The 56828-nt window shown below is 72.7% G+C and carries 50 protein-coding genes, 7 tRNA genes and 2 pseudogenes (1 of these 59 running past the window's edge); 18 read left to right on the top strand and 41 right to left on the bottom strand.

Features of this window, described 5'->3' with window-relative positions:
* The 3 genes in view from alaS to ACIBH3_RS31275 are tightly spaced (at most 5 nt apart) and all read right to left on the bottom strand, a layout consistent with a single transcriptional unit that may run on beyond the window.
* Nucleotides 1-671: the start of an alanine--tRNA ligase gene (alaS, locus tag ACIBH3_RS31285; RefSeq protein WP_396315478.1), read on the bottom strand. 1999 nt of this gene lie to the left of the window's left edge; 671 of the gene's 2670 nt are visible here — the first part of the coding sequence; the start codon lies at nt 669-671; the stop codon falls past the left edge of the window.
* On the bottom strand, nt 671-1090 hold the full coding sequence (locus tag ACIBH3_RS31280; RefSeq protein ID WP_396315477.1) for a DUF6167 family protein: 420 nt from the start codon (nt 1088-1090) through the stop codon (nt 671-673). Before ACIBH3_RS31280 ends, alaS begins: the two co-directional genes overlap by 1 nt.
* 5 nt (nt 1091-1095) lie before the next feature.
* Complete coding sequence (locus tag ACIBH3_RS31275; protein WP_396315476.1) at nt 1096-1572, bottom strand: DUF948 domain-containing protein; 477 nt, start codon at nt 1570-1572, stop codon at nt 1096-1098.
* A gap of 211 nt (nt 1573-1783) precedes the next feature.
* Here ACIBH3_RS31275 and ACIBH3_RS31270 point away from each other — a divergent pair.
* Nucleotides 1784-2596: pseudogene (locus ACIBH3_RS31270) on the top strand (ATP-binding protein); the annotation flags it as partial.
* Nucleotides 2597-3024: 428 nt separating this feature from the next.
* Nucleotides 3025-3357, top strand: a complete 333-nt coding sequence (locus tag ACIBH3_RS31265; protein WP_396315475.1) for a tetratricopeptide repeat protein — start codon at nt 3025-3027, stop codon at nt 3355-3357.
* 101 nt (nt 3358-3458) lie between these two features.
* Here the strand turns inward: ACIBH3_RS31265 and rpsD are convergent, their stop codons facing one another.
* The 4 genes from rpsD to ppk2 all read right to left on the bottom strand — a co-directional run bounded on the left by rpsD (nt 3459) and on the right by ppk2 (nt 7437).
* Nucleotides 3459-4073, bottom strand: a complete 615-nt coding sequence (gene rpsD / locus ACIBH3_RS31260) for a 30S ribosomal protein S4 (protein ID WP_396315474.1) — start codon at nt 4071-4073, stop codon at nt 3459-3461.
* Nucleotides 4074-4385: 312 nt separating this feature from the next.
* Nucleotides 4386-5750, bottom strand: a complete 1365-nt coding sequence (locus ACIBH3_RS31255; RefSeq protein ID WP_396315473.1) for a replication-associated recombination protein A — start codon at nt 5748-5750, stop codon at nt 4386-4388.
* A 94-nt stretch (nt 5751-5844) separates the two neighbouring features.
* The gene (locus ACIBH3_RS31250; protein ID WP_396315472.1) at nt 5845-6459 is read right to left on the bottom strand and encodes a hypothetical protein; all 615 of its coding nucleotides are present in this window, start codon (nt 6457-6459) and stop codon (nt 5845-5847) included.
* A gap of 120 nt (nt 6460-6579) precedes the next feature.
* Nucleotides 6580-7437: a polyphosphate kinase 2 gene (gene ppk2 / locus ACIBH3_RS31245; protein WP_396315471.1), complete on the bottom strand. Its 858-nt coding sequence runs from the start codon at nt 7435-7437 to the stop codon at nt 6580-6582.
* 322 nt (nt 7438-7759) lie between these two features.
* Here ppk2 and ACIBH3_RS31240 point away from each other — a divergent pair, with 322 nt between their 5' ends.
* Complete coding sequence (locus ACIBH3_RS31240; RefSeq protein WP_396315470.1) at nt 7760-8731, top strand: LysR family transcriptional regulator; 972 nt, start codon at nt 7760-7762, stop codon at nt 8729-8731.
* On the opposite strand, the gene ACIBH3_RS31235 is transcribed toward ACIBH3_RS31240, so the two are convergent.
* The 4 genes from ACIBH3_RS31235 to ACIBH3_RS31220 form a co-directional block, all read right to left on the bottom strand.
* Nucleotides 8689-9210 (bottom strand): GNAT family N-acetyltransferase, encoded by a 522-nt coding sequence (locus tag ACIBH3_RS31235; RefSeq protein WP_396315469.1) that lies wholly within the window; start codon nt 9208-9210, stop codon nt 8689-8691. The two genes, ACIBH3_RS31240 and ACIBH3_RS31235, sit on opposite strands and share 43 nt — an antisense overlap.
* 131 nt (nt 9211-9341) lie before the next feature.
* Nucleotides 9342-11114 (bottom strand): aspartate--tRNA ligase, encoded by a 1773-nt coding sequence (aspS, locus tag ACIBH3_RS31230; RefSeq protein WP_396315468.1) that lies wholly within the window; start codon nt 11112-11114, stop codon nt 9342-9344.
* Entirely contained in the window at nt 11111-12373 is a 1263-nt protein-coding gene (hisS, locus tag ACIBH3_RS31225) for a histidine--tRNA ligase (protein ID WP_396315467.1), read from the bottom strand. Before hisS ends, aspS begins: the two co-directional genes overlap by 4 nt.
* An 11-nt stretch (nt 12374-12384) precedes the next feature.
* Entirely contained in the window at nt 12385-13101 is a 717-nt protein-coding gene (locus ACIBH3_RS31220; RefSeq protein ID WP_396315466.1) for an MBL fold metallo-hydrolase, read from the bottom strand.
* A gap of 210 nt (nt 13102-13311) precedes the next feature.
* Here ACIBH3_RS31220 and ACIBH3_RS31215 point away from each other — a divergent pair, with 210 nt between their 5' ends.
* On the top strand, nt 13312-14166 hold the full coding sequence (locus ACIBH3_RS31215) for a peptidylprolyl isomerase (RefSeq protein ID WP_396315465.1): 855 nt from the start codon (nt 13312-13314) through the stop codon (nt 14164-14166).
* A 265-nt stretch (nt 14167-14431) separates the two neighbouring features.
* Nucleotides 14432-15661 carry a DUF349 domain-containing protein gene (locus ACIBH3_RS31210; protein WP_396315464.1) on the top strand — a complete coding sequence of 410 codons (1230 nt, stop codon included), beginning with the start codon at nt 14432-14434 and terminating at the stop codon, nt 15659-15661.
* Between the two features lie 96 nt (nt 15662-15757).
* On the opposite strand, the gene ACIBH3_RS31205 is transcribed toward ACIBH3_RS31210, so the two are convergent.
* From ACIBH3_RS31205 to pgsA, 16 genes are all read right to left on the bottom strand, one after another.
* A complete protein-coding gene (locus tag ACIBH3_RS31205; protein WP_396315463.1) occupies nt 15758-18250 on the bottom strand; it encodes a RelA/SpoT family protein in 2493 nt (830 codons plus the stop codon).
* Nucleotides 18251-18391: 141 nt separating this feature from the next.
* The gene (locus tag ACIBH3_RS31200) at nt 18392-18943 is read right to left on the bottom strand and encodes an adenine phosphoribosyltransferase (protein WP_396315462.1); all 552 of its coding nucleotides are present in this window, start codon (nt 18941-18943) and stop codon (nt 18392-18394) included.
* Nucleotides 18944-18971: 28 nt separating this feature from the next.
* Complete coding sequence (secF, locus tag ACIBH3_RS31195; RefSeq protein ID WP_396315461.1) at nt 18972-20078, bottom strand: protein translocase subunit SecF; 1107 nt, start codon at nt 20076-20078, stop codon at nt 18972-18974.
* A 4-nt stretch (nt 20079-20082) separates the two neighbouring features.
* The gene (gene secD / locus ACIBH3_RS31190; RefSeq protein WP_396315460.1) at nt 20083-21882 is read right to left on the bottom strand and encodes a protein translocase subunit SecD; all 1800 of its coding nucleotides are present in this window, start codon (nt 21880-21882) and stop codon (nt 20083-20085) included.
* Nucleotides 21883-22025: 143 nt separating this feature from the next.
* Nucleotides 22026-22445, bottom strand: coding sequence for a preprotein translocase subunit YajC (yajC, locus tag ACIBH3_RS31185; protein WP_396315459.1), 420 nt, complete (start codon nt 22443-22445; stop codon nt 22026-22028).
* Nucleotides 22446-22613: 168 nt separating this feature from the next.
* On the bottom strand, nt 22614-23729 hold the full coding sequence (ruvB, locus tag ACIBH3_RS31180) for a Holliday junction branch migration DNA helicase RuvB (RefSeq protein ID WP_396315458.1): 1116 nt from the start codon (nt 23727-23729) through the stop codon (nt 22614-22616).
* Between the two features lie 130 nt (nt 23730-23859).
* Nucleotides 23860-24471 carry a Holliday junction branch migration protein RuvA gene (gene ruvA, locus ACIBH3_RS31175; RefSeq protein WP_396315457.1) on the bottom strand — a complete coding sequence of 204 codons (612 nt, stop codon included), beginning with the start codon at nt 24469-24471 and terminating at the stop codon, nt 23860-23862.
* Nucleotides 24468-25040, bottom strand: a complete 573-nt coding sequence (ruvC, locus tag ACIBH3_RS31170) for a crossover junction endodeoxyribonuclease RuvC (protein WP_396315456.1) — start codon at nt 25038-25040, stop codon at nt 24468-24470. The genes ruvA and ruvC overlap by 4 nt, the downstream gene beginning before the upstream one ends.
* 127 nt (nt 25041-25167) lie before the next feature.
* Entirely contained in the window at nt 25168-25926 is a 759-nt protein-coding gene (locus tag ACIBH3_RS31165) for a YebC/PmpR family DNA-binding transcriptional regulator (protein ID WP_396315455.1), read from the bottom strand.
* Between the two features lie 128 nt (nt 25927-26054).
* Nucleotides 26055-26672 (bottom strand): pyridoxal 5'-phosphate synthase glutaminase subunit PdxT, encoded by a 618-nt coding sequence (pdxT, locus tag ACIBH3_RS31160; protein WP_396315454.1) that lies wholly within the window; start codon nt 26670-26672, stop codon nt 26055-26057.
* An 87-nt stretch (nt 26673-26759) separates the two neighbouring features.
* Nucleotides 26760-27671, bottom strand: a complete 912-nt coding sequence (gene pdxS, locus ACIBH3_RS31155) for a pyridoxal 5'-phosphate synthase lyase subunit PdxS (protein WP_396315453.1) — start codon at nt 27669-27671, stop codon at nt 26760-26762.
* A 135-nt stretch (nt 27672-27806) separates the two neighbouring features.
* On the bottom strand, nt 27807-28307 hold the full coding sequence (locus ACIBH3_RS31150; RefSeq protein ID WP_396315481.1) for a hypothetical protein: 501 nt from the start codon (nt 28305-28307) through the stop codon (nt 27807-27809).
* A 74-nt stretch (nt 28308-28381) separates the two neighbouring features.
* The gene (locus ACIBH3_RS31145; protein ID WP_396315452.1) at nt 28382-28747 is read right to left on the bottom strand and encodes a 5-carboxymethyl-2-hydroxymuconate Delta-isomerase; all 366 of its coding nucleotides are present in this window, start codon (nt 28745-28747) and stop codon (nt 28382-28384) included.
* A 134-nt stretch (nt 28748-28881) separates the two neighbouring features.
* Nucleotides 28882-30072, bottom strand: coding sequence for a glycosyltransferase family 4 protein (locus tag ACIBH3_RS31140; protein ID WP_396315451.1), 1191 nt, complete (start codon nt 30070-30072; stop codon nt 28882-28884).
* A gap of 20 nt (nt 30073-30092) precedes the next feature.
* Entirely contained in the window at nt 30093-31058 is a 966-nt protein-coding gene (locus ACIBH3_RS31135) for a phosphatidylinositol mannoside acyltransferase (protein ID WP_396315450.1), read from the bottom strand.
* Nucleotides 31055-31807 carry a phosphatidylinositol phosphate synthase gene (pgsA, locus tag ACIBH3_RS31130; protein ID WP_396315480.1) on the bottom strand — a complete coding sequence of 251 codons (753 nt, stop codon included), beginning with the start codon at nt 31805-31807 and terminating at the stop codon, nt 31055-31057. Before pgsA ends, ACIBH3_RS31135 begins: the two co-directional genes overlap by 4 nt.
* Nucleotides 31808-32137: 330 nt before the next feature.
* Between pgsA and ACIBH3_RS31125 the strand changes: the two genes are divergently transcribed.
* Nucleotides 32138-34207 (top strand): elongation factor G-like protein EF-G2, encoded by a 2070-nt coding sequence (locus tag ACIBH3_RS31125; RefSeq protein WP_396315449.1) that lies wholly within the window; start codon nt 32138-32140, stop codon nt 34205-34207.
* An 89-nt stretch (nt 34208-34296) separates the two neighbouring features.
* Here ACIBH3_RS31125 and ACIBH3_RS31120 read toward each other — a convergent pair whose 3' ends face one another.
* Entirely contained in the window at nt 34297-34728 is a 432-nt protein-coding gene (locus ACIBH3_RS31120; protein WP_396315448.1) for a thiol-disulfide oxidoreductase DCC family protein, read from the bottom strand.
* Nucleotides 34729-34923: 195 nt separating this feature from the next.
* On the opposite strand from ACIBH3_RS31120, the gene ACIBH3_RS31115 reads away from it, so the two are divergent.
* Complete coding sequence (locus ACIBH3_RS31115; protein ID WP_396315447.1) at nt 34924-36567, top strand: hypothetical protein; 1644 nt, start codon at nt 34924-34926, stop codon at nt 36565-36567.
* 69 nt (nt 36568-36636) lie between these two features.
* On the opposite strand, the gene ACIBH3_RS31110 is transcribed toward ACIBH3_RS31115, so the two are convergent.
* The 4 genes from ACIBH3_RS31110 to ACIBH3_RS31095 form a co-directional block, all read right to left on the bottom strand.
* Nucleotides 36637-37197, bottom strand: coding sequence for an HIT family protein (locus ACIBH3_RS31110; RefSeq protein WP_396315446.1), 561 nt, complete (start codon nt 37195-37197; stop codon nt 36637-36639).
* 75 nt (nt 37198-37272) lie between these two features.
* A complete protein-coding gene (gene thrS / locus ACIBH3_RS31105) occupies nt 37273-39249 on the bottom strand; it encodes a threonine--tRNA ligase (RefSeq protein ID WP_396315445.1) in 1977 nt (658 codons plus the stop codon).
* An 87-nt stretch (nt 39250-39336) separates the two neighbouring features.
* The gene (locus tag ACIBH3_RS31100; RefSeq protein WP_396315444.1) at nt 39337-40512 is read right to left on the bottom strand and encodes a hypothetical protein; all 1176 of its coding nucleotides are present in this window, start codon (nt 40510-40512) and stop codon (nt 39337-39339) included.
* 34 nt (nt 40513-40546) lie between these two features.
* Nucleotides 40547-41131: a DUF4365 domain-containing protein gene (locus ACIBH3_RS31095; protein ID WP_396315443.1), complete on the bottom strand. Its 585-nt coding sequence runs from the start codon at nt 41129-41131 to the stop codon at nt 40547-40549.
* A gap of 206 nt (nt 41132-41337) precedes the next feature.
* Here ACIBH3_RS31095 and ACIBH3_RS31090 point away from each other — a divergent pair, with 206 nt between their 5' ends.
* Complete coding sequence (locus ACIBH3_RS31090) at nt 41338-42105, top strand: 3'-5' exonuclease (protein WP_396315442.1); 768 nt, start codon at nt 41338-41340, stop codon at nt 42103-42105.
* 104 nt (nt 42106-42209) lie between these two features.
* Here ACIBH3_RS31090 and ACIBH3_RS31085 read toward each other — a convergent pair.
* The 3 genes from ACIBH3_RS31085 to ACIBH3_RS31075 all read right to left on the bottom strand — a co-directional run bounded on the left by ACIBH3_RS31085 (nt 42210) and on the right by ACIBH3_RS31075 (nt 43117).
* Nucleotides 42210-42281: transfer RNA gene (locus ACIBH3_RS31085), tRNA-Val, on the bottom strand.
* 209 nt (nt 42282-42490) lie between these two features.
* Nucleotides 42491-42562 (bottom strand) — tRNA-Val (locus tag ACIBH3_RS31080).
* A gap of 66 nt (nt 42563-42628) precedes the next feature.
* Nucleotides 42629-43117 (bottom strand): TIGR02611 family protein, encoded by a 489-nt coding sequence (locus ACIBH3_RS31075; protein WP_396315441.1) that lies wholly within the window; start codon nt 43115-43117, stop codon nt 42629-42631.
* A 195-nt stretch (nt 43118-43312) separates the two neighbouring features.
* On the opposite strand from ACIBH3_RS31075, the gene ACIBH3_RS31070 reads away from it, so the two are divergent.
* Together ACIBH3_RS31070 and ACIBH3_RS31065 are read left to right on the top strand one after the other, a co-directional pair.
* Nucleotides 43313-43726: an SsgA family sporulation/cell division regulator gene (locus ACIBH3_RS31070; protein ID WP_030056266.1), complete on the top strand. Its 414-nt coding sequence runs from the start codon at nt 43313-43315 to the stop codon at nt 43724-43726.
* A gap of 450 nt (nt 43727-44176) precedes the next feature.
* Entirely contained in the window at nt 44177-44746 is a 570-nt protein-coding gene (locus ACIBH3_RS31065) for a CGNR zinc finger domain-containing protein (RefSeq protein ID WP_396315440.1), read from the top strand.
* Between the two features lie 76 nt (nt 44747-44822).
* Here ACIBH3_RS31065 and ACIBH3_RS31060 read toward each other — a convergent pair whose 3' ends face one another.
* Entirely contained in the window at nt 44823-45281 is a 459-nt protein-coding gene (locus ACIBH3_RS31060) for a hypothetical protein (protein ID WP_396315439.1), read from the bottom strand.
* A 133-nt stretch (nt 45282-45414) separates the two neighbouring features.
* On the opposite strand from ACIBH3_RS31060, the gene ACIBH3_RS31055 reads away from it, so the two are divergent.
* The gene (locus ACIBH3_RS31055; RefSeq protein ID WP_396315438.1) at nt 45415-45915 is read left to right on the top strand and encodes a DsbA family protein; all 501 of its coding nucleotides are present in this window, start codon (nt 45415-45417) and stop codon (nt 45913-45915) included.
* 7 nt (nt 45916-45922) lie between these two features.
* Here the strand turns inward: ACIBH3_RS31055 and ACIBH3_RS31050 are convergent, their stop codons facing one another.
* From ACIBH3_RS31050 to ACIBH3_RS31040, 3 genes are all read right to left on the bottom strand, one after another.
* Complete coding sequence (locus ACIBH3_RS31050; protein ID WP_396315437.1) at nt 45923-46807, bottom strand: GNAT family N-acetyltransferase; 885 nt, start codon at nt 46805-46807, stop codon at nt 45923-45925.
* Between the two features lie 172 nt (nt 46808-46979).
* Nucleotides 46980-47810, bottom strand: coding sequence for an aminotransferase class IV (locus ACIBH3_RS31045; protein ID WP_396315436.1), 831 nt, complete (start codon nt 47808-47810; stop codon nt 46980-46982).
* Between the two features lie 23 nt (nt 47811-47833).
* Entirely contained in the window at nt 47834-48883 is a 1050-nt protein-coding gene (locus tag ACIBH3_RS31040; protein WP_396315435.1) for a chorismate-binding protein, read from the bottom strand.
* A gap of 317 nt (nt 48884-49200) precedes the next feature.
* Here ACIBH3_RS31040 and ACIBH3_RS31035 point away from each other — a divergent pair.
* The 5 genes from ACIBH3_RS31035 to ACIBH3_RS31015 all read left to right on the top strand — a co-directional run bounded on the left by ACIBH3_RS31035 (nt 49201) and on the right by ACIBH3_RS31015 (nt 49717).
* A tRNA-Gly gene (locus ACIBH3_RS31035) sits at nt 49201-49273 on the top strand.
* 39 nt (nt 49274-49312) lie between these two features.
* Nucleotides 49313-49386: transfer RNA gene (locus tag ACIBH3_RS31030), tRNA-Cys, on the top strand.
* Between the two features lie 33 nt (nt 49387-49419).
* Nucleotides 49420-49491 (top strand) — tRNA-Val (locus ACIBH3_RS31025).
* A gap of 41 nt (nt 49492-49532) precedes the next feature.
* A tRNA-Val gene (locus ACIBH3_RS31020) sits at nt 49533-49604 on the top strand.
* 41 nt (nt 49605-49645) lie between these two features.
* Nucleotides 49646-49717: transfer RNA gene (locus tag ACIBH3_RS31015), tRNA-Val, on the top strand.
* A gap of 259 nt (nt 49718-49976) precedes the next feature.
* Here the strand turns inward: ACIBH3_RS31015 and ACIBH3_RS31010 are convergent.
* Complete coding sequence (locus ACIBH3_RS31010) at nt 49977-50174, bottom strand: hypothetical protein (RefSeq protein ID WP_396315434.1); 198 nt, start codon at nt 50172-50174, stop codon at nt 49977-49979.
* 482 nt (nt 50175-50656) lie between these two features.
* On the opposite strand from ACIBH3_RS31010, the pseudogene ACIBH3_RS31005 reads away from it, so the two are divergent.
* Nucleotides 50657-51934 (top strand): annotated as a pseudogene (locus ACIBH3_RS31005) (serine/threonine-protein kinase); the annotation flags it as partial.
* A gap of 866 nt (nt 51935-52800) precedes the next feature.
* Here the strand turns inward: ACIBH3_RS31005 and ACIBH3_RS31000 are convergent.
* Nucleotides 52801-53607 carry a TrmH family RNA methyltransferase gene (locus ACIBH3_RS31000; RefSeq protein WP_396315433.1) on the bottom strand — a complete coding sequence of 269 codons (807 nt, stop codon included), beginning with the start codon at nt 53605-53607 and terminating at the stop codon, nt 52801-52803.
* Between the two features lie 271 nt (nt 53608-53878).
* Here ACIBH3_RS31000 and ACIBH3_RS30995 point away from each other — a divergent pair, with 271 nt between their 5' ends.
* A complete protein-coding gene (locus ACIBH3_RS30995; protein ID WP_396315432.1) occupies nt 53879-56701 on the top strand; it encodes a SpoIIE family protein phosphatase in 2823 nt (940 codons plus the stop codon).
* The last annotated feature ends 127 nt before the right edge of the window (nt 56702-56828 follow it).

Genomic DNA, 56828 nt, shown 5'->3' with positions numbered 1-56828 from the left:
GGCAGGTCGCCCAGGATCGGGAAGTCGTCCTTGCCGGTGCCGGCGCCGCGCTCGTACTGCATGAAGACCAGGTTCCAGATCTCCATGTAGCGCTCGCCGTTGACGGCCGGGCCGCCCTCCTCGCCGTAGGCGGGGCCGCGGTCGTAGTTGATCTCCGAGCACGGGCCGCAGGGGCCGGGGACGCCCATCGACCAGAAGTTGTCGGCCTTGCCCAGGCGCTGGATGCGCTCGGAGGGGACGCCGATCTTGTCCCGCCAGATCTTCTCGGCCTCGTCGTCGTCCTGGTAGACGGTGATCCAGAGCTTCTCCGGCTCCAGGCCGTAGCCGCCCTCGGCGACGGGGGTGGTCAGCAGCTCCCAGGCATAGGTGATCGCCCCCTCCTTGAAGTAGTCGCCGAAGGAGAAGTTGCCGCACATCTGGAAGAACGTGCCGTGGCGGGTGGTCTTGCCGACCTCTTCGATGTCCGGGGTGCGGACGCACTTCTGCACGCTGGTGGCGCGGCTGAAGGTGGGCTTGACCTCACCGAGGAAGTACGGCTTGAAGGGCACCATGCCGGCGTTGACCAGCAGCAGGGTGGGGTCGTCGGCGACCAGGGACGCCGACGGAACGACGGTGTGTCCGCGCTCCTCGAAGAAGCGCAGCCAGCGGCGGCGGATCTCTGCCGACTCCATTAGTGGTCCTTCCGGTTGCTGCCCCGCGGCGGTAGCGCGCGGCGGGGCGTCTGTTCGATGGCTGGCGGGGTGGTACGGGCACTGCTGGGCGAGGGCAGGGCGACGGCCGGGCTTCCGGGCGCCGCCGAGATAGCTCGGTACTGGGGCTCGGCGCTGAGTGCGCGGCGGCGCCGGGGCGGCTCGACGACGGCGGTGCCGTCCAGGCCGAGGTCCGCGCGCAGCTCCTCCTCGCGCTCGGCCATGCCCGCCCTCACGTCCTGGGCGAAGCGCTTGGCCGCGTCGCCCAGGTGCAGTGCGCCACGGGCTGCGGTGCCGGAGAGGCTGTCGGGGGTGAGCCGGTGCACGGCCTCGTTGGCCTTGTTCATGGCCCAGACGGTGGCGCCGGCGCCGACCGCCATCCAGAAGATGCGTCGTACCATCGCCGTCAGCCCCTCACCGCGCGCCGCACCCGGGAGAGCAGACCGCCACGCGGCGCGGACTGGGCCCGGACCTCGGCCCGGATCATCCGGGCCAGCGCCTCGCGCTCGCTCGGCTGCTGCGGCAGTGCCGGGGCCCCGCCCTGCTTGGCGACGGCCTTGCGCACGCCGTAGCTGAACGCGGCCATCTTGACCAGGGGGCCGCCCAGGGTGGCGGCGACGGTGGAGGAGAGCGCGTTGGCGTTGGCCGCGGCGTCCTGCACGTTGGCGGTGATCTCGTCGACCCGCTCCAGCTGCTCGTTGGCGCCGCGTACGGCGGTGCCGGCGTCGACCAGCAGCGGCACGGCCTGCTCGGTGACGGCGGAGACCAGCACGGTGGCCTCCTTCAGCACGCGTGAGAGCCGTACCAGGACGACGGCGAGCAGCGTGACCAGGACCGCCCAGAACACGGCGACCAACAGGCCGGCCAGCTCTCCCACGGACACCTTGTGCGCTCCTCGCCTAGCAGCTTCCTCAGGAGGGAACCCTATCGTGACCCCGGCCGATTCCTGGACCGGGTTATCGGCGGCGCACCGGCGCGAGCAGCGGCGGGGCCGGCCGCGCCGCGCGTAACCTACCCGTCGGTCACCTCGTTGGGCGGGTGAGCCGGCCGATGGCGGCCCTGACGGAGTTTCGGGACCGGGACAGGAGCGGCGGTTGTCCGGCGAGAGGGCATCAGCGGCACAGTGGGGCAGCACGGCGGGCCGGCTCCCGGCGGAGGTCACCAGCTTCGTCGGCCGCCAGGAGGAACTGGCCGCGCTCGCGCTGCTGCTGGAGCGCTCGCGGCTGGTGACGGTGACCGGCCCCGGCGGGGTCGGCAAGAGCCGGCTGGCCGTGCGCGCGGCCGCGCTCGCCGCGGGCGGCCTCCCGGGCGGCGCCTGGCTGGCCGAGGTCGCCGGGGTGCAGGATCCGCTGCTGCTGGGCCATGCCGTGCTGGAGGCGCTGCGGCTGACGGACTCCACCGCACGGCCCCCGCTGGACGTCCTGGTGGAGCAGCTGGCCGATCGTGAGCTGCTGCTGGTGCTGGACGGCTGTGAGCATCTGGTCGACGCCTGTGCCGAGTTGGTGGACACCCTGCTGCGGGCCACCCCCGGGCTGCGGGTGCTGGCGACCAGCCGGGAGGCACTGCGGTCCGCGGGCGAGCACCTGCTGACGCTCTCCCCGCTGCCGGCCGGCCCCGGCGCCCGCCCGGACGCGGTGCTGCTCTTCGCCGACCGGGCCACCGCGGTGCTCCCCGAGTTCACGCTGACCCCCGCGAACACCCTCGACATCGCCCAGCTCTGCCGGCGCCTGGACGGCATCCCGCTGGCGGCGGAGCTGGCCGCCGGGCGGCTGCGGGCGCTCTCCATCGAGCAGATCTCCGCCCGGCTGGACGACCGCTTCCGGCTGCTGACCGGCGGCTCGCGAAGCGCGCTCCCGCGTCACCGGACGCTGCGGACGACCATCGGCTGGAGTCACGAACTCTGTAGTCGCCGGGGTGCAGGACGAGCCGGGCGTGGACTGCGACCTGGTGGAGGCCCGGGTGCTGCAGGGTGCGGCGCACCGGATCTGGCGGGCGGTGGGCAAGCCCTTCTTCGGCTCGCGGACGTTCAACGGCCCGCACCTGGAGTGCGAGGCGCGGGCCCGCGCCGGACTGACCGAGCAGGAGTTCGCCGAGGCCTTCGAGCGCGGCGCCCGGCTGGACCTGGACGCGGCGGTCCTCCGGGCGCTGGGCGGGGAGGGGCGGCCCGGCGGCGGCCCGCTGCCGCGCCCCCCGCCGACGCCGACGCCTGCCCCGGCGCCCGCGCCGGTCGGCGGCTGAGCGGCGGGCCCAGCCGAGCAGCGGGCAGGCGTCGACGCCGGAATAGTTGAAGATTGTCCATTGCTGTGGTGGGCAGCACCGGAAAGGAGCACCTGCCGTGACCACCACCTACCGCGGCGCCGAGGAGTACACCCGCGCGCAGCTCTTCTTCGACTCCAAGGCCTACGCCGACGCGGCCCGCATCCTGGAGCCCGTGGTGGCCGGGGAGCCGGCCAACCTCTCGGCGCGCCTGCTGCTCGCCCGCAGCCTCTACCACTCCGCCCAGCTCTCCCGGGCCGCCGCCGAGCTGCACCGGGTGCTGGCGCAGGACCCGGCCGAGGACTACGCCCGGCTGATGCTCGGCCGCACCCTCCAGCGCCAGGGCCGGCACGCCGCGGCGCAGGGCCAGCTGCGGCTGGCCGCCGCGATGACCGGCACCGCCGAGCGGTAGCACCGGCGGCGCCCGCCGCCCGCCGCCCCCAACGACGACGAGCCCCCGCCGCCTCGAAAGGCTGCGGGGGCTCGCCGGTACACACTGGTACCGCTCGCGGGTCAGCGCGAGTAGTACTCGACGACCAGCTGCTCGTCGCAGATCACCGGGATCTCCTTGCGCTGCGGCGCACGGTCCAGGCGGAAGGCCAGGGCCTTCAGGTTGACCTCGAGGTACTTCGGGGTCTGACCCTCACCCGCGTAGCCGCCCTCGCGAGCGACCAGGAACGGGCCCTTCTCCTTGCTGCGCTCGCGCACAGTCACGACGAAGCCGGGCTTGAGCTGGAACGAGGGCTTGTTGACCTTGTGGCCGTTGACCTCGATGTGGCCGTGAACGACCATCTGGCGGGCCTGGTAGATGGTCCGGGCGATGCCCGAACGCAGCACCAGCGAGTCGAGGCGGACCTCGAGGTCGGCGACGAGCGCCTCACCGGTCTTGCCCTCGGCCTTCTTCGCGCGGTCGAACGCGCGGGCCATCTGGGTCTCGCTCAGGTCGTACTGCGCGCGCAGACGCTGCTTCTCGAGCAGACGGACCTTGTAGTCCGAGTTCTGCTTGCGGCCACGGCCGTGCTGGCCGGGCGGGTACGGGCGGGCCTCGAAGTACTTGACGGACTTCGGGGTCAGCGGGATACCCAGTGCGCGGGCAATCTTGACCTTGGGACGCTTCTGGTTCGCCATGAACCAAACCTTCCTTGCTTTGCGAATACGGCTTTCACCAGGTGTTGACGGAGGTCGCCTCTCGCGACCCGGAGAATAACCACCCGCGCGGGGTGGTCAGCCGCTCTCCGGAGCCGGGCACGTGCGTGCTTGCACACGAGTGGCCCACCGCCGCGAGGTGGTGGGCTGCCCGCGACACCGAAACGGTGCGCGACGCTCCTGGAGGCCCTGGAAGGAGCCTCGGGCCAATGCCCCGCTGGTGTGGCCGGCCGGTCGAGGTCTCCCTCGCCGCCCAACCCGGGACATGGCACTTCGAGCGAGTATACCCGCCGTTCACTCGCCCGGTTGCCGCTGCCCCTTCAGTCGGCCCCTGGTCCACTCCACCACGTCCGCGTAGCGGGCCTCACCGCCGTGCCTGGTCGGCCGGTAGTACTCCCGGCCGTGCACCGAGTCCGGCGCGTACTGCTGCGCCGCGATGCCGCCCGGAAGGTCGTGCGGGTACTGGTACCCCTGGCCGTGGCCGAGCCTGCCCGCGCCGCCGTAGTGCGCGTCCCGCAGGTGCGGCGGCACCGCGCCGGCCAGCCCCTGCCGCACGTCCGCCAGCGCCGCGTCGATCGCCAGGTACGCGGCGTTGGACTTCGGGGCCAGGGCGAGCGCGATGGCCGCCTGGGACAGGATGATCCGCGCCTCGGGGAAGCCGATCAGCGCCACCGCCTGGGCCGCGGCCACCGCCGTGGTCAGGGCGGTCGGGTCGGCCAGGCCGATGTCCTCGCTGGCGGAGATCATCAGGCGGCGGGCGATGAAGCGCGGATCCTCCCCCGCCTCGATCATCCGGGCCAGGTAGTGCAGCGTGGCGTCCACGTCGCTGCCCCGGATCGACTTGATCAGCGCGCTGGCGACGTCGTAGTGCTGGTCGCCGTCCTTGTCGTAGCGGACGGCCGCCTGGTTCACCGCCGTCTCGGTGGTGGCGAGGGTGATCGCGGGCTCGCCCTTCTCCAGCGCCGCGCCGGCCGCCGCCTCCAGCGTGGTCAGCGCCCGCCGGGCGTCCCCGCCGGCGAGGCGCACCAGATGGTCCTCGGCCTCGGCATCGAGCTCCAGTGCGCCCGCCAGGCCCCGTTCGTCGGCCACCGCGCGGTGCAGCAGCGCCCTGATGTCCTCGTCGGTCAGCGATTCGAGGGTGAGCAGCAGCGAGCGCGACAGCAACGGGGAGATCACCGAGAAGTACGGGTTCTCCGTGGTCGCCGCGATCAGGGTGACCCAGCGGTTCTCCACGGCCGGCAGCAGCGAGTCCTGCTGGGCCTTGGAGAACCGGTGGATCTCGTCCAGGAAGAGCACCGTCTCCTTGCCGCTCATCCCGACCGCCCGGCGGGCTCCGTCGATGACGGCGCGCACCTCCTTGACCCCGGCGGTGATCGCGGAGAGCTCGACGAAGCGACCCTCGACGGCCTGGCTGATCACGTGCGCCAGCGTGGTCTTGCCGGTGCCCGGCGGGCCCCAGAGGATCACCGAGCTCGTCGCCGCGGGGCCCCGGGAGGCTCCCACCAGCCGACGCAGCGGAGATCCGTCCTTCAGCAGCTGGCGCTGCCCGGCCACCTCGTCCAGGGTGCGCGGGCGCATCCGCACCGCCAGCGGGGCCCGGCCGGGCTCCCTGGCCTGGCGTTCCTCGGCGGCTGCGGTGAAGAGGTCCGGTTCGTCCACACCGGAAGCCTATGCGAGGGCACCGACACGGCCGCGCCGCTCGCGGCCGGCCCCCGGGCCCGCGGCTGCGCCGCCGGGCGCTGCGGCCGCCGGCTCAGTGCTGCGCGGGGCGGTCCAGGAGGACCACCTCGAACTCCTCCAGGGAGCGCACGGTGATACCGGAGGCGGCCACGGCCTTCGCCCGCGCCTGGGCCTGCGGGGTCCGGGAGGCCGCCAGCGAGGCCTGGTCGGCGAAGATCACACCCACCTGTGCCCGCCCTTCGGCCCGCCGGACCAGCAGGGCGCCGGTGACGAACCCGGGCATCGCCTCCAGGGCGGGCAGGGCGGTCTCGCGGAAGGCGCTGACCAGCGGCTCGGCCTGCGCCGGGTCGAAGTCCGCCCGGACCAGCCGGAACCCGGCACCCGGGCCGACCTCCCCGGGCGGGGCGAACACGGCCGCCTCCCAGACGTCGGTCGCGGTCGTCCCGGCGAACGGCGCCAGCAGCGCGGCGCGGCGCACGCGCAGCTGCTGGTCGCTGTCCCGCTCGGCCTGCTCGCTCTCCCACCAGGACCCCATCTCGATCTTGCCGAGGGTGCGGTCGACGAAGAGGCCGTAGCCCCGGTAGCCGGGCTGCGAGGTGAGCAGACCGACCGCCTCGGCGCGCAGCCCCGCCAGGGCCTGGTCGATCAGGGCCGGATCACCGGTGGCGTAGACCGTACGGACGTACATGGGCGTCTCCTGGCGTCGTCCGGCCGCCGCGCGGGCGCCGGAGCCTTGGTGGGCACGTCCATCCCACGGCCTCCCACCGGCGCGGGCAACGCCACCGCGGCCGTTCGGAGGAGCCGGACCCTACTCGCCCGCCAGGCTCCGCGCGTGGTCGGGCACGTACTTCTGGAGGTCGCGCGGGGGCCGCTGGTAGCCCCTGGACGGCGGCCGGGCGGGCAGGACGATGTCCGGCGCCGCCACCTCGTGGTACGGGACGGTGGTGAGCAGGTGGGCGATCATGTTGATCCTGGCCCGGCGCTTGTCGTCGCTCTCCACCACGTTCCACGGCGAGTCGGGGATGTCCGTGTAGACGAACATCTCGTCCTTGGCCCGGGAGTACTCCTCCCAGTGGGTGATCGACTCGGTGTCCATCGGCGAGAGCTTCCAGCGCCGCATCGGGTCCTGGAGGCGGTCGCGGAAGCGGCGCTCCTGCTCGGTGTCGCTCACGGAGAACCAGTACTTGCGCAGCAGGATCCCCGCCTCGACGAGCATCCGCTCGAAGGTCGGGCACTGGTGCAGGAACTGCCAGTACTCCTCGTCCGTGCAGAACCCCATCACCCGCTCGACACCGGCCCGGTTGTACCAGCTGCGGTCGAAGAGCACGATCTCGCCGGCGGCCGGCAGCTGCTCGACGTACCGCTGGAAGTACCACTGGCCGCGCTGGCGCTCGGTGGGCTTGGGGAGGGCCGCGACCCGGGCGATGCGCGGGTTCAGATACTCCGTCACCCGCTTGATGGCGCCGCCCTTGCCGGCCGCGTCACGGCCCTCGAAGACCACCACCAGCCGGGCGCCCTCGGTACGCACCCACTCCTGAAGCTTCACCAGCTCGTTCTGCAGCCGCAGGAGCTCGCGCTCGTACGGCTCCTTGACGAGGCGCTCGCGCTTGGCCGTGGCCTTCGTCCTGCCCCGGTCCTTGCCCTTGCCCTTGCCCTTGCCTGCCACCTGAGGGCCTCCGCATGATCGGCGGTGCTGACGCCTTCTCACGCTAGGCCTTGGGCGGCCCGGGCGCAGTACGGACGCCTGCGGTGCCGGCGTACCGGGCGGGGTGTCAGCAGCCGGGCCGGGGTGGGGCGGGCGGTGCAGGCGTTGGAAACCGGCCCCCGCCGGTTCCCAACGCCACCCCCTCGTCCGCGCACACCCCCGTACGCGCGCGGCCGCGCCGGCGTGCCCCTGAGCCACCGGCACCGCGTTGCCGCGGTCAGCTGGACCACCATGTACCAGACCTGCCCGACGGGTCCAATACCCCGTTCCATAACCTGTTGGCATGGATATCGACACCCGGCTGCTGCGCTCCTTCGCCGTGGTCTGCGAGGAGGGCCAGCTGACGGCGGCGGCCTCCCGGCTGTTCGTGTCCCAACCCACCCTGACCAAGCAGGTCAGACAGCTGGAGACGCAGCTCGGCGTGGAGCTGTTCCAGCGCTCGCGCAGCGGGATGACACCCACGGCGGCGGGCAGCGCGCTGGCCGCACACGCCACCGCGCTGCTGAGCGCCTGGGACGGCGCGTTGCGGGCCACCCGGGAGGCGGCGGGCCAGGGCTGCCCGGCGGCGCTGCGGGTGGGCTTCGAGGGCAGCACCATCAACCTGATGAACCGGCGGACCGTGACGGAGTTCACCCGCCTGATGCCCGGTTGGCAGGTGGAGATGCGCCAGAACAACTGGTTCGACCCGAGCTCGGGCCTGACGGCGGGCGAGATCGACCTGGCGTTGTGGCACGCGCCGCAGTGGATGGCGCAGCGGTACGCCGTCGCGGTGCTCGGGGTGGAGGAGCGCTGCGCCGTACTGCCGGCCGGGCACCGGCTGGCGGGGCGGGAGCTGATCGACTTCACCGAGCTGGTGGACGATCCGTTCGTGGCGATTCCGCAGGAGTCGGCGTACTGGCGGGACTACTGGCTGGCGATGGACGAGCGGCGGGGGCGTCCGGTGCGGATCGGCGCGGTGGCGCACAACGCGGACGAGTGGCTGGCGGCGGTGGCCTGCGGGCAGGGGATCGGGTTCGCGCCTCAGACGATGAGCCGGCTCGCCCCGCGCTCCGACGTGGTGTACCGGCCGGTGCGGGGGCTGAGCCCGAGCCAGGTCGGGCTGTACTGGCCGCGGGATCGCCCGCTCACCCCGGCGATGTCGGCGTTCATCCGCAGCTGCCGGACGACGATCGCCTTCGCGGCCATGGCGGTGCCGGTCGGGGAGCTCGCAGGTCAGGCCACGTCGGAGGGTTCCGCGTCGAAGGGTTCGGGGTAGCGGCAGCGGCCGCGCGGCGAGCCGTCGTAGGAGGGCAGGGCCAGTGCCTGGAAGTACTCGCCGGGGACCTCGAACGGCCCGGTCACCTCGTGCTCGCCGGCCGGGGTGAAGCCGAACCGGCGGTAGTAGGACGGGTCACCGAGTACCACGACGAGCTTCTCCCCCGCCTCCTCGGCCGCGCGCAGCGCCGCCCGGACGACGAGTTCGCCGACCCCCTGGCGCTGCCACTCGGGTGCGACGGCCACCGGCGCCAGGGCGAGGCCGCGCCCGTCGCCGATCGGGAGCCTGGTGAGCAGCGCATGGCCGACGACCAGCCCGGTGCGGTCGACCGCGACCAGGGACAGCTGCGGCAGCCAGGCCGGGTCCCGGCGCAGCGCGTCCACCAGGTCGGCCTCGTCGGGGCCGGGGAAGGCCGCCATGTGGACCCGTCTGGTGGCCGCGCGGTCCGCGGCGGTCTCAACTCTCGTGCGCAGGCTCATCCCCGCTCCTTCTGTGTCGCACGCCATTGTGGACGAGCCCGGCCGGTGCCGGAACTCGCCCACGGGGCGAATTGCGGCACCGGCCGGGACTCATGAAGGCCGATCCGGAAGGCCGGTCGGCAGACCGGCCGTCAGGCCTGCTGCTCGGTCTCACCCTTGGGCTTGGCGTCGACACCGGCCTCGCGGCGCTGGGCCGGGGTGATCGGGGTCGGCGCGCCGGTCAGCGGGTCCCCACCGGTGGACGTCTTCGGGAAGGCGATGACGTCGCGGATGGTGTCGTAGCCGCCGAGCAGCGTGACGATCCGGTCCAGGCCGAAGGCGACGCCACCGTGCGGCGGCGGGCCGTAGTTGAAGGCGTCCAGCAGGAAGCCGAACTGCGACTGGGCCTCCTCCTCCGAGAGCCCGATCGCGTCGAACGCCCGCTTCTGCACGTCCCGCTGGTGGATACGGATCGAACCGCCGCCCAGCTCCGAGCCGTTGAGCACCAGGTCGTACGCGTTGGAGAGCGCGCTGCCCGGGTCGGTGTCGAAGCTGGCGAGCGACTCGGCGGTCGGGGCGGTGAAGGGGTGGTGCACCGCGTGCCAGCCCTGGAAGTTGCCCTTGTCGTCCTCGATCGGCTCGAACATCGGGAAGTCGACCACCCAGAGGAAGGCCCACTGCGACTCGTCGATCAGCTCGCAGCGGCGGCCGATCTCCAGGCGGGCGGCGCCCAGCAGCTCCTGCGAGGGGGTCTTCTTGCCGGCGGCGAAGAAGATCGCGTCACCGTTCTTGGCGCCCGCGGCGGCGGCGAGGCCGGCCAGGTGCTCCTCGGAGAGGTTCTTGGCGACGGGGCCGCGCAGCTCGCCGGTCTCGGCGTCGATGACGACGTAGGCCAGGCCCCGGGCGCCGCGCGCCTTGGCCCAGTCCTGCCAGGCGTCCAGCTGCTTGCGCGGCTGCGAGGCGCCGCCGGGCATGACGACCGCGCCGACGTACGGGGCCTGGAAGACCCGGAACTCGGTGCCCTTGAAGTACTCGGTGAGGTCGGTGAGCTCCTGGCCGAAGCGGACGTCCGGCTTGTCGGAGCCGTAGCGGCTCATGGCGTCCGCGTAGGTCATCCGCGGCAGCGGGTTGGGGATCTCGTAGCCGTGGACGTCACGCCAGATGGAGCCGATGATCTTCTCGCCGAGGGCCAGGATGTCCTCCTGGTCGACGAAGGAGGCCTCGATGTCCAGCTGGGTGAACTCCGGCTGCCGGTCGGCGCGGAAGTCCTCGTCGCGGAAGCAGCGGGCGATCTGGTAGTAGCGCTCCATGCCGGCCACCATCAGCAGCTGCTTGAACAGCTGGGGCGACTGCGGCAGCGCGTACCAGTGGCCGGGCTGGAGGCGGACCGGGACGAGGAAGTCACGCGCGCCCTCGGGGGTGGAGCGGGTGAGGTACGGCGTCTCGATGTCGAGGTAGTCGTTCTCCTCCATCACCCGGCGGATGATGTTGTTCACCTTGGAGCGCAGCCGCAGACCCTTGGCCGGGCCCTCACGACGCAGGTCCAGGTAGCGGTAGCGCAGCCGGACCTCCTCGTTGACGGTGCCGGGCTCGTACTCGGCGACGGGGAAGGGCAGCGGCGCGGCCTCGGAGAGCACCTCGATCTCGCTGACCACGACCTCGACGGCGCCGGTCGGGATGTCCGGGTTCTCGTTGCCCTCGGGGCGCACCCGGACGTCGCCGACGACCTTGACGCAGTACTCGGCTCGCAGGCCGTGCACGGAGTCGAGGTCGCGCACCACGATCTGGACGGTGCCGGAGGCGTCGCGCAGATCGATGAAGGCGACGCCGCCGTGGTCGCGGCGGCGGGCGACCCAGCCGGCCAGGGTGACGGTGGTGCCGGCCTGCTCCGCGCGGAGCGTGCCCGCGTCGTGCGTGCGGATCACTGCTGCTTCTCCTTCAGGGTGGTGACGAGTGCGTCGAGGGCGACGGGCGTCTGCTCGCCGGTGGTCATGTCCTTCAGCTGGACGACGCCTTCGGCGAGGTCGCGCTCGCCGGCGACCAGGGCCCAGCGGGCGCCCGACCGGTCGGCGGACTTCATGGCGTTCTTGATGCCCTTGACGCCGAACGCGAGGTCCGTGGCGACGCCGGCCCGGCGCAGCTCGGTCACCTTGGCGAACAGGACGCTCTTGGCCTCCTCGCCGAGCGCGACGGCGTACACGGCGGTGGTGGCGGGCAGGTCGAGGACGATGCCCTCGGCCTCCATCGCGAGGTGGGTGCGGTCCACGCCCAGGCCCCAGCCGACGGAGGGCAGCGCCGGGCCGCCGAGCATCTCGGACAGGCCGTCGTAGCGGCCGCCGCCGCCGATCGCGGACTGGGCGCCGAGGCCGTTGTGGACGAACTCGAAGGTGGTACGGGTGTAGTAGTCCAGGCCGCGGACCAGCTTGGGGTCGTCCACGAAGGCGACACCGGCGGCGGTCAGCAGCTCGCGCACCTGCTCGTCGTACGCCTTGCAGTCCTCGCAGAGGTAGTCGCGCAGCCGCGGGGCGTCGGTGAGCTGGGCCTGGACGGCCTCGCGCTTGTCGTCGAGGACCCGCAGCGGGTTGATCTCGGCGCGGCGGCGGGTGTCCTCGTCGAGGTCCAGGCCGGCCAGGAACTCCTGGAGGGCGCCGCGGTACACCGGGCGGCACTGCTTGTCGCCGAGGCTGTTGATGAGCAGCGAGTAGTCGCGCAGGCCCAGCGAGCGGAAGGCGTCGTCGGCCAGGATGATCAGCTCGGCGTCCAGCGCCGGGTCCTCGGCGCCGATCGCCTCGGCGCCGACCTGGGCGAACTGGCGGTAGCGGCCGGCCTGCGGGCGCTCGTAGCGGTAGAAGGAGCCGGAGTACCAGAGCTTGACCGGCAGGTTGCCGAGCTTGTGCAGGTTGGCCTGGAGGGCGGCGCGCACGACCGAGGCGGTGCCCTCGGGGCGCAGCGCGAGGTCTTCCTTGCCGCGCTTGGTGAGGGAGAACATCTCCTTGGTGACGATGTCCGTGGACTCGCCGACGCCGCGGGAGAAGAGCTTGACGTCCTCGAAGACGGGCGTCTCGATGTAGCCGTAGCCGGAGCGGCGCAGCGGCGCGGCGAGGCGCTCGCGGATCGCGAGGAAGGTCGCGGAGCTCGGCGGCAGCAGGTCGTAGGTGCCCTTGGGGGCGGTGAAGGTGCTCAACTTCTCTTCCGTCACATTCCTCGTCGCGGGAAGGCCGCGTTCTCAACGGAGCCGGAGCTCCGCGCCGCCTGCACGAGGTAGGGGTTGGTGGCGCGCTCGCGGCCGATGGTGGTCTGTCCGCCGTGGCCGGAGAGGACCACGGTGGCGTCGTCGAGGGGCAGGCAGACCCGGGCCAGCGAACGCATGATCGCCTCGCTGTCGCCGCCCGGGAGGTCCGTGCGCCCGATGGAGCCGGCGAAGAGCAGGTCGCCCGAGAACAGCACCGGCGGGAGGTCCTCGGCGGCCGGCGTCCTGAAGGTCACCGACCCCTTGGTATGGCCGGGCGCATGGTCGACGGTGAGCCGCAGACCGGCCAGTTCGAGCACGCTGCCGTCCTTGAGCTCGCGCACGTCGTCGGGCTCACCGACGGTGATCGAGCCCATCAGCTGCTGCCCGAGGGAGCGGCCGAGCGCACGCTCCGGGTCGGCCATCATGTAGCGGTCCTCGGGGTGGATCCACGCCGGGACGCCCCGCGCGCCGCAGACCGGCACGACGGAGGCGATGTGGTCGATGTGGCCGTGGGTGAGGACCACCGCGACCGGCTTGAGGCGGTGCTCGCGGATCAGGTCCTCGACGCCCTGGGTCGCCTCGTGGCCCGGGTCGACGATCACGCACTCCTCGCCGGGGGCCGGTGCGACCAGGTAGCAGTTGGTGCCCCAGGCTCCCGCGGGGAATCCGGCGATGAACACGCGAGTCCTCTGTGATCGGGCCGACGAACGGGTGGCGGTGTCTACAAGTCCTCATGCAGCCTACCGGCGGGGCGGCACCGGTTGCGAACCAGATCCGCGCGGGCGGCTCACCTCATCCTTACGGGCGGGGTACCTACACTTGGCCCGCAATGGATGCGATGATCCGCATCAGCATCCCCAGACGTCCAGTGCATGTAGGAGACTCGGCCGGTGGTCACCAGCGAACAGCGGCGGCGGCAGCTCGCCCGCGAGAAGTACGAGCGTCAGGCGCAGCGCCGGGCCGAGGCCCAGCAGCGCGCCCGGCGCCGCAACACCATCATCGGCGCCGCACTGGCGGTCGTGGTGCTCGCGGGCGGCGGCGCCCTGGTCGGTGGTGCGTTCGACTCCGGTGACAAGAAGGAGAAGGACACCGCGGCCCAGGCCCCGCCGACCTCCCCCGCCACCCAGCCCACCGCGGCGCCGACCCGCACGCCGGTCGAGGGCTGCGCCGCCCCGGCCGAGGGCAAGCCGGGCGGCAAGCAGTGGAAGACCGAGCCGGCCCTGACGGTGGACACCAAGGCCGCGTACACCGCGACGCTGGACACCAACTGCGGCAAGGTGACGATCGCGCTCGACGCCGCCAAGGCGCCGCACACGGTGAACTCCTTCGCCTTCCTCTCCGGCGAGCAGTACTTCGACCACGTGAAGTGCCACCGGCTCACCACCGACGGCATCTTCGTGCTCCAGTGCGGCGACCCGACCGCGGGTGACCCGACCGCGGCCGGCGCCAACCCGGGCGGCGCGGGCGGCCCGGGTTACCAGTTCGCCGACGAGAACCTCACCGGCGCGACCTACCCGGCGGGCACGGTGGCGATGGCCAACGCCGGCCCCGGCACCAACGGCAGCCAGTTCTTCCTGGTCTACAAGGACACCAAGCTGCCGCCCAACTACACTCCGTTCGGGAAGATCACCGGCGGCCTGGACTCGCTCCAGAAGATCGCCGACGCGGGCACCCTGGAGCGCTCCAGCGACGGCCACCCGATGGCCGACGTGACGCTCAACTCGGTGACCACCGTCAAGAGTTGACCTCTTCGGTCGCTGCGCACCGCGGGCCTCGGGCCGGCGGGGGCGCAGCGACCGGGGAAATCACCCGGCCCGGATGCGGACAGCACCGGGCCTGGTCGCCTATGTTGGCGTTGTGTAGGGTGCCCAGACCCGTCGGCCGTCACCCTCGGCAACAGGCAAGTACGGCGGGCGGGACGGCGGACCCATCGGTCCGCCGCACATCAACTGTGGACGACGTACGCGGGCCGCCACGGCGGCGGGCGCGACGTCATGTGGAGGACGCGCTATGAGCAGCGACCCGTGGGGCCGTGTCGACGAGCAGGGGACGGTCTACGTCAGGACGGCGGACGGCGAACGCGTCGTCGGCTCCTGGCAGGCCGGCTCCCCCGAGGAGGCCCTCGCCTACTTCGAGCGCAAGTACCAGGGCATCGCGGTGGAGATCGGCCTGCTGGAGAAGCGGGTGCGGACCACCGACCTCGCCGCCAAGGACGCCCAGACGGCGCTGGAGCACCTGCGCACGCAGGTGGTCGACGCGCACGCGGTCGGTGACCTGGACGCGCTGGCCAAGCGGCTCGACGCGCTGAGCACCGAGATCGAGAGCCGTCGCGAGGAGCGCAAGGCCGCCCGCGCCAAGGCCCAGGACGAGACCCGGACGGCCAAGGAGAAGCTGGTCGCCGAGGCCGAGCAGCTCGCCGAGTCCACCCAGTGGCGGGAGGCCGGGGACCGGCTGCGCGCCCTGGTGGACATCTGGAAGGGCCTGCCGCGCCTGGACCGCAAGAGCGACGACGAGCTCTGGCACCGGTTCTCGCACGCGCGCTCGGTCTTCTCCAAGCACCGCAAGGCGCACTTCGCGACCCTGGACGCCGAGCGCGACCAGGCCCGCGCGGCCAAGGAGAAGCTGGTCGCCGAGGCCGAGGCGCTCTCCGGCTCCACCGAGTGGGGTGACACCGCCGCCGCGTACCGCGACCTGATGGCCCGCTGGAAGGCCGCCGGGCGCGCCCAGCGCGACATCGAGGACGAGCTGTGGGCCCGCTTCCGCGGCGCGCAGGACGTGTTCTTCCAGGCCCGCTCCGCCGTGTTCAGTGAGCGCGACGCCGAGCAGGTGGAGAACCAGAAGCTCAAGGAGGTGCTGGCGGCCGAGGCGGAGGCGCTGCTGCCGATCACCGACCTGAAGGCCGCCAAGGCCTCGCTGCGCGACATCAGCGAGCGCTGGGAGGCCATCGGCCACGTGCCGCGCGACGCCCGGCCGAAGCTGGACGCGCGGCTCGGCACGGTCGAGCGGGCGATCCGCGAGGCCGAGGACGCCGAGTGGAAGCGCTCCAACCCGGAGGCCAAGGCCCGCGCGGCCGGCATGACCGGGCTGCTCCAGGCCAAGGCGGACAAGCTGCGGGCCGACCTGGAGAAGGCGAAGGCCGCCGGCAACGCCTCCAGGAGCGCGAAGCTGGAGTCGGAGCTCGCGGGCGTGCAGACGCTGCTGGACCAGGCCCAGAAGAGCCTGGAGGAGTTCTCCGGCTGATCCCCGGCCGATCCGGCCTCCCGGCCGGAGCCGTCGACCCGGACAGCGAGAGGGCCCCACCGCAGAGGCGGTGGGGCCCTCTCGCTGTGCGCCGCGCTACTTGCGGGCCGAGGTGACCCGGTAGACGTCGTACACGCCCTCGACGCCACGGACGGCCTTGAGCACGTGCCCGAGGTGCTTGGGGTCGCCCATCTCGAAGGTGAAGCGGCTCATCGCCACCCGGTCCCGCGAGGTCTGCACCGCCGCCGACAGGATGTTGACGTGCTGGTCGGAGAGCACCCGGGTGACGTCCGAGAGCAGGCGCGAGCGGTCCAGCGCCTCCACCTGGATGGCCACCAGGAAGACCGAGGACTGGGTGGCCGCCCACTCGACCTCGATCATCCGCTCCGGCTGCTGGCTCAGCGACTCCACGTTGACGCAGTCCGCCCGGTGCACCGAGACGCCGTTGCCACGGGTCACGAAGCCGACGATCGGGTCGCCCGGCACCGGGGTGCAGCAGCGCGAGAGCTTCACCCAGACGTCGTCCACGCCCTTGACGATCACGCCCGGGTCGCCCTTGGCCCGGCGGCGTGCCGCCCGGCCGTCGTGCGTCGGGGTGGCCGTCTCGGCGAGGTCCTCGGTGGCGCCCTCCTCGCCGCCGAGCGCCTGCACCAGCTTCTGGACGATGTTCTGCGCCGCGACATGGCCCTCGCCGATCGCCGCGTAGAGCGAGGAGATGTCGGGGTAGCGCATCTCGTGCGCCAGGGTGACCAGCGAGTCGCCGGTCAGGATCCGCTGGATCGGCAGGCCCTGCTTGCGCATCGCCCTGGCGATGGCCTCCTTGCCGTGCTCGATCGCCTCCTCGCGGCGCTCCTTGGAGAACCAGGCGCGGATCTTGTTGCGGGCGCGCGGGGACTTGACGAAGCCCAGCCAGTCCCGGGAGGGCCCGGCGTTCTCCGCCTTGGAGGTGAAGACCTCGACGCTGTCGCCGTTCTCCAACGTGGATTCCAGCGGCACCAGGCGCCCGTTGACCCGGGCTCCTATACAGCGGTACCCGACCTCGGTGTGCACCGCGAAGGCGAAGTCCACCGGCGTGGAGCTGGCCGGCAGCGCTATCACGTCGCCCTTGGGCGTGAAGACGAAGACCTCGTTGTTGGAGAGGTCGAAGCGCAGCGACTCCAGGAACTCGCTCGGGTCCTCGGTCTCCTTCTGCCAGTCCAGCAGCTGCCGCAGCCAGGCCATCTCGTTGACGGCGCCGGCCTTGTCGTCCTTGCGGACCTGCGAGGGGGTGTCGGTGCGGACCTTGGAGGTACCGGCCACCGCCCGCTGCTTGTACTTCCAGTGCGCGGCGATGCCGTACTCGGCCCGCCGGTGCATGTCGAAGGTACGGATCTGGAGCTCGACGGGCTTGCCGCCGGGGCCGATCACCGTCGTGTGCAGCGACTGGTACATGTTGAACTTGGGCATCGCGATGTAGTCCTTGAACCGCCCCGGCACCGGGTTCCACCGCGCGTGGATGGTGCCCAGCGCCGCGTAGCAGTCGCGGACGGTGTCGACCAGGACCCGGATGCCCACCAGGTCGTAGATCTCGGCGAAGTCCCGGCCCCGGACGATCATCTTCTGGTAGACCGAGTAGTAGTGCTTCGGCCTGCCGGTCACGGAAGCGGTGATCCGGGCTCCGCGCAGGTCCCCCTGGACCTGGTCGATGACGGTCGCGAGGTACTCGTCCCGCTTGGGGGCGCGCTCGGCGACCAGCCGCACGATCTCGTCGTACATCTTGGGGTAGAGGATCGCGAAGGCGAGGTCCTCCAGCTCCCACTTGATGGTGTTCATGCCCAGCCGGTGCGCCAGCGGGGCGTAGATCTCCAGCGTCTCGCGGGCCTTCTTCTCCTGCTTCTCCCGCTTGAGGTAGCGCATGGTGCGCATGTTGTGCAGGCGGTCGGCCAGCTTGATCACCAGGACCCGCGGGTCCTTGGCCATCGCCACGACCATCTTGCGGACGGTCTCGGCCTGCGCGGCCTCGCCGAACTTGACCCGGTCCAGCTTGGTGACGCCGTCCACCAGCAGGGCCACCGAGTCGCCGAAGTCCCGGCGCAGCGTCTCCAGGCCGTAGTCGGTGTCCTCGACGGTGTCGTGCAGCAGCCCGGCCATCAGCGTCGCGGCGTCCATGCCCAGCTCGGCCAGGATCGTCGAGACCGCCAGCGGGTGGGTGATGTACGGGTCGCCGCTCTTGCGCTTCTGCCCCCGGTGCCACTTCTCGGCGACGGCGTAGGCCCGCTCGATGTCGCGCAGCAGCGCCGGGTCGGCCTTCGGGTCGTTGGCCCGGATGGAGCGGAACAGCGGCTCCAGCACCGGATTGAGCACGGTGTTGCGCTGGCCGCCGAGGCGGGCCAGGCGGGCCCGCATGCCGCCGGAGGAGGCCGGGCGGGCGAGGGGCGCCACCGGCCGCGACGGGGAGGTCTGAGCCGGGCGCGCCGGGGTCGCCCCCGAGGGCGCGGGCTGTCTGTCGGGGGTGGCGGCGTCGGCCGTGGGCACAACCTCGTCGGGCAAGGACACTCCTCGGGGCGCGGGGCCTGACCCCTCGCACAGTGGGAAGGGATGAATCTTCATGGTACCGAGAGCAGCGGGCCGGTGTTCCGCCGCCCGCCCCTGAAGTGTCGCCCCGACCGGCGGGCGGGCGCGAACGCGCCGAGGGCGGCGGCCGGATTCCTCCGACCGCCGCCCTCATCCGTCCTGCCTCAGGTCACTGCCTCAGACCACGACCAGCGTCTCCAGCGGAGCGCCGCCCAGGTGCTCGGCCAGCTTGGCGCGGCCGTCCAGGAAGCCCAGCTCCATCAGCACGACCACGCCCGCCAGCTCGGCGCCGGCCTCCTTCACCAGGTCCAGCGAGGCGCCGATGGTGCCGCCGGTGGCCAGCACGTCGTCGACCACCAGCACCCGCTCACCGGGTGCGAAGGCGTCGCACTGCACCTCCAGCGTCGCCGAGCCGTACTCCAGCTCGTACGAGCGCCGGAACACCTCGCCGGGCAGCTTGCCCTGCTTGCGGATCGGCACGAAGCCGAGCCCGGCGGCGAAGGCCGCCGGGGCCGCGAGCACGAACCCACGCGCCTCCAGACCCACCACCTTGGTCGCCCCGAGGGCCTCGGCCCGCTCCGCCAGCGCCTTGACCAGAGCCGCGAAGGCCTCGGGGTCGGCGAGCAGCGGCGCGATGTCCTTGAACAGCACGCCGGGCTTCGGGTAGTCGGGGACGTCCCTGATCCTGCTGTTCAACAGGTCGGCCAGGGCGGTGTCGAGGGAGGTCACTGAGGGTCCTTCGATGCGGGGAACGGGATCAGCGCTTGCCGGACGGGCGGCCCTTGGGGCGGGCCCGGCCGGTACGGTCACGCTGCCCGACCATACCCGCCGGGAGGTCCTCGTCCGTGAACTCCTCGCCCGGCGGCACCTCGCCACCGGCCTCGGCCGCGGCCTTGGCCTCGGCGGCGCGGCGCTGGAAGACCTTCTTGGCCAGCGCCTTCATCTCCGGCTGCTCCTCCTTGAGCTGCGCGAGCAGCGGGGTGGCGACGCAGATCGAGGAGTAGGCACCGGCGGCGAGGCCGATGAAGAGCGCGAGCGAGATGTCGTTCAGCGTGCCGGCGCCCAGCAGGCCGCCGCCGATGAACAGCAGGGCCGCGACCGGCAGCAGGGCGACCACCGTGGTGTTGATCGAGCGCACCAGGGTCTGGTTGAGGCCCGCGTTGGCGGCCTCGCTGTAGGTGAGCTTGTTCTGCTTGGTGAGGCCCTTGGTGTTCTCCTTCACGGTGTCGAAGACGACGACCGTGTCGTAGAGCGAGTACCCGAGGATGGTCAGGAAGCCGATCACCGTACCGGGGGTGACCTCGAAGCCCACCAGGGCGTACACGCCGATGGTGATCAGGAGGTCGTGGATGAGGGCGACCAGGGCGGCCACCGCCATCCGCCACTCGAAGGCGATGGCCAGGTAGACCGTCACCAGCACCATGAAGATGACCAGGCCGAGCAGGGCCTTCTGGGAGATCTGCTCACCCCAGCTGGGGCCGATCACCTGGGAGTTGATGTCCTTGACGGGGACGTTGAGCTCCTTGGAGAGCTCGGCGGTGAACGCGCCGCCGGTGATCTCCTTCTCGGAGCTCACCTGGATGCGGATCTCACCCTTGTCGGTCGACTGCACCAGCGCGGTGGAGTCGTGGGTGATGTTGTTGGCCGCCGTCTGCGCCTGGGAGACGGTCAGCCCCGGCTTGGTGACGGTGTAGACCGACCCGCCCTTGAACTCGATGCCCAGGTGCAGGCCCATCGCGAGACCGATCGCGGCGACCAGCACGATGACGCCGGAGATGCTGTACCAGAGCTTGCGGCGCCCGACGAAGTCGAAGCTGACCTCGCCCTGGTAGAGCCGGTGGCCCAGATTGGAGAAGCGTGACATGGCGTCAGGCCTCCTTCGTGGCGGCAGGGGCGGAGGAGCGGCGACGGGTGCTGCGCAGCGGCGGGCGGGCGCCCAGGCGCTTGGGGTCCAGGCCCGACCAGGGATGGCCGTCCGAGAAGAACTTGCGGCGGGCCAGCAGCGTGATCAGCGGCTTGGTGAAGAGGAAGATCACCACGACGTCGAGCGCGGTGGTCAGGCCGAGGGTGAAGGCGAAGCCCTGCACCTTGCCGACCGAGACCAGGTAGAGCACCGCGGCGCAGAGGAAGGACACGAAGTCCGACACCAGGATGGTGCGCCGGGCGCGCGGCCAGGCGCGCTGGACGGCCGGGCGCAGCAGGGCGCCCTCGCGGACCTCGTCGCGGATGCGCTCGAAGTACACGATGAAGGAGTCCGCGGTGATACCGATCGCGACGATCGCGCCGCAGACGGCCGGGAGGTTCAGCGCGAAGCCGATACCGGCACCGAGCAGGCTCATGATCGCGTAGGTCAGCACGGCCGAGACCACCAGACCGGCGATGGAGACCAGGCCGAGGCCGCGGTAGTAGACCAGCGAGTACAGGACGACCAGCAGCATGCCGATCGCGCCGGCGATCAGGCCGGCCTTCAGCTGGTCGCCGCCGAGCTGCGGGGAGACGGTGACGAAGTCGCTCTGGGTGAAGCTCAGCGGCAGCGCGCCGTAGCTCAGCACGTTGGCCAGGTCCTGGGCCTCGGACTGGGTGAAGTTGCCGGAGATGACCGCCGAGCCGCCGGTGATCGACTGGCTGACGTAGGGGTGGGAGACCACCTTGCCGTCCAGGACGATGGCGAACTGGTTGCCCGGGGAGGGCTGGGTGGCGAGCTGGCCGGTGGTGCTGGCGAAGGCGCTGGAGCCCTTGTCGTTGAACTTCAGCTGCACCTGCCAGCCGGCGCCCTGCTGGGTGTCGATGATCGCCTGTGCGTGCGAGACGTCCGCGCCGTTCACGGCGACCGGGCCCAGGGCGAACTTGTTGTAGAGGCCCTGTTCCTTGTCGTAGCTACAGGCGACGGTGGCCTTGGCGGTGTCCGCGCTCTGGTGGTCGATCTGCTGCTCCGGCTTGGAGCAGTCCAGGTCGGCGAACTGCTTCGCGAGGTCCGGCGGCACGGTGCCCTGGGTGAGCGCGGCGGACATGTCCGGCGCGGTAACCGGCGGGGCGGTCGCGGCGCTCGGGGCGGCGCTGGCGCTCGCCGAGGCGCTCGGGGCGGCGGAGCCGCTCGCGGTGGCGCTCGGGGTCGCGCTGGGCGTCCCGTTGGCCGTCAGGGCGCCGCTGACGGCGCGGCCGGCCTTGGTGCCGCTGGCGCTGGGGGTGGCGGTGGCGCCCGCGGGGGGCGAGGCGCTCGGGGCGGCACTGCCGCCGGCCGATGGGCTCGCGGTGGGCGCGGGGACCGTCACGCCGCTGGGCGCGTAGGCGAGGACCGGGCGGAAGTAGAGCTTGGCGGTGGCGCCGACCTGGTCGGCGGCCGACTGCTTGTCACCGCCCTTGGGGATGTTGACGACGATGTTCTTGTCGCCCTGGGTCTGCACCTCCGCCTCGGAGACGCCCATCCCGTTGACGCGCTTCTGGATGATGCCCACCGCGATGTCCATCGTGGACTTGTTGATCGCCTTGGGGTCCTCCGACTTCGCGGTCAGCGTGATGCTGGTACCGCCGGCGAGGTCGATCCCGAGGCGGGGCTTGGTGTTGCCCGTCCCGAACATGAGGGCGACCAATCCGACGGTCACCGCAAGGATCAGGGCCAGTGCCCGTCCCGGGTAGCCGTCGCGCGGGCGCGACTTGGGTGTTGCCACCTTGCTCGTTTCTCCCTGTCCATGCCACCTCCCGCCGGACCCCCGTCCGGCTCGTGGCGGGACGGGGGCATCACGGGACGGCGGCCCTGAGGTCCGTGTGGGCTCGCGGCACTGCGCCGCGCGGCCGGGTGTGCCCGACCGTACTACTTGCTCGCGGGAGCCCCGCCCTCGGCATCGCCCTTCTCGGGGCTTTCCTTCGTGAGCGTCAGCGGCTTCTCGCCCGCCTCGGCCATGACGTCGGCCGTGTCCTGCTCGGCCGGCTCCTCGTCCAGGAGCTCCTCCTCGGCCGGGCGGCCGTTGATGATCGCGTCGTACTCCTGCGGGTCCAGCACCGCGGCGACCGCGCTCTTGGTGAAGTGCGAGACGACGCCGGGGGCGATCTCCAGCTCGACGGTCTCGTCGTTGACGGCCTTCACCTGGGCGTACAGGCCGCCGATCGTGCGCACTCCCGCCCCGGGCTCCAGCGCGGTCTGCATGGTCTGCATCTGCTGCTGGCGCTTCTTCTGCGACCTGAACATCAGGAAGATCGCGGCGATTGGGAGGAGAAGGATGATGAGGTTCACTGCAGCCAGGGTCCTTTACGGGCCGCCGCCCGGGCGGCCTGTGGTAATGGTCGGCCCGTCAGGTGAGAGGGGCGGTCCGGCGGAGTCTAGGCGACCCGTACTGATCGGACAACGCCAAGCATCGCATCCTGCCGCCGAAAGTGGCGAGCATGTACCTGCACGGATTCCTCATCCCGTCCCCTTTTCCTGCACGGGGGCCTTCCCGGGGCTGAACAGCTCGGACTGGGTGGGCACGGCCGCACGGGCCCCCTGGCCGGGCGGGGCCTGCACCGGCGGCGTCAGCCCGAGGTGCTGCCAGGCGGCGGCGGTGGCGATCCGCCCGCGGGGGGTACGGGCGAGCAAGCCCTCGCGTACCAGGAACGGCTCGGCGACCTCCTCGACCGTCTCGGCCTCCTCACCCACGGCGACCGCCAGTGTCGACAAACCGACCGGACCGCCGCCGAACAGCCGGAGCAGCGCGTCCAGCACCGCGCGGTCGAGCCGGTCCAGGCCGCGCGCGTCCACCTCGTACACCTGCAGGGCCTGGGCCGCGATCTCCTGGCTGACCACGCCGTCGTACTTGACCTGGGCGTAGTCGCGCACCCGGCGCAGCAGCCGGTTGGCGATCCGGGGCGTGCCCCGGGAACGGCCGGCGATCTCGGCGGCGCCGGCCGGGTCGATCTCCACGTCCAGCAGGGCGGCCGAGCGGTGCACGACCCGCTGGAGCTCGGCGGGGGCGTAGAACTCCATGTGGCCGGTGAACCCGAAGCGGTCGCGCAGCGGCGGGGGCAGCAGGCCGGCCCGGGTGGTGGCCCCGACCAGGGTGAAGGGCGGCAGCTCCAGCGGGATGGCGGTGGCGCCCGGACCCTTGCCGACGATCACGTCGACCCGGTAGTCCTCCATCGCCATGTAGAGCATCTCCTCGGCGGGCCGGGACATCCGGTGGATCTCGTCGAGGAAGAGCACCTCGCCCTCGGTGAGCGAGGACAGGATCGCCGCCAGATCTCCGGCATGCTGGATGGCGGGGCCCGAGGTGATCCGGATCGGGGCGTTCAGCTCGGCCGCGATGATCATGGACAGGGTGGTCTTGCCCAGCCCGGGCGGGCCGCTGAGCAGGACGTGGTCGGGGGCCTTGCCGCGCTTGCGGGCGGCCTGGAGCACCAGCGAGAGCTGCTCCCGCACCCGCTCCTGCCCGATGAACTCGTCCAGTTGCTTGGGCCGCAGCGCCGCCTCCACCGCCTGGTCCTCGCCGTCGGCGGCGGCCGTCACCAGCCGGTCGGCCGGGTCGGAGTCGTACGGGCTCATCGGGGCGGGCTCCAGTCGTCGGTCGGGCGATGCGGAAGGTTCGGATACTGCCGGTGCTGCCGGTGCTGCCGGTGCTGCGCGCGGGGCGGGCGGGGCGGGCGGGGTGCTCGGTACGGGCGGTGGGGCCCGGTCAGCGGGTGCGGTTGAGCGTGCGCAGGGCGGCCCTGAGCAGGGCGCCGACGTCGGGGCTGGACTGCTCCTCGGCCTGCGGGGCGACCGCCGCGACGGCGTCGTCCGCCTCGCGCGGAGCGTAGCCGAGGCCGACCAGCGCCGAGTGCAGCTGCTCGCTCCACGGCGCCGGCCCTGCGGCCAGCGGCTTCTGCGCCGGGACACTGCCCACCGGGGCGCCGAGCTTGTCCTTGTACTCCAGCAGCAGCTTCTGTGCCTTGGCCTTGCCGATGCCCGGCACCTTGATCAGCGCCTTCTCGTCCCCGCCGGCGATGGCCAGGCGCAGCGCGTCGGGACTGTGCACGCCCAGGATCGCCTGCGCGAGCCGGGGCCCGACGCCGGGGGCCGCCTGGAGGATCTCGAAGGTCGCGCGCTCGTCATCGTCGACAAAGCCGTAAAGCGTCAGGGAGTCCTCGCGGACCACCAGCGAGGTGTGCAGCCGGGCCGGCTCGCCCGTGCGCAGGGCGGCCAGCGTGGCGGGGGTGCACTGCAGCGCCAGGCCCACGCCGCCGACCTCGACCACGGCGGCGTGACTGGTGAGGGCCGCGACCGGCCCCTGGACGAACGCGATCACCGGCGGTACTCCTGACGTGCGGCTGGGCGGGCGGTCGAGCGGGCGGCCACGGCCGGCCCCGGGGCCTTGGCGAGCGCGGCGGCGATCCGGTCGGTGGCCGCCCCGCGCCAGATGTGGCAGATGGCGAGGGCCAGCGCGTCGGCCGCGTCGGCGGGCTTGGGCGGGGCATCCAGCCGCAGCAGCCGCGTCACCATGGCGGTGACCTGCGCCTTGTCGGCGCGGCCCGAGCCGGTGACGGCCGCCTTGACCTCGCTGGGGGTGTGCAGGGTGACGGGCAGGCCGCGTCTGGTCGCGCAGAGCATCGCGACGGCGCTGGCCTGGGCCGTGCCCATCACGGTGCTGACGTTGTGCTGGGCGAAGACCCGCTCGACGGCGACCAGATCGGGCCGGTGTTCGTCCAGCCAGCTCTCCATGCCCTGCTCTATCAGCAGCAGCCGCTGCCCGATCTCCGCGTCGGCGGGCGTGCGCAGCACCCCGACGCCGACCATCCGCAGCGGGCGCCCCGGCGAGCCGTCGACCACGCCGACACCGCACCTGGTCAGCCCAGGGTCCACTCCCAGCACCCGCACCCGCGTACCTGCCTCTCGTCCGATCCACCGAAGGCTATCGGGCGGGTCCGACAGGCGGACCGACGACACCGGCCCGGCGGTCCCTGGGGACCACCGGGCCGGACGGTGCGACTGCCGCTACGGGCGCCTACTCGGCGTCGAGCTGGGCGCCGACCTCGTCGCTGATGTCGAAGTTGGCGAAGACGTTCTGCACGTCGTCGCTGTCCTCCAGGGCGTCGATCAGCTTGAAGATCTTGCGGGCGCCGTCGACGTCCAGCTCGACCTGCACGCTCGGCACGAAGTTGGCGTCGGCCGAGTCGTAGTCCAGACCGGCGTCCACCAGCGCGGTGCGCACGGCGACCATGTCGGTGGCCGCGCTGATCACCTCGTAGGACTCGCCGAGGTCGTTGACCTCCTCGGCGCCGGCGTCCAGGACGACCTCGAACACCTTGTCCTCGTCGACACCGTCGGCCTTGGGGACGATCACGACACCCTTGCGGGTGAACATGTACGACACCGAGCCCGGGTCGGCCATCGAGCCGCCGTTGCGGGTCATCGCCACGCGCACGTCGGAGGCGGCACGGTTGCGGTTGTCGGTGAGGCACTCGATGAGCACCGCCACGCCGTTGGGGCCGTAACCCTCGTACATGATGGTCGAGTAGTCGGCCCCGCCGGCCTCCGCGCCCGAACCGCGCTTGACGGCGCGGTTGATGTTGTCGATCGGGACGGAGCTCTTCTTCGCCTTCTGGATGGCGTCGTACAGCGTCGGGTTACCCGCCGGGTCGCCGCCGCCGGTGCGCGCCGCCACCTCGATGTTCTTGATCATCTTGGCGAAGAGCTTGCCGCGCTTGGCGTCGATCACGGCCTTCTTGTGCTTGGTGGTAGCCCACTTAGAGTGGCCGGACATCGCCAGCTCCTTTACGTCGCCAAAAGGGAAATGAACAGAAGAGATCCTACCGGTGCCGCACCCCGCACCGGGCACCGGACCGGGGCGCGCCTCGCGGGCGGCGCTCCGGCCGGGCCGGGCCGCCCGGCCTAGGCCAGGGCCGCCTCGACCATCCGCACGAAGTACGCGTGCACGCGGTGATCGCCCGTCAGTTCGGGGTGGAAGGAGGTCGCCAGCAGATTGCCCTGACGGACCGCCACGATCCGGCTCTCCGGACCGTCCGCGGCGGGCAGCTCGGCGAGCACCTCGACGCCGGCGCCCACGGCCTCGACCCAGGGGGCGCGGATGAAGACGCCGTGCACCGGCTCGCCGGCCAGGCCCTGGAAGGCGAGGGCGGACTCGAAGGACTCGTTCTGGCGGCCGAAGGCGTTGCGGCGCACGGTCATGTCTATGCCGCCGACGGTCTCCTGGTCGTCCCGGCCGTCCAGGATCTTGTCGGCCAGCATGATCATGCCCGCGCAGGAGCCGTAGACCGGCATCCCGCCGGCGACCCGCTCACGCAGCGGCGCCATCATCCCGAAGGCCAGCGCCAGCTTCGACATGGTGGTGGACTCCCCGCCGGGGATCACCAGGGCGTCGACCTCGGCCAGCTCCTCGGGGCGGCGCACCGGGCGGGCGAGCGCGTCGGCCTCGGCGAGCGCGATCAGGTGCTCGCGGACGTCGCCCTGCAGGGCGAGGACACCGATGACTGGGGTGCTGCTGGACACGGTTGCTACCTCTTCAGACTTCTCGAACGGACGACGCACGACGGCCCGCCGCGCCGAGAATCCGCGCGGCGGGCCGTCGGGCAGGGACTACCAGCCGCGGTTGGCGTACCGCTCGGTCTCGGGCAGGGTGTCGCAGTTGATGCCGACCATGGCCTCGCCGAGGCCGCGCGAGACGTCCGCGATGACCTTCGGGTCGTCGTAGAACGTGGTGGCCTTGACGACGGCGGCGGCGCGCTTGGCCGGGTCGCCGGACTTGAAGATGCCGGAGCCGACGAACACGCCCTCGGCGCCGAGCTGCATCATCAGGGCGGCGTCGGCCGGGGTGGCCACGCCACCGGCGGAGAACAGCACGACCGGGAGCTTGCCCAGCTGCGCGACCTCCTTCACCAGCTCGTACGGCGCCTGGAGGTTCTTGGCCGCGACGTAGAGCTCGTTCTCGTCGAGGGTGGCCAGGCGGCGGATGTCACCGTTGATCTGGCGCATGTGGCGCACGGCCTCGACCACGTTGCCGGTGCCGGCCTCGCCCTTGGAGCGGATCATGGCCGCACCCTCGGCGATGCGGCGCAGGGCCTCGCCCAGGTTGGTGGCGCCGCAGACGAAGGGGGTGGTGAAGGCCCACTTGTCGGAGTGGTTGACCTCGTCGGCCGGGGTCAGCACCTCGGACTCGTCGATGTAGTCGACGCCGAGCGCCTGCAGGACCTGGGCCTCGACGAAGTGGCCGATACGGGACTTGGCCATCACCGGGATGGAGACCGCGTTGATGATGCCGTCGATCATGTCCGGGTCGGACATCCGGGCCACGCCGCCGTCCTTGCGGATGTCGGCCGGAACGCGCTCCAGGGCCATGACGGCCACGGCACCGGCGTCCTCGGCGATCTTCGCCTGCTCGGCGTTGACCACATCCATGATCACACCGCCCTTGAGCTGCTCGGCCATGCCGCGCTTGACCCGGGCGGTGCCGATCTGCGGCTGGTCTGCGGTGATGGGGGTGGTGGACACGTGAGACCTCACTCGAAGATGAACCAGTGCTATCGCCCTATGTTAGGCGGAAGACAGGCCGGATCGATGCGCCACCAAGTCCATCCCGGCCCTCGGGATACGACAAACAGGCCGAACCGCCACCGGCCGCCGAGGTCAGGCCGGAGCGCCCTCGGGGGTCAGCGCAATCGGAGGCTCGTCGTCCATTTCGAAGGCCATCGGGAACGGCGCCTTGCCCGCCAGCCGGAAGTAGCGCACCAGCCGGTGCTCACGGACGGCACGCGCCGCCCGCACCGCGTCATTGTGGAAGCGCCGGGCCATCGGAACCCGGCGTACCGCGGCCGTCAGATCCTTCACAGCTTCTTCACCACCGGGCGCGGCGATCAGCGCCGCCACCTGCTCCGGCTCCGCGAAGACCGCCCGCAGCGCCAGACTCAACTCGCTCTCGGCGACCTCACGCTGCTCGTCCTCCGCCTGCCGGGCCGCGTGCGAGGCCTCGTACAGCAGCAGTGAGGCCGCCGGGTCCAGCTGCGAGGAAGTCGCCAGCTCCAGCGCGACGGAGGCCCGGCGGACCAGCTGCGCGTCCAGTGCCGCGCGGGCGGCGTCGATCCGGGCGTGCAGGCGGTCCAGCCGGCCGGCCGTCCAACTGAGGTACATCCCGAACAGCACCACGGCCACAGCGGCCCAGATCCACGTAGTCACGGGGCGCTACGCTACCCGCTGCCGCCGGGTCAGCCGGCGAGCGTCACACCCCGGTAGCTGCCACGGTCGATGTCGACCACGTTCACCGCCGCGTGCAGCGGCTCCCCCGGCGCCGGTGCGAGGTGCTCGGCCACCAGCGCCAGCACCGCCTCGCTCAGCTCGGCCTTGGCCTCGGCGCTGCGCCCGGGGAAGATCTGGAACTCCACGAACACCAGCGCGTGCGGGGCCACGCGCTCGCCCACCACCGACTCCTCGACCTGACGGAAGCGCGTCTTGCAGGCCTCCGGCGTCGCGGCGATGGTCTTCACCGTCAGGGCGTTCAACGCCAGGCCGAAGGCCTGCCGGTCGAAGGAGCCCGCCAGGTGGGCGGAGTAGTCGACGGAGATCTGCGGCATCGGGGCCTCCAGGCATCGGACGGTCAACGCGGCGGCCGCCCGCGGCCGCGGCCGGTCCCCGGCGCCCACCCTAGCGACCGGACGCCGCCCGCGAGCGGGCACCGCGGAAGCCCGCCCCGGGAGAGCACCGGCCGTCAGTCCCGGGCGAGGCCCAGGCGACCGCGCCAGCCACCGGCGGTGCGCTCGTCCTCCTCCACCACGGCGGCCGTACCGGCCGTCACCGTCTCGTACACCGACAGGATGTCCGCACCGACCGTCGACCAGTCGAAGCGCCGCACGTGCCGCGAGGCCGCCTTGCGCAGCTCCTCCAGCCGGTCCGGGTCGCCCAGCAGCCGGACCGCCGCCGAGGCCAGCGCGTCCGCGTCCTCCACCGGGAACAGCTCGCCCGCGTCACCGCCGTCCAGCACCTGCTTGAACGCGTCCAGGTCGCTCGCCAGCACCGGAGCGCCCGCCGACATCGCCTCGACCAGGATGATCCCGAAGCTCTCGCCACCGGTGTTCGGCGCCACGTACAGGTCCACGCTGCGCAGCAGCCTGGCCTTGTCCTGATCGCTGACCATGCCGAGGAACTCCACCTGGGCCCGGACCTCGGGGGCCAGGCCCGCCACGGCCTCCTCCTCGTCGCCCTTGCCGGCCACCAGCAGCCGCACGCCGGGGCGCTCGGCGAGGATCTTCGGCAGCGCGGCCAGCAGCGTCGGCAGGCCCTTGCGCGGCTCGTTGATCCGGCCGATGAAGCCGATCGTGCCCGGCCCGCCGTCGGCGACCCCGCCCGTCCAGCGCTCGTCCGGCTCGGCGTCCGCGAAGAAGCCGACGTCCACGCCGTTGGGGATCACCACCGCGTCGCCGCCCAGGTGCTCCACCAGGGTGCGCCGGGCGTACTCGCTGACCGCGATTCGGGCGCGCATCTTCTCCAGCCCGGGCTGGAGGATGGGCGAGGCCGCGATCATCGCCCGCGAACGCGGGTTGGAGGTGTGGAAGGTGCCGACCATCGGCCCGGAGGCCGACCACGCCGCCAGCATCGACAGGCTCGGCGAGGCCGGCTCGTGCACGTGCAGGATGTCGAAGCGGCCCTCGTTCAGCCAGCGCCGCACCCGCGCCGCCGACAGGATCCCGAAGCTGAGCCGCGCCACCGAGCCGTTGTACGGCACGGCCACCGCCCGCCCGGCCGAGACCACGTACGGCGGCAGCGCCTCGTCGTCCTCCGCGGGCGCCAGCACCGAGACCTCGTGGCCGAGCCCGATCAGGTGCTCGGCCAGGTCCCGGATGTGGAACTGCACGCCACCGGGGACGTCCCAGTCGTACGGGCAGACGATGCCGATCTTCACGAGCTTCCTCTCACGCTGCTTCAGGACCCGGCCGGCTCGGCGGCGGGCTCGGTGCCGGGCGCGGCGAACGGCCGCTCGGCGGCCGCACTCTCGCGCAGCGGCAGGTCGGCCAGCCACAGGCGTTGCAGCATGTGCCAGTCCTCGGAATGCTCACGGATGCCCTCGGCCCAGATGTCCGCCATCGACTGGACCATCGCGGCCGTCTGCTCCTTGCGCTCGCCGTCCCCGGCCGGCGGCAGCACCTCGGGGTGGATCCGCCCGCGCATCACCGGGCCCTCGTACCAGAGCGTGACGGGCAGCAGGGCCGCCCCCGTACGCAGGCAGAGCGCGGCGGGGCCGGGCGGCATCCGGGTCCGCTCGCCGAAGAACTCGACCTCGACGCCCGCCTCGGACAGGTCGCGGTCGCCGACCAGGCAGACCAGCTTGCCCGCGCGCAGCCGCCGGGCCAGCGTGCCGACCACCGAGACCTCGCCTCCGGTCAGGGCCAGCACCTCCATCCCCAGGCCCTCGCGGTACGCCACGAAGCGGTCGAAGAGCTTCTCCGGCTTGAGCCGCTCGGCGACGGTGGTGAAGGGGTAGCCCACGTGCGAGGCCACCCAGGCGCCCGCCAGGTCCCAGTTGCCCATGTGCGGCAGCGCTATCACCGCGCCGCGCCCGGACTCCATCGCCGCGCTCAGGTGCTCCACCCCGTCGACCAGCACGCCGCGGGCGATCCGCTGCCGGCTCCAGGTCGGCAGCCGGAACGACTCCATCCAGTACCGCAGGTACGAGCGCATCCCGGCCCTGGACAGCTCCCGCAGCCGGGCCTCGTCCGCGTCCGGGTGCACCCGCAGCAGGTTGGCCTCCAGCTGGAGCACCCGCTTGCCGCGCTTGCGCCACGCCGCGTCCGCGATCTGGTCGAACAGCCCGCGCGCCGCCGGCTCGGGCAGGTGCTTCAGCACCGCCCAGCCCGTCGCGTAGGCCGAGTAGACAAGTCGGTCCTTCACACGCCCCCCTGGCTCCCCGCCGCAACGCGGTCCGCCTCGAACGCCTCGCGGCGCACCGTCAGCATCCGCTGGAACACCGTCACCAGACTGCCCGCCGCGACCACCCACAGGGCGAACGGCAGCAGCCACTCCACATAGGGCACCCCGAAGGTGTGCAGCCCCGCGACCCCCGCCGCGACCAGGCTGATCACCAGCCGCTCGGCCCGCTCCACCAGCCCGGACACGTCGCACGGCAGGCCCTGGCTCTCCGCCCGCGCCTTGGTGTACGACACCACCAGACCGCTCGCCAGGCAGAAGATCGCCACCGCGCAGAGCAGGTTGTTGTCCCCCAGGCCCGCGTACCACATGGCCAGCCCGCCGAAGATCGCCGCGTCCGCGACCCGGTCCAGGGTGGAGTCCAGGAACGCCCCCCACTTGCTGGTACGGCCCAGCTGGCGGGCCATGTTGCCGTCCACCAGGTCCGAGAAGATGAACAGGGTGATCGTGATGGTGCCCCAGAAGAACTCCCCACGCGGGAAGAACACCAGCGCGCCGGCCACCGACCCGGCCGTGCCGATCAGCGTCACCGCGTCCGGGCTCACACCCAGGCGGATCAGAAAGGCGGCGAAGGGCGTCAGGACACGTGTGAAGAAGGCACGCGCGTATTTGTTGAGCATGGCCTTCCGGACCGCTCCGATCTCACCGGTCTCCGCCTGGGGCCGCGCTCGGCGGCAGGCGGCCGAATGGATCGACCCACCCGGCTGACCCATGGTATCCACGCCGCACACACACTCCCGCGCCCCACACCGCCCCACGATCGTCCGACCCCAACTGCCAATCACTCAAGGCGCATAGCTGCACACAAGCAGTGACCATACGCCTCCGGGCCAGAGCGCCCGAAGGCGGCAGACAGCACCCGCCGCAGGGCGCACCGGCGCCGAAAGCGACGAGCGACAAGCGACGCAGGAGCGCCGGAGAGAGGAACGTCGGCACCGGACCGAAGCGCCCGAAGGCGGCAGACAGCACCGCAGCGCGCGCCACACCCGAGGCAGCCTGCCTAGACTTGGGAAGGCTTCCGCCGCGACAGGAGGAGACCTCCGATGGCCGACCGCACCACGGCACGAACGGGGCAGGCGCCGCCCGTCGAGCGCCCTCAGCAGCTGCGCAACGTCGTCCTGATCGGTTGCAGCGGCTCCGGTAAGACCACCCTCGCCGAGTCCCTGGCCCTCGCCGTCGGCGTCATCGGCCGAGCCGGGCGGATCGCCGACGGCAACACCGTCTCCGACCACGAGGACATCGAGCACAAGCAGCAGCGCTCGGTACAGCTGGCCGTCCTGCCGCTGGAGTGGAACGGCACCAAGATCAACCTGCTCGACCCGCCCGGCCACCCCGACTTCGCCGCCGAACTGCGCGCCGGCCTGCACGCCGCCGACGCCGCCGTCTTCGTCGTCTCCGCCACCGACCCCGTCACCGCCCCCACCCGCGCCCTGTGGCGCGAATGCGCGGACGCGGGCATCCCCCGCGCCGTGGTGGTCGCCAAGCTCGATGTCGCCCGCAGCAGCTTCGACGACATCCTGACCGCCTGCCACGACGCCTTCGGCCTGGGCCCCGACACGCTGCGCCCGCTCTACCTCCCGCTGTACGCCGAGGGCCACCCCCGCGGCTCGGTCGACCTGCTCACCGGCCGTGCCTACGGCGAGAGCATCCCCGCACCCGACGCCGGAGCGGCCCGCGAGAGCCTGGTCGAGGCCATCTCCGGCCAGGACGACACCCTGATGGAGCGCTACCTCGCCGGCGAGGCGCTCGACACCGAGGCGCTGGAGGACGGCCTTCGCCGCGAGGTACTCAGCTGCGCGCTGCACCCCGCACTGGCCGCCACCGACCAGGGCCTGGGCGCCACCGAACTCCTCGACCTCATCGCCACCGCCTTCCCCGATCCCACCCGGCGCCGCGAACCCTTCGAGGGCGACAACCCCACCCCGGGCGACCCCGACGCCCCGCTCGCCGCCCAGGTGATCCGGGTCACCGGCGACGCCTACGTCGGGCGGATCAGTCTGGTCCGCGTCCTCACCGGCACCCTGCGCCCCGACACGCACGTCAGCCTCACCGGCCCCAGCCACCAGGAGGAGGAGACGCTCGACGAGCGCATCACCACGCTCACCAGTCCCTTCGGCAAACAGCAGCGCATCGTCCCCGAAGCCCTCGCCGGCGACCTGGTCTGCGTGGCCAAGCTCACCGCCGCCCACACCGGCGACACCCTCGCCGATCCCGGGCACCCCGTCCGGCTCGCCCCCTGGCCGCTGCCCGAGCCCCTGCTCCCCGTCCCGATCGAGGCGCACAGCAAGGCCGACGACGACAAGCTCTCGCAGGCCCTGACCAGGCTCACCACCGAGGACCCCGCGCTGCGCCTGGAACAGAACGCGGACACCCACCAGCTCGTCCTCTGGTGCACCGGCGAGGCCCACGCCGAGGTCGTACTCGACCGGCTGCGCGGCCGGCACGGCGTCCACGTCGACACCGTCCCCTACAAGGTCGCCCTGCGCGAGACCTTCGGCACCGCGGCCGCCGGTCACGGCCGGCTGGTCAAGCAGTCCGGCGGCCACGGCCAGTACGCCCTGTGCGACCTGGAGGTGGAGCCGCTGCCGACCGGCGCCGGCTTCGAGTTCCAGGAGCGGGTGGTCGGCGGCGCGGTGCCCAAGCACTTCATCCCGTCGGTCGAGAAGGGCGTGCGCGCCCAGCTCGCCAAGGGCGTCGCCACCGGCCACCCGCTGGTCGACGTCCGGGTCACCCTGGTCGACGGCAAGGCCCACTCGGTGGACTCCTCGGACTCCGCGTTCCAGAGCGCCGCCGCCCTCGCCCTGCGCGACGCCGCCACCCATGCCGTCGTCCGGCTGCTGGAGCCCGTCGCCGCGGTCAGCGTGCTGCTGCCCGACGAGTACCTGGGCGCGGCGCTCGGCGACCTCTCCGGCCGGCGCGGACGGGTGCTGGGCACCGAGACCGGCGGCCCGGGCCTGACCCTGCTACGCGCCGAGGTCCCCGAGCTGGAACTCGCCCGCTACCCCGTCGACCTGCGTTCACTCACCCACGGCACCGCCGAGTTCTCCCGCAGCTACCTGCGGCACGAGCCGATGCCGGCCGCCCTCGCAGCCGCGCACACCGACGGCGACTGACCATCCCGGCCGCCGCCGCCCGTACGTCATCGCCGGGCTTTCGCCTCACAACTGGGGCGGACGGCGGTGCGGACGGCTCACGGCCTGGCTCACGAACGGCGCGCGGGCAGCGCGCACGCCGGGGTGCCGCCCGGCATCCGGTGCCGGTTCTTGGCCACCCATCGGTAGACCAGGTCCGCCACCGGCCGTACCGGTGCCAGCGCCAGCAGCCCGCCCAGGTACGCCCACACGCCCCCCGAGCGCATCAACAGCCGGGCCACCGCCCGCGCCCCGCCGTACACCCGGCCGGCCGGCGTCACCCACAGCACCTCGCGCTCGGCCCGCTCCCAGCTGACCTCGCCGCGTCCGCCGGCCAGCGCGTCCAGCTCCGCCAGGTCGGCGAACTGGAACGGGACCGCGTCCCACCCGCCCGAGGCCAGCGTCTGGCGCAGGTACCGCTCGGCCGCGTTCGCACACGTCGTACAGAACGCGCAGTCACCGTCGAAGACGAGCACCGGATCCTTCAACACCACTTGGCTCATACCCCCGATCCTGCCTCATCCGGCGGCCCCGGCCGTCATCGAGCACACCACCGGAGGGTCGAAGTCACCGAAATCTGGGAATCATGCCCAAAAGGCTGACCGCCGACCCGTCGTGACGGTTCTTCAGACGATCATCAGCGGGGTGGGCCCGCGGCACGATAACCTGCCGCTGACAAGGGGAGGAGGGGACGCACCGTGACCACACTCGACATGACCCCCGGCGCGCAGATACCCCGTACGGATGTCGGCCCGCAGACCGCGGTCACCCAGGCGCTCTCCTCGGCGGCCTACCGCGACGGCGAGCTGTCGGCGTTCGCGGCCGTGCAGCCCGAAGTCAAGCAGAAGGACGGCCGGTTCGCACTGTTCCGGCCGAATCTCGGCGAGGCGTTCAGCCGGGCCGTGATCGCCCGCACGCTCGGGGCCGCGCGCAACCCGCTCGTCCCCTCGTTCGGCACCGACGCCCGCCTGATCGTCGAGCACTGCCTCGCCGCGCAGGAGCTGCGGGACGTACGGGACCGCAAGCTCACCACCGTCACCGCGCTCAGTGGCCTGCTCTTCCTGCCCGGCACCCTGCTCTGGCTCGGGGCCTTCCAGCTGCGCGCCTGGCTGAAGAAGGGCCAGGTCAAGCAGGAGGGCCTGATCGGCGGCCTGGTGCTGCTCGCCGTCGCCGCGATCGCCGTGCTGTTCGCGCTGCGGCCCCCGTTCAGCGGTCTCGCGGCACTGTACTTCCGGGTCGTGGTGCTCGCGCCGGTGGTCGGCTGGTACCTCGCCAAGCGGATCGTCCTGCGCAGCACCGAGGACCTGCGGGCCCGCTGGCTGGCCCTGGTCGAGGGCAACACCCTCGCCGCGACCGTCCCCAAGGCCGTGCCGCGGGACGACCTGGACAAGAAGGCCGCCGACCTCAAGGCCCAGCTGGGCCGGCTGGAGGCCGAGCAGGAGACGAACATCCAGCACTACGCCGGTCCCAAGGGCATCCTCGGGGCCGGACGGCGCTGGGGCTCCTGGACGATGTCGGACGTGCTGCAACCCGCCGAGGGCCATGACGACTTCCGTGCGTTCCACCCCTGGGACCTGGTCCGCAAGATCACCGCGCATCTCAAGTCGCTCAGCATCAGCGAGGTCGCCAACAGCGGCATGACCAACCTCTCGATCCAGCAGTGGGTCATGCAGGAGGTCGGTGAGAGCGCCGACGAGATCGGGCGGCCGGCCGGTGCCGACATGGACGGCGTCCGGATGCGGGAGTTCGCCATCCAGGGCGTCGCGGACCGGCAGAACCTCTCCGGCGGGCCACGGCACTACCTGGCCGTGCAGTTCGTGCTCTTCGACGGGAAGCTGATCGTCACCTTCACGGTGACGGTCACGCTGCTGGCCAACACCCTGACGGTGGAGGTCGCCGGCCACGCGCTCGGCCCGGTGAACGGCTTGTTCTTCGACAAGCCGAAGCCGAAGGAGACCACCGTCCAGAAGACGGGCAAGTTCTGGGAGGAGCGGACGGTCCAGCTGCCGCTCGTCGACAACGACGAGGTGGTGCGCCAGGCCGTACGCGCGCCCTTCCTGCGCGCCCCCTCGCTGCTGGCCTGGCTGGGCGGCGGCCTCGCGCTGCCCGAGCCGTTCGGTCTGCGGCACGCCTGGGCCGCGCCGCCGTGGGGCAGCCGGTTCATGAGCGACAGCGCGCTCAAGTCCGCGGTGCCGGTGCTGGGCGCCGTCCACCTGGCCACCACGGAGTTCCTGGAGGAGCACGACATCAGCATCGACCGCTTCAAGTCCCGCGCGTCGATCATCAAGGCCGAGGCGCAGGGCCCGCGCCCGTTCCGCGCCGACGCCTTCGACGCGGGCTGACCGGCCGCTGCCGGTGGGGCCCGTATCGGTTCGCCGGTACGGGCCCCACCACTTCGCTGCTACCGCCGCTCAGCCCTGCGGCCAGGCCTCGGCCAGCATCTTGCGGGTGTCCGCCAGCAGCTGCGGCAGCACCTTGGTGTGGCCGACTACCGGCATGAAGTTGGTGTCCCCTCCCCAGCGCGGGACCACGTGCTGGTGCAGGTGCGCGGCGATACCGGCGCCGGCTGCGGCGCCCTGGTTCATCCCGATGTTGAAGCCGTGCGCCCCGGAGGCGGCCCGCAGCGCGGCCATCGCCTTCTTGGTGAAGACCGCCAGCTCGGCGGTCTCGGCCTCGTCCAGATCGGTGTAGTCGGCGACGTGCCGGTACGGGACGACCATCAAGTGCCCGCCGTTGTACGGGTACAGGTTGAGCACCGCGAAGACGGCCGTACCCCGGGCGATCACCAGCCCGTCCTCGTCGCTCAGCGACGGGATCGAGCAGAACGGACAACCATCGTCCGGAGCCGGGCCGGTGGGCTTGTTCTCGCCCTGGATGTACGCCATCCGGTGGGGGGTCCACAGGCGGCGGAAGCCATCCGGCTCCCCCACGCCCTGCTGCAGTTCCGGCTCACTCGTCATGCTGATCAGCATATTCGCCGGACGCCGCTTGCAAAGCGGTGCGGGGCAGACTCATCAAGAGCCTGCCCCGCGCCGCACACCGGAGGGTCACACCTGGATGCGGCGCTCCACGGCGTCGACGATCTCCGCGACGGCGTCCGCGACCGGCACGCCGTTCTTCTGCTCGCCGTTGCGGTAGCGGAAGGACACCGCGCCCGCCTCGACGTCGTCGTTGCCGGCGATCAGCATGAACGGGATCTTCTGCTTCTGGGCGTTGCGGATCTTCTTCTGCATCCGGTCGTCCGAGGTGTCCACCTCGACCCGGATCCCGCGCTTCTTGAGCTCGGCCGCGACCTCCTGGAGGTAGGGCACGTGCTCGTCGGTGATCGGGATGCCGGTCACGGTGACCGGGGCGAGCCACGGCGGCATGGCACCGGCGTAGTGCTCCAGCAGCACCGCGAAGAACCGCTCGATGGAGCCGAACAGCGCCCGGTGGATCATGACCGGCTGCTGGCGCGAGCCGTCCGCCGCCGTGTACTCCAGGTCGAAGCGCTCCGGCAGGTTGAAGTCGAGCTGGATGGTCGACATCTGCCAGGTGCGGCCGATCGCGTCCTTCGCCTGAACCGAGATCTTCGGGCCGTAGAAGGCCGCGCCGCCAGGGTCCGGGACCAGCGGCAGGCCCTGCTTCTCGGCCACCTTGCGCAGTACCTCGGTGGCCTCCTCCCAGGTCTCGTCCGACCCGACGAACTTCTCCGGGTCCTTGGTCGAGAGCTCCAGGTAGAAGTCGGTGAGACCGTAGTCGCGCAGCAGGTCGAGGACGAAGGTCAGGGTCGAGTCGAGCTCGTCCGCCATCTGCTCACGGGTGCAGTAGATGTGCGCGTCGTCCTGGGTGAAGCCCCGGGCACGGGTCAGGCCGTGCACCACACCCGACTTCTCGTAGCGGTACACCGTCCCGAACTCGAAGAGGCGCAGCGGGAGTTCACGGTAGGACCGGCCCCGCGCGTCGAAGATCAGGTTGTGCATCGGGCAGTTCATGGGCTTGAGGTAGTAGTCGGTGCCCTCGTCGAGCTGCATGGGCGGGTACATGCCGTCGGCGTACCAGTCCAGGTGGCCGCTCTTCTCGAAGAGCTTCCCCTTGGTGGCGTGCGGGGTGTAGACGAACTCGTACCCCTCCTCCTCGTGCCGCTTGCGCGAGTAGTCCTCCATCGTGCGGCGGATGATGCCGCCCTTGGGGTGGAAGACGGCGAGGCCGGAACCGATGTCCTCGGGGATGGAGAAGAGGTCCAGCTCGTTGCCGAGCTTGCGGTGGTCGCGCTTCTCGGCCTCCACCAGGAAGTCCAGGTGCGCCTTCAGCTCGTCCTTGGAGGGCCAGGCGGTGCCGTAGATGCGCTGGAGCATCGGGTTCTTCTCGCTGCCGCGCCAGTAGGCGGCCGCGTTGCGCATCAGCTTGAACGCCGGGATGTGCCGGGTGCTGGGCAGGTGCGGGCCGCGGCAGAGGTCGCCCCAGCACTGCTCGCCGGTCTTGGCGTCCAGGTTGTCGTAGATGGTCAGCTCGGCGCCGCCCACCTCGACATTGGAGCCGTCCTCGGCGGAGGCGGAGCCCTTGAGACCGATCAGCTCCAGCTTGTACGGCTCGGCGGCCAGCTCCTCGCGGGCGTCGTCGTCCGCGACCACCCGGCGGGAGAACCGCTGCCCGCGCTTGATGATCTCCTGCATCTTCTTCTCGACGGCCTTGAGGTCATCGGGGTGGAACGGCTTCTCGACGTCGAAGTCGTAGTAGAAGCCGTCCTTGACCGGCGGGCCGATGCCGAGCTTGGCCTCGGGGAAGAGCTGCTGCACGGCCTGCGCCATCACGTGCGCGGTGGAGTGGCGCAGGATGTCCAGGCCGTCCTTGCTGCCGATCTCGACGGGCTCGACCTCGTCGCCGTCCTGGACGGCGTACGCGAGGTCCTTGAGCGCGCCGGCGACCCGGGCGGCGATGATCGAGCGGTCGTCGGCGAAGAGCTCGGCGGCCGTCGTGCCCGTGGTCACCACGCGCTCTTCCCGATCGGGTTCGCGGTTGATGATTACCCGGACGTCCGTCACCGGTCTCTCCTGACGTTTTGGATCAGTGCTGCGCGGCACTTTGCCGCGCGTGACGATGGTACCGAGACCGGTGGGCCCATCGTGCACCTATATCCCCCGCTGGTCGGCCCCGCCCTCCCCCAGCGTCTTCAGCAGCCGCTCGCGCTCGGCGTCCTCCAGTCCGCACAGCTCCAGGCCGCGCGCGTGCCCGAGCCGCCGGAAGCCGCCCCGCCGCTCCAGCCGGCCGCTGACCCGCACCGGCGTGCCGGTCAGGTGCGCGCCGGCCGCGAGCCGGTACGCGGCGTCGTCCAGCCGGACCTTCACCTCGGCGACGTCGGCGCCGCCGAGCACCTTCAGCCGTACGGTGCCCGGGCCGGCCGCGGCGGCGCGCTTGAGCCGGACGACCGCGCCGACCAGCGTCACCCGCACCGCCGGCTCGATCCGCTCCAGCAGGTCGGCGGCCTCCTCCAGGGCGGGCAGATCGCCCGGGGAGAAGTCGAGGCTGATCCGCCGGTTGCCGAAGCCGCCCGGGGTGCCGGCCGCCGCCGACCAGACCACCGCGACCTGCGCGGCCGTCGACCCGCGCACCAGCTGCTGCACCGACTCCACCAGTTCGCGGCTGACGCCGGTCTGCACCGCGTTCTCGAAGGCGTCCAGGCCGCCGCTGACCCGGCGGTAGTCCACCGCGTCCCGCAGCGCCTCCAGGGCCCGGACCAGCGTGGTCGTCGCCGCCCTGCCCTCCGGCGCCGGGGTGTAGGCGCTCAGGCCCCCGGCCGCCGGGGCGCCCGGAGCGACCACCAGGACCCGCTCCAGGAAGTCCCCGGCCCAGCCGTCGAGCCGCGCGCCGAAGTACGCGGCCCTTGTCCGCCCGGCCTTGGCGGCGGCGGCGAGCATCTCCCGGGCGGCCCGGTGCAGGCGCTCCTCGCCCTCCCAGGACGCCGCCCCCGGCATCCCGGGCAGCTCCCGCCGCCACTGGATCTCGTCCCCCGGCACGGTGAGCGCCAGCAGGATGGAGCGGGCGGAGGGGCTGCGCGAGCGCGAGAGCGCCGTCACGGCGTCCGCGAGCAGTTCCACCGCGTCGTCGAAGCCGTCGCCGGCCGGCACCAGCAGGCTGGTGTCCGGGTCGCCGTCGCCGGGCGGCGTCCAGCGCCCGTACCTGGCCGCCGGTCCGCCGCGGCGGACCCAGCCGTGCCGGGCGAGCAACGTGGCCAGCACCGCCGGGTCGAGGGTGGCCGGGTCCGGCAGGGCGCAGGCGCCGTCCTCGGATGTCCGGATTCCCGTCATGAGCCCGCTCCTCCCCGCCGGGGGCGCCGGGCCGTCACGGGCTGCCGCCCGCACCGACCCGCGCCATGATGTCGCACAGTGCGCGGTCGTCGAAGACCTTCGCGGTGGGCACCCGGACGTTGGTCCGCCGCTGCCCGGTGACCGGGTGGCCCGCCAGGTTGACCCAGTAGCAGCAGTGCCGTAGCTCCAGTGCCTGGGGCCCGGCCCGCAGCCACTGGTCGACCCGGCGCGGCAGCAGCATCACCACCAGGATCTTCGGCACGGCGATCTGCGCCCTGGCCAGCTTGCGCAGGTGCTCGTTGTCGAGGGTGAAGCTGAAGTGCGTGCCGGCCGGGGCGGCGGCGATCTGCTGGGTGGCCTTCAGCTGGATCTTGATGGTGACCTCGTCGTCGACCAGGTGCGCCGGCGAACCGTGGCTGACCTGCCAGTCGATGCCGTTGTCGGGGAACGGCTGGGACAACGAGCAGCCGGCGGCGGCGGCGACCGCGTGCAGGTAGGCCACCTGAAGCGTCTCCATGCAGGCCGTGGTGGCCAGGTTGCCCCGCAGAACGGCCGGGCCGGTACCGTCCGGCTCCACCGCCTGCGCCGCCTCCGCGGGACGCGGCCGAATCAGCGCCACGACTGCCGCCTCCCCACCTCGGCGAGGGAGCCCGTCCGGATGCGAACAGGCCGCCATCGGGAGCATCCCCGGCCGGTCCGCGGCCAAACGGTTGAGCGGGCGTCAGATGGGGGTATCACCACCCTGGGGCGCGCCGCCGGTCCTCGGCGGCGCGCGCCCGCCAGACCCCCGGCTCCGGCCCGGACGCAGCACCCTGAGGGGCAGTCATGCAGCAGCACTGGTTCACGGGCCCGCTCGCCTCCTTCGACACCGAGACCACCGGCGTGGACGTCGAGACCGACCGCATCGTCTCCGCCGCCCTGGTCGTCCAACTCACGCCCGGTCAGGCCCCGCAGACCGCGACCTGGCTGGCCGACCCCGGGGTGCCGATCCCCGAGGGTGCCCGCGCGGTGCACGGCATCACCGACGAGCGGGTCCGCGCGGACGGCCGCCCGCCGCGGCTGGTGGTGACGGAGATAGCCCGCGCGCTGGGCGAGCAGGCCCGGGCCGGGATACCGGTGGTGGTGATGAACGCGCCGTACGATCTGACGCTGCTGGACCGCGAGTTGCGCCGGCACCGGGGGTGCTCGCTGGCGGAGGGCCTGGGCGCGGCCGAGTTGCTGGTGCTCGACCCGCGGGTGCTCGACAAGCATCTCGACCGCTATCGCAAGGGCCGCCGTACGCTGACCGACCTGTGTGCCCACTACGGCGTGGAGTTGGCCGGCGCGCACGACGCCTCGGCGGACGCGACGGCCGCGCTGGGTCTGGTCCGCGCGCTCGCCGCGCGCTATCCCGGCGCGCTGGGCGGGTTCACGGCGGCCGAACTGCATCTGCGGCAGGCGGTCTGGCACGCCGCGCAGGCACGGGGGTTGCAGCACTGGTTCGACCGCTCCGGTGCCCAGGAGCGGGTCGATCTCTCCTGGCCGCTGCGGCCCGCGCGCTGCGGCTGCGGCCGACGGCTCTCCCCGGAGCACCGCTGCGAGATCGCGGCCTAGCCGAGCGGAGCGGGGTTGACCGGGGCCGGAACGCCACAGGCCCCGATCGGATTCCCGATCAGGGCCTGCGCGTTGCCGGTTGGGGACCAACCGGGCTGTCCGGGTGGGCGATACTGGGATCGAACCAGTGACCCCTTCGGTGTGAACGAAGTGCTCTCCCGCTGAGCTAATCGCCCGGGCAACGAGAAGAAGACTAGCACCATTTGGGGGGCTACTCGCAACCCGCGCCCCCCAGCGCCGCCTGGCACACCCACAGAACTCGCGCACCACGCGGAAGATGACTGCGCTTCAGCCCGATTCCCATCACTATCCCCGGATATCGGAAATAGACGTGGAGCCCCGGCCATTGAATGGCCGGGGCTCCACGTCTCACAATGCATTCCGGTGGGCGATACTGGGATCGAACCAGTGACCCCTTCGGTGTGAACGAAGTGCTCTCCCGCTGAGCTAATCGCCCGGGTGCAGGGAAAACATTACCGCATCCCGACGGGTGCTCCGAACACCCCCGCCCCCGCCCCGCCCGCTAGCGCAGCTGCCAGGGCATGGTCAGCCCGTACCGGGAGAGGTACCAGCCGCCGAGGCCCGCGATCACGACCAGGCCGATGACCGTGAGGATGATGTTGCGGCGCCGGACCTTCGGGTCCAGGGCCTTCTGGGCGGCCTCCGCCACCTTGCGGCGGGTCCAGCGCAGCGCCAGCTGGGCCCAGACGAACTCGGTGGCCCAGATGCCCATGCCCAGGAAGATGACCACCCAGCCCGGCCCGGGCAGCGGCAGCAGGATCACTCCGAGCACCACCACGGCGAGGCCCACCAGGAACACCACCACCTGCCAGCTCAGGTGCAGCGGGCGCGAGCGCCTGATGAAGTGCGGCGCCCGGGAGCCCAGCGGCCGGCCCTCGTCAGGCGTCTCCTGCGGGCCCGGTCCGGCCTGCTTCCCGTCGCTCGTCCCGTCCCCCGTCTCATCCTGCACGGCCCCATCACCCGGTCTTGTCTCGTCGCTTCGTACAACCATGTCAAGGAAACTAGCCGAGATGCGGGCCGGAAATGGGTCACGCTGCGCGCCGTCGCGATTCCGCAATGCGCCGGAAGGGGTACGACTCGCCCTCGAATCAGGACAGAGGGGTTTACATCGGTCTTGGGGGTGGGATGGTCCGTTCGCCGACGTGCGATTCCCCGAGCGCACACTGAGCGAAAGGCCATGGCGCTTATGAACACCACGGTCAGCTGTGAGCTGCACCTGCGCCTCATCGTGTCCAGCGAGTCTTCACTGCCCGTCCCCGCGGGCCTGCGCTACGACACCGCCGACCCCTATGCCGTGCACGCCACCTTCCACACCGGCGCCGACGAGACCGTCGAGTGGGTGTTCGCCCGAGATCTCCTTGCGGAGGGGCTGCACCGACCCACCGGCACCGGCGACGTCCGGGTGTGGCCCTCGCGCAGTCACGGGCAAGGGGTGGTCTGCATCGCGCTGAGCTCTCCGGAAGGAGAAGCCCTGCTGGAGGCCCCGGCCCGGGCGCTTGAGTCGTTTCTCAAGCGCACCGATGCCGCCGTGCCGCCCGGCACCGAACATCGTCACTTCGACCTCGACCGGGAGCTGTCGCACATCCTCGCCGAAAGCTGACCCCGCTGGAGGGGCTGCCGTCTCGCCACCGGCGAGGTCGCGTTCCCCTTCCGTCTCGCGGCCGTCCTACTCGGGGGCACGGTCGCACGCTTCTCGCCGCGCACAGCGCGGCCTCGGGGCCGGTCTCGGCCCCGCTCCCCACGGGGGCGGGTCGAGCACCGCAGGCGCCCGGCCGCCGGGGCCGGCCCCCCCCCCCCCCGGGGGGGGCCCCCCGGGGGCGCCCCGCGGGGGGGGGCCCCCCCCCCGCCGCGCCCCCCCCCCCCCCCCGCGCGCCTGCGGTTGCAGGTCCGGGGGCCGGATCCGGACCGGACCGGCAGGCCATGGCGCGTGGACTGCCACACCGGCCGGCGCGCGGGCTACCACGCCCCTCAGGCGGGCCCGGCCCGGTAAGGTCTGGGGTGACTGTTGACGCGAGGGGCCGACCGCCCCCGCCGCGCGAGGAGCCCCCACGTGCTGATCACCCATGACACAGAGTGCGCACTGAGCATCCTGGTCGAGCTCCTCAACACCTCGCCGGACGCCTGCGGCAGCGAGCTGCTGCCGGACATCGCCGCGCTGGAGGCGTTCGTGGTCCGCCAGGAGATCAGCGAGGTCGACTCACTCACGGCCGCGGACCTGCGCGCCGTGCACGAGCTGCGCGCGCAACTGCGGGTGGTGTTCTCGGCCGGCTCGACCGCCGAGGCCTCGGAGCTGGTGAACGCCGTGGTGGCCGCCGCCGGCACCACCCCCCGGCTGACCGACCACGACCACCACGGGTGGCACATCCACTACTTCGCCCCGCACGCGGCCCTGGGTGACCACCTCGCGGCCGAGCTGGGCATGGCACTCGCGTTCATCCTGATGGCCGGGGAGCGCGAGCGGCTGCGCCGGTGCGAGGCGCCGGACTGCGCCCGGGTGTTCGTCGACCTGTCGCGCAACCGCTCGCGCCGGTACTGCGACAGCCGCACCTGCGGCAACCGGCTGCACGTCGCGGCGTACCGGGCCCGCCAGCGCTCGGCCGAGTCGGTTCCGACGCCCTGAGCCGTCCCGGCGGTGGAGCAGGCGCAGCGCGCGGAGGCGGAACCGGTACCGACCTGCCCCGCACCTGCCGGCAGGGTCAGATGCCCCGGCGGCGGAGGATCTCCTCGATATCGGCGAAGTCGCCGAGCCCGGTGTCCGACGTCTCGGCGGGTTTCGCCTTCGGCGGCGCGGCCGACGTGGGCCGGCCCGCGTCCACGGCGGGGCTGGCCGGTGCCGCGGCGGGCCCGGCCGCGGGCGGGGCGTCGACGCGGCGGCGGCCGCGCCGGCGGGTGACCAGCAGCAGGGCGACGGAGAGCGTCAACAGCGCGATGCCCGTCCAGACCCCCGGGTCCAGCACGAGCCTGGTCGCCCAGTCCCCGATCTCGCTGCCGATCGTGCGGGCCACCGGGAACAGTCCGGTGAGGTAGAGGCCGGCCGGCAGCAGCGCCACCGCGAACCACCGGGTGGCCGACAGGAAGCGGCGCCGGTAGGCCGCGAGGCCCGCGACGGCCAGCCCGGCCGCCGTGAGCGCGAAGCTGACCGCCGCCGTCAGCACGGCCGCTCCCTCAGCTGGTCACTGGTCGTGGTCATCAGGTGGTCGCTGGTCCTGGTCATCAGGCCTCCCGTCCGCCGGTGTCCGCGGGCGCACCGCGCCGTGGCGCTGCGCCCACTAGTGGAACACTGGGCGCATGATCGATGGTTCCCTCCCCCGACTCGAGTTCTGGTGCGAACTCCAGTGTCCGGACTGCCGCACCGCCCTGGACGACGTCCGCGCGCTGCGCGCCGAGTACGGCGACGCGCTGCAGATCGAGCTGCGGCACTTCCCGCTGGAGAAGCACAAGCACGCGTACGCCGCCGCGCAGGCCGCCGAGGAGGCGTTCGCGCAGGGCTACGGCTGGCCGTACGTCGAGGCGCTGCTGGCGCGGGTGGACGAGCTGGCGCAGCGCGGCGAGCAGCTGCTGACCGAGGTGGCCCGCGAGGTGGGGGCGGACGCCGAGGAGGTGGAACTGGCGCTGATCGACGGCCGGCACACCCTGGTCGTGGACGCCGACCAGGCCGAGGGCAAGGCGATCGGGGTGAGCGGTACACCGACGTACGTGATCGCCGGACAGCGGCTGGACGGCGGGCAGAGTCAGGACGGGCTGCGCGCGAGGATCGCCGCCGTCATCGAGCAGGCGAAGGAGAACTGAGGAGTCGTCAGATCAGGGTCTTGCCGAAGATCCGGTTGGTGACCCGGTAGCCGAGCGAGGTGTAGAGCCGGATCGCCGGGTCGTTGCCGCTGAAGACGTTCAGTCCGAGGTGGTGGACCCCGGCGGCCAGGCACTCGCGCTCGGCGAGCAGCATCAGGGTCCGGCCGTGGCCGTGGCCGCGCCGGCTCTCGTCCACCTCGACGCCCATCACCCAGGCGAGCGGGTGGCCGTCGGGCAGTTCGACCCGCCGCAGCTCCACCCAGAGGCTGCCGAGGGCGGTCGGGGCCTGCGCCGCGCCGCCCGCCGCGCCGGGGGCGTTCGAGTCGTCGGCGGCGTACAGGCGGCGTAGGACAACGCCGGGGGTGTCGGCGCCCTGGGCCAGCGTGCCCGGGGCGGCGGCCTCGGACCTGGCGCGGGCCTGCGCCTCGCTCAGGCCCGAGGTGCGCAGCTGACGGCGGTGGGACGCTCTGGCTTCCCCCAGCCACGCCGGGAACTCCTCGGCGTCGATGGGGCGCGCGCCGACGCCGCCCGGCAGGTCCGGCGGTGCGGTCAGTTGCTTGGCCATGTTGCGCATCCGCTCGGTGTAGCCGAGCGTGGCGGCCAGCTGCCGGGCGGCGTGTGCGCCCTCGGGAATGTCGACGTCGACGCGGGTGCAGTCCCAGCCGCGCAGCACCTCCTCCGCCGCCAGTGCGCCGATGGTGGCCCGCCCGCGGCCGCGGCCCTCCCAGACCTCCAGCTCGGAGATCGCGCCCCAGTGCTCGCCCCCGACCGGGGTGGCGGTGGTGCGCAGCGCGCCGACGGGGCGGCCGTTGGCGCGGATCTGCCAGCGGCGGGTGCGCCCGCCGCCGGCGACGGGCGTCTCTGGGCTCTCGGGGCGCAGCGTGGTCGTCATGCTGTGCTCCATTCCCCGCCGCCGGGTCGGGAATCCGGCTCAGGCGCCCGGGCCGGTGTCCGAGCCGGGTGTCCGGGCGCACCCGGGCGCGGATCTCCTCGGGGTGCCCGGCGGGACCAGCGGCCCTTTGCGGGCGCGGCCCGCCGGTCCCACGGGTCGCAGTCCGCCGGTCTCAGGGGTCGAGGTCGTCGCCGCTGCGCTGGGCGAACAGGTCCATCGCCTTGGCGGTCACGGGGCCGGGGCCGGCGAGCTCACGGTCGTCGATCCGGGTGACGGCCTGGACGTCGCGCAGGGTGGAGGTGAGGAAGACCTCCTCGGCGTCCTGGAGGGCGTCGAAGGCCAGGTCGGCCTCCTCTGCGCCGCACCAGTCGATGACCAGCCTCCGGGTGATGCCGGCCAGGCAGCCCGAGGCGAGCGGCGGGGTGAGCAGCCGGCCGCCGAGGACGACGAAGACGTTGGAGCCGGTGCCCTCGCAGAGCCGGCCGGCGGTGTTGGCGAAGAGCGCCTCGGAGGCCCCGACCCGGTGGGCGGCCGCGAGGGCGACGACGTTCTCGGCGTACGAGGTGGTCTTGAGGCCGGCGACGGCGCTGTGCTCGTTGCGGCGCCAGGGCACGGTGGCGACGGCGGTGGTGTCGGGCCGGCGGGCGGCGGTGCCGAGTGCCACGACGAGGGTGGGGCCGTGGTCGCCGCGCTCGGAGCCGAGCGGGGCGGTGCCGCCGGTGTAGGTGACCCGCAGGCGACCGAGCGGCATCGGATTGGCGCGCAGGACCTGCTCGCAGCCCTCGCGGACCTGGTCGTGGTCGGGGTCGGGCAGGCCGAGGCCGCGGGCGGAGCGGGTCAGGCGCTCCAGATGGCGGGTGAGCGCGAAGGCCTGGCCGTGCTCGGCCTTCAGGGTCTCGAAGACGCCGTCGCCGACGGTGAGCCCGTGGTCGAGCACGGAGATCGTGGCGTCGCCGGTGTCGACCAGTGAGCCGTTGACCCAGCTCTTCGTCGGATTCGGCATCGGGTGTGCTCCTCGGGTGGGGGTCAGTTGGTGCCGGTCGCAGACGCTATCGCGACCAGCCGGGCCGCCTTGAGTTCGGTCTCGGCCCACTCGCGTTCGGGGTCGGATTCCCAGGTGATGCCGGCGCCGGTGCCGAACCGCAGGACAGGGGCGTCCGCGGTGGTCCGGTCGATCCAGAACGTGCGTATGCCGACGGCGAGTTCGCCCTCGCCGCGGTCGGCGTCGACCCAGCCGACGGCGCCGCAGTACGGGCCGCGGGGGGCGCGCTCCAGGGCGGCGATGATCCGCAGTGCGCTGCTCTTGGGGGCGCCGGTGACGGAGCCGGGCGGGAAGGTGCCGTGGAACAGTTCGGGCCAGCCGGCGTCCTCACGCAGGGTGCCCTGGACGGTGGAGACGAGGTGGACCAGCCCGGGGTGCTTCTCGACGGCGCACAGGTCGGGGACGGTGATCGAACCGGTACGGCAGACCTGGCCGAGGTCGTTGCGGACCAGGTCGACGATCATCACGTTCTCGGCGTGGTCCTTCTCCAGCAGGTCGGCCTCTGTACGTCCGGTGCCCTTGATCGGGCCGGAGGAGACGATGTCACCGTCACGGCGCAGGTAGAGCTCGGGCGAGGCGGTGGCGATCTCCACGCCGTGCCCGGGCAGCCGCAGGGTGCCGGCGTACGGGGCGGGGTTGCCGTGGGCGAGCAGACCGGTGAGGGCGTCGATGTCGCTGCGGGCCGGGTCCGGCAGGGTCGCGGAGAGCACCCGGCAGAGGTTGGCCTGGTAGACCTCGCCGCGCGCGATGTGCTCGCGGATGCGCCGGACGCCCTCGGTGTAGGCGGCGTGGTCGAGGGAGCTGTGCCAGCTGCCGGGGTGGGGGCCGAGCCAGCCGTCCGCGCGTGGGGGCGCGGGGGCCGGGCGGACGTCGTCGAAGCGGGCGCAGGTGAGCCGGCCCTCGAAGTCGTAGGCGACGGCCCAGAAGCCCGTGGAGTCCAGGGCCGCCGGGTCCGAGGTGACGTCGCGCAGCCCGGTGGCGAGGCGGCCGCCGAAGCGGGCGAGCGGAGCGGGGGGAAGAGCGGGGCCGGACACGGTTCTCCTGCGCGGATTCGGTGCTGTGCCGCGCGAAGGGTGGGCGCGGGCGGCGGTGGTCTGCGGTGCCTGAAGTGTAGGTCCGTGCGTGCGGGGCCGGGGATCGCGCCTGGCGCGGGGCCGTACGCCGGGGCGCTCGGGGCGCTCGGCGAACGGGAGAACGAAGGGCCGGTGCAGGCTGACGGCGCGGCACCTCGGGGGGACCCCCGCGGCACGCTGCGGGAACGGATTTTTAGCTGGCCCAGGAATCCGCTAGAGTTCAACACGTCGCCAGGGAGCGCAGCCGAAGAAAAGCGGTGAGGATCCCCGGGAGACAGGCGGACGTGGCTCAGTTGGTAGAGCATCACCTTGCCAAGGTGAGGGTCGCGAGTTCGAATCTCGTCGTCCGCTCGATGGAGAACATGTAAGATCGTTCTTCGAGTGTTGCCTGGTGGAGTGGCCGAGAGGCGAGGCAACGGCCTGCAAAGCCGTCTACACGGGTTCAAATCCCGTCTCCACCTCCAAGAGGTGCCCCTGGTTCGCCAGGAGCCCTCCCCGCGCGATTAGCTCAGCGGGAGAGCACTACCTTGACACGGTAGGGGTCACTGGTTCAATCCCAGTATCGCGCACTCAGGCCCTTCGAAGGCCTGTCGCAGGACCGCCACACCAGGCGCGATTAGCTCAGCGGGAGAGCACTACCTTGACACGGTAGGGGTCACTGGTTCAATCCCAGTATCGCGCACTCAGGCCCTTCGAAGGCCTGCCGTAGGACCGCCACACCAGGCGCGATTAGCTCAGCGGGAGAGCACTACCTTGACACGGTAGGGGTCACTGGTTCAATCCCAGTATCGCGCACAGTAAGGACGAAGGCCGTGATCCGTGAGGATCACGGCCTTCGTCGTGTCGGCCGCCGGCGGGGCCACGACGAGCTCTGCCGGCTCTGCGGTTCTCGTTCTCTTCGTTCGCGCACGCAGAAGGGCCGCGTGGCGAAGCCCTCACCGGCTTCGCCACGCGGCCGCTCCCGCCTGCCGAGACGCCACGCGCCACTCCCGCCCGTCCGCGGATCAGCGCGGCCCCGGCGTCTCGGCCGGCACTGTCTCCCCTCCCCAGGGGATCAGTGCCCGATCAGGTCGGCGACCGCCTTGGCCTGGGTGGCCATCTGCTCCCAGCCGCCGAAGAGGATCACCAGCAGCACCGCGCAGGGCAGGGCCATGGCCAGGGCCACGGCCGGATGCCTGGTCTGCCCGGGCTCCGGACGGAAGGCGGAGAGCGGCCTGCGGCGGCGGCGGGCTCCCGTGAGCTGCGTTGCCATGACCTTGCCCCTACCCGTTCCGTTCGGCGGCCACCGCCCGTGCGGTGGCCCGTGTCGGTACTGCAAATCGATGGTGCGGATCAGTGCCGCGAGTCGACGCGGTGGACGGATTACCTCGGGGGACGAGCGCCCCGTCCACCGCTGGGCACAACGCTATTGCGCACGGGGGTACCCGGTCGTCATGCCCGCGTACCGTTCGCCGGGCATCCCCGAGGATGACGTCGAAGCCCCCGTGTACTACCGCAGGGGGAGGCGGGCACGATCGCATCCCCGAGGGAACCCTGAGAGCAACCCCGAGGCGCCACCTCCGGCCTGGTCAGACCTGGTCAGCGGGGCCCTAGAGGTAAACATCGGACAATCCCACAGGGCGTGGCGGTGTTGCGTATCAGCACACCGCAGCGGGCAGTCCGTAAGCTGTGCCGGACAGGATCTGACGATGCCCCAACCGACGGGGCCTCACCCACGGGCTGACGGGAACGAAGATGGCGATGATGCGGCTGAGGCGTGAGGACCCCCGCATCGTCGGCCCGTACCGCCTGCACCGGCGGCTGGGCGCCGGCGGCATGGGCGTGGTCTACCTCGGTTCGGACCGCCGGGGCCAGCGGGTCGCACTCAAACTCATTCGCGCCGAGCTCGCCGAGGACGCCGAGTTCCGTACCCGCTTCGCGCGCGAGATCTCGGCCGCGTCGAAGATCCGCGGCGGCTGCACGGCCCGCGTGATGGGCTCCGACATCGAGGCCGACCGGCCCTGGCTCGCCACCGCGTACGTACCGGGCCCCTCGCTGTACAAGCAGGTCGGCGACGAGGGGCCGCTGGACTGGCCGGCCGCGGCCCGGATCGGCGCCGCGCTGGCCGACGGCCTGGTCAAGGTGCACGAGGCAGGGGTGGTGCACCGGGATCTCAAGCCGTCCAACATCCTGCTCTCCCCCAAGGGCCCGCGCATCATCGACTTCGGCATCGCCTGGTCGCGCGGGGCCAGCACGCTCACCCACGTGGGGACGGCGGTCGGCTCCCCCGGCTTCCTGGCACCCGAGCAGGTACGGGGCGCGGCGGTGACACCCGCGACGGACGTGTTCGCCTTCGGTGCCACGCTCGCGTACGCGCTGACCGGAGACTCGCCGTTCGGCTCCGGCGCCTCCTCCGAGGTGATGCTGTACCGGGTGGTGCACGAGGAGCCGGACCTCACCGGCGTACCGCCGCAGCTCGCCCCGCTGGTGCGGGCCTGCCTGGCCAAGGAGCCGACCGACCGACCAGCGGCCGCCGCGCTGCACGAGCGGCTCAGCGAGCTCGCCGCGCGCGGCGCCGCCGCCTGGCCCGGCGCGCGCCCCGGCGCACTGCGCGGCGGCGCGGCCGCCGCAGGCGTTCCCGCGCCCGGGCTTCACGGGCACGGTGGGCCAGGGCACGGTGTTCCCGCGCCTGGCGGGCCTGGGCGCGGCATGGACCAGGCGGTCGCCGCACGCGCCGGACGGCCCGGTGCGGCGGGCGTGGGGCGGCCCGCACCCGCCCGACGGCCGGCCGGGCAGCCGGTCACCACGCCGATGCCCCGACCGGAGAACACCCACAGCACCCGTCCGCTGCGGGAACGTCAGCAGACCCCGCCGCCGAGCCGCCCCGGCGGCGGCCCGCGCGACCGCCAGCACACTCCTCCGCCGGGCCGCCCGACCGCCGCCCGGCAGAGGCTGCTGCGCCAGCGGGTGGTCGTCTTCGTCACCGTCACCCTCGGCGTGGCCCTCGCCATCGCCGCCGCCCAGGGCTGCGAGAACCGCTCCGCCCAGGGCCTCGGCCGCCCCGGCGGCGGGGTTGGCGCCCCGGCGGCGGTGGCCGCCTCGCCCGCGGCGGCCGGGCTCTCCGTCGACGGCGTGGCGGCGTCCGCCCCCGCACAGCTTGCCGCGCCCTTCGGGGCGGCCGCCCGCAGCACCGCGCTGGCGGGAGAGGCCGTGTTCGCGCCGGCTCAGGGCGCGCTGCCCGCCGTCGACTGGCCCAACCGCAGCTACCCGGACCCCTCCGGCGGCCCCGCCGTCCGCCTGCGCGACGGGCGCTCGGCGGGCGAGGGCCCGCAGATCGCGCTCAGCACCGTCCTCCCCGCCCGCTACCGGGGCGCACCGGCCGCCCTGGTGGTCCTGCGGCGAGCGGAGGGATCGGTACCGGTGGACCTGGTCCAGCTCTTCGGCTTCACCGGTGACACGCCCGTGCCGCTCACCTCCCGCGCCTCCGCCGCCGACCCGCAGGCCGGCGCGAGCTGGCGGATCGACAACGGCGCCCTGGTCCGGGAGGAACGCGTGTCCCAGACCGGCGCCGTCTCCTCCACCCGCTACACCGTGCGCGCCGACGGCACCCTGGACGAGTCCTGGCCCGGCGCCGGAGTCTCCGGCGGCACGGGCAGCTGAGCGCTGCCCCGGACGGGCCGGGCCGCAGGCGGGCGGGGCGCACCGGCGGAGTGGTGCGCGCTGCGCGCGTCTCCGGTCAGCTCCGAGGGAGCCGGAGGTGCCCCCCTCGCAGCAGGCGTGACGATGCGGCCGGAGTGGGAGTCGGCGGGTCCGACCTCTCACCGCCGCACGGCCCGCGCCGGTGCTGCGGCGCCGCGGGCCCGCCTTCCGCCGGGTACCGCGCTCGCGGGGCCGGAGGGTCAGCCGGTGGTGACGGCGTAGAAGGCCACGGCGGCGGCGGCGCCGACGTTGAGGGAGTCGATGCCGTGGGCCATCGGGATGCGCACGCACTGGTCGGCGGCGGTGATGGCGCGGCGGGTGAGGCCGTCGCCCTCGGCGCCGAGCATCAGGGCGGCCTTGGGAAGCCGGTGGGGCGCCGCCTCGGCGAGGTCCACGGCGGAGTCGGCGGGGGTCAGCGCCAGCAGGCGGAACCCGGCCTCCCGTACGGTGTCGACGGCGGCCGGCCACGGGTCGAGGCGAGCGTACGGGACGGCGAAGACGGCACCCATCGAGACCTTGACGGCGCGGCGGTACAACGGGTCGGCGCAGTCCGGGGAGAGCAGCACGGCGTCCATCCCCAGGGCGGCCGCGCTGCGGAAGATCGCGCCCAGGTTGGTGTGGTCGACCAGCCCCTCCAGGACGGCCACCCGCCGGGCGTCGGCCAGCAGCGCGGCGGCCGTCGGCAGTGGCTTGCGTTCCATCGAGGCGAGCGCGCCCCGGTGCACGTGGTACCCCGTGACCTCCTCGGCGAGCGCGGCCTCCACCACGTGGACGGGCGCCTCCGCGTCGGCGATGACGTCGGCCATCACCTCCAGCCACTTGGGTGTGAGCAGCATCGAGCGCATCCGGAAGCCGGCCGCCAGTGCGCGGCGGATGACCTTCTCGCCCTCGGCGATGAACAGGCCCTCGGCGGGCTCGCGGCGGCGGCGCAGTTCGACGTCGGTCAGGCCGGTGTAGTCGGCGAGCCGGGGGTCTGCGGGATCGGTGATGGCGCTCGGTTCGGACACCCTGCGATCTTGCCCCGTCGGCGTGGCGAAGGCCAAACCCGCGGGGGTCCGGCCGGCTGCTCGCCTGGTGTCCTCGGGAGAGGGGGAGTAGACATGGGCTATGGCCCGCATCCTGGGCCGATCCGGGGCCCAAAAGGCCGCCGGCTCCACCCGTGGGCCGTGGAGTCGGCGTGAGCGGCCACGTGCGTCGGCCGAGGCGTCGCCGCCCGAGGCGCAGCCCGTCCCCGAGTCCGGCCCACCGCATCCGCGCGCCGCCGGGTCCGACTCGGCCATGCCCTCCTCCGGACGGGCTTCCGTCAGGTCCACCTCCACCGCGTCCGCCGCGTCCTCGCCCGCCGCGCCGCCGGAGCCCGAAGCGGCCTCGCCGCCGGGCCGGAAGCACGAGGGCGGGAAGCACGGTGGCGGGAAGCCGTCGGGCGGGAAGCGCTCGAACGGCGAGCGGCCGGCCGCGCCGCGGCCGTTCGGCCAGCGTGAGCAACCACTGCTGGCACGGCGCACCGTCGCCGGGCAAGTGTTCACCCTCCAGGTGCTGGTGGTGCTGCTGCTGGTCGCCGCGGCCGCGCTGGCCCTGGTGCTCCAGTCGGGGCACGACAGCACGGTCGAGGCCAGGAACCGGTCCGTCGCGGTCGCGCAGACGTACGCGAACTCGCCCGGGATCGTCCCGGCGCTGCGCAGCCCCGACCCGACCGCCATCCTCCAGCCCTCCACCGAGCAGGTCCGGGTGAAGGCGGACGTGGACTTCGTCGTGGTGATGAACACCGACGGCATCCGCTACACCCACCCACTGCCGGACCGGATCGGCAAGAAGTTCGTCGGCAGCATCTCACCGGCGCTGGCCGGCCAGGTGGTCACCGAGAACATCACGGGCACGATCGGCCCGCTGGAGCAGGCCATCGTGCCCGTACGGGACTCCGACGGCACGGTGGTCGGCCTGGTCGCCGCCGGGATCACCATCTCGCGGGTGAGCGGCGCCGCCGAGCGTCAGCTGCCGGTGCTGCTGGGCGCCACCGCCGGCGGGCTGGCGCTGGCCACGGCGGGCACCGCGCTGGTGAGCCGGCGACTGAAGCGCCAGACACACGGCCTGGGCCCGGCCGAGATGACCCGGATGTACGACCACCACGACGCCGTCCTGCACGCCGTCCGCGAGGGCGTGCTGATCGTCGCCGGGGACGGCCGGCTGCTGCTGGCCAACGACGAGGCCCGCCGGCTGCTGGGCCTGGCCGAGGACGCGGAGGGCCGGCCCGTCACCGAGATCGGCCTCGACCCGCCGCTGGCGGACATGCTGGCGTCCGGGCAGGTGGTCAGCGACGAGGTGGTGCTGGCGGGCGAGCGCAGGCTGGTGGTGAACACCCGGCTGACCGACCGGGCCGGCGGCCCGCCCGGCAGCGTCGCCACCCTGCGCGACTCCACCGAGCTGCTCGCCCTCGCGGACCGCGCCGACTCCGCGCGCGGGCGGCTGCGGCTGCTCTACGAGGCCGGGGTGAAGATCGGCAGCACCCTGGACGTCACCCGGACCGCCGAGGAGCTCGCGCAGACGGCCGTCCCGCAGTTCGCCGACTTCGTCACCATCGACCTGATGGAGCCCGTCCTGAACGGGGACGAGCCGACGCCCGGCGGGTCGCTGCAGATGCGGCGGACGGCGTCGCACGGCATCCGCGACGACGCGCCGCTCTACCCGGTGGGCCAGCCGATCACCTTCGTGGACAGCACCCCGCAGTCGCGCAGCATCACGAGCGGCCGCGCCCAGGTGGCGCCTGATCTCGGCGCCTCGGCCGAGTGGCAGGCGCAGGATCCCGAGCGGGCGGCACGGATCGTCGAGTACGGCATCAACTCGCTGATCTCGACTCCGCTGCGGGCCCGCGGCGTGCTCCTGGGCATCGCCAACTTCTGGCGTCTGGAGCGGGCCGAGCCGTTCGAGGAGGACGACCTCTCGCTGGCCGAGGAGCTGGTCGGGCACGCGGCGGTGTGCATCGACAACGCCCGCCGCTACACCCGTGAGCACGTGATGGCCGTCACGCTCCAGCACAGCCTGCTCCCGCGCCATCTGCCCGAGCAGAGCGCGCTGGACGTCGCCTACCGCTACCTGCCCGCGCAGGCGGGCGTCGGCGGCGACTGGTTCGACGTGATCCCGCTGCCGGGCGCCCGGGTCGCGCTGGTGGTCGGGGACGTGGTGGGCCACGGGCTGCACGCGGCGGCCACCATGGGGCGGCTGCGCACCGCCGTGCACAACTTCTCCGCGCTGGACCTGCCGCCGGACGAGCTGCTCGGCCACCTGGACGAGCTGGTCAACCGGATCGACCAGGGCGAGGCGGGCGCGGAGGCGCCGCTGACGGGCGCGACCTGCCTGTACGCGATCTACGATCCGGTCTCCCGGCGCTGCACGCTGGCCCGGGCCGGGCACCCGCCGCCCGCCGTCGTCCGCCCCGACGGCACGGTGGAGTTCGCCGAGGTGCCGGCCGGGCCGCCACTGGGCCTGGCGCTGCTGCCGTTCGAGGCGGTGGAGCTGGAGCTGGCCGAGGGCAGCCGGCTGGTGCTGTACACGGACGGGCTGGTGGAGGACCGGACCCGGGATCTGGACGTCGGACTGGAGCTGCTGCGGACCGCGCTGAGCAGCGCGGCGCACACTCCGGATCAGACCTGCGCGGACGTACTCGGCTCGCTGCTGCCGGCCAAGCCGGAGGACGACATCGCGCTGCTGGTCGCACAGACCAGGGTGCTGCCGGGTGAGCACGTCGCCGAGTGGGAGGTGGCCTCCGATCCGGCCGCGGTGAGCGGGGTGCGCGCCGAGGTGAGCCGGCAGCTGGCGCACTGGGGGCTGGACGAGGCGGCGTTCGTCACCGAGCTGATCCTCAGCGAGCTGGTCACCAACGCGATCCGCTACGGCACCGGCCCGATCAAGGTCCGGCTGCTGCTCGACCGGGTGCTGATCTGCGAGGTGTCCGACACCAGCAGCACCTCCCCGCACCTGCGCTACGCGGCCAGTACCGACGAGGGCGGGCGCGGCCTGTTCCTGGTGGCCCAGTTCGCGGACCGCTGGGGGACGAGGTACACGGGCACGGGCAAGGTCATCTGGACGGAGCAGCCGCTCGGCTAGGGCGGGCCTTGCGGTGTGGGGCAGGAAGTCGGCCGGGCCGACGTGGCCGGAGATCACGGTGAACTCGTGCGTCATACCGCGGTGGGTGACCGGGACGCCGGCCGAGGCCGGGACGCTGATGGAGCTG

This window comes from Kitasatospora sp. NPDC050543 (genome assembly GCF_044457565.1).
GTDB lineage: Bacteria > Actinomycetota > Actinomycetes > Streptomycetales > Streptomycetaceae > Kitasatospora.
Note: the sequence above shows the minus strand (reverse complement) of the source record. Positions and strands in the feature narration are given on the sequence as shown.

Coding starts and splice junctions, on each gene's coding strand:
- ACIBH3_RS31280 (WP_396315477.1), bottom strand. CDS start 1,090: ATGGTACGACGCATCTTCTGGATGGCGGTCGGCGCCGGCGCCACCGTC.
- rpsD (WP_396315474.1), bottom strand. CDS start 4,073: ATGGCGAACCAGAAGCGTCCCAAGGTCAAGATTGCCCGCGCACTGGGT.
- ACIBH3_RS31250 (WP_396315472.1), bottom strand. CDS start 6,459: ATGTACGTCCGTACGGTCTACGCCACCGGTGATCCGGCCCTGATCGAC.
- ACIBH3_RS31240 (WP_396315470.1), top strand. CDS start 7,760: ATGGATATCGACACCCGGCTGCTGCGCTCCTTCGCCGTGGTCTGCGAG.
- ACIBH3_RS31235 (WP_396315469.1), bottom strand. CDS start 9,210: ATGAGCCTGCGCACGAGAGTTGAGACCGCCGCGGACCGCGCGGCCACC.
- ACIBH3_RS31210 (WP_396315464.1), top strand. CDS start 14,432: ATGAGCAGCGACCCGTGGGGCCGTGTCGACGAGCAGGGGACGGTCTAC.
- ACIBH3_RS31205 (WP_396315463.1), bottom strand. CDS start 18,250: ATGAAGATTCATCCCTTCCCACTGTGCGAGGGGTCAGGCCCCGCGCCC.
- secF (WP_396315461.1), bottom strand. CDS start 20,078: ATGTCACGCTTCTCCAATCTGGGCCACCGGCTCTACCAGGGCGAGGTC.
- ruvB (WP_396315458.1), bottom strand. CDS start 23,729: ATGAGCCCGTACGACTCCGACCCGGCCGACCGGCTGGTGACGGCCGCC.
- ACIBH3_RS31165 (WP_396315455.1), bottom strand. CDS start 25,926: ATGTCCGGCCACTCTAAGTGGGCTACCACCAAGCACAAGAAGGCCGTG.
- ACIBH3_RS31150 (WP_396315481.1), bottom strand. CDS start 28,307: ATGTACCTCAGTTGGACGGCCGGCCGGCTGGACCGCCTGCACGCCCGG.
- ACIBH3_RS31145 (WP_396315452.1), bottom strand. CDS start 28,747: ATGCCGCAGATCTCCGTCGACTACTCCGCCCACCTGGCGGGCTCCTTC.
- pgsA (WP_396315480.1), bottom strand. CDS start 31,807: ATGGGTCAGCCGGGTGGGTCGATCCATTCGGCCGCCTGCCGCCGAGCG.
- ACIBH3_RS31125 (WP_396315449.1), top strand. CDS start 32,138: ATGGCCGACCGCACCACGGCACGAACGGGGCAGGCGCCGCCCGTCGAG.
- ACIBH3_RS31120 (WP_396315448.1), bottom strand. CDS start 34,728: ATGAGCCAAGTGGTGTTGAAGGATCCGGTGCTCGTCTTCGACGGTGAC.
- ACIBH3_RS31110 (WP_396315446.1), bottom strand. CDS start 37,197: ATGCTGATCAGCATGACGAGTGAGCCGGAACTGCAGCAGGGCGTGGGG.
- ACIBH3_RS31100 (WP_396315444.1), bottom strand. CDS start 40,512: ATGACGGGAATCCGGACATCCGAGGACGGCGCCTGCGCCCTGCCGGAC.
- ACIBH3_RS31090 (WP_396315442.1), top strand. CDS start 41,338: ATGCAGCAGCACTGGTTCACGGGCCCGCTCGCCTCCTTCGACACCGAG.
- ACIBH3_RS31075 (WP_396315441.1), bottom strand. CDS start 43,117: ATGGTTGTACGAAGCGACGAGACAAGACCGGGTGATGGGGCCGTGCAG.
- ACIBH3_RS31070 (WP_030056266.1), top strand. CDS start 43,313: ATGAACACCACGGTCAGCTGTGAGCTGCACCTGCGCCTCATCGTGTCC.
- ACIBH3_RS31055 (WP_396315438.1), top strand. CDS start 45,415: ATGATCGATGGTTCCCTCCCCCGACTCGAGTTCTGGTGCGAACTCCAG.
- ACIBH3_RS31050 (WP_396315437.1), bottom strand. CDS start 46,807: ATGACGACCACGCTGCGCCCCGAGAGCCCAGAGACGCCCGTCGCCGGC.
- ACIBH3_RS31045 (WP_396315436.1), bottom strand. CDS start 47,810: ATGCCGAATCCGACGAAGAGCTGGGTCAACGGCTCACTGGTCGACACC.
- ACIBH3_RS31010 (WP_396315434.1), bottom strand. CDS start 50,174: ATGGCAACGCAGCTCACGGGAGCCCGCCGCCGCCGCAGGCCGCTCTCC.
- ACIBH3_RS30995 (WP_396315432.1), top strand. CDS start 53,879: ATGCCCTCCTCCGGACGGGCTTCCGTCAGGTCCACCTCCACCGCGTCC.